We start from the raw sequence: 57,671 nt of genomic DNA, 5'->3' as shown, positions 1-57,671 counted from the left end.
GGCAGGAATTCGTTTGCAGCTTCCATGTCCGAGATGCCAGCGAGCCGCAATTCCTTCACCAGCCGATCCTGGAGCGTGCGGTTGGCACGCTCAACACGGCCCTTGGCCTGGCTGCTGTTGGCGCAGAGGATCTCGATGTTCAACTCATTCAAAGCGCGACCAAACTGGGTCATGCCATGGCCCGACTTCGCACCTTGCTGCGCCACCCGAAACACGGTGTGCTTGTCGGAATAGAAAGCTACAGGGCGACCGTGCTCGGCCAGGTAGCCTTCAAGTGCTTCGAAATAGCTGAAGGTGCTTTCCGACTTCACGAACCGTAGCTGCATCAACGTGCTGGTCGCATCGTCGATGAAGACAAGCAGCGTGCAGGGCGGGGCGCGATCTTCGAACCAGCGGTGGTCAGATCCGTCGATCTGGATGAGCTCGCCAAAGGATTCCCGGCGCAAACGCGGCTGGTGGAACGTCCTGCGCTGTTTGCGAGATAACCAGATTCCGTCTGCCTGCATCCATTTGCGCAGCGTCTCGCGCGAGACTTTCAGATCGTGATGTTCCAACAACATCTCAGCTGCCAGTGTCGGACCAAAGTCAGTGTATCGTTCTTTGACGAGTGCCAGGGCAAACTCTCGAACGGCCGGATCAATACGATTGTTGGATCTACGGTCGCGCGCCTTGTGACGCAGCGCAGCCGGACCATCAGTCTGGAAAACCCTGAGCAAACGGTGAACTTGTCTGCGGCTCAAGTTCAGAACATTCGCGGCAGAAACCACCGTCATGCGGCCTTGGGAAACCTGACTCAGTACTTCAATACGATTAAGCTCGCGCTCGCTCATGACAACCAATCCCACCGTCACACTCCAATCCTGCCTGCTCGACAGAGAAGTGTGACACTTCTACTTTGCTAATGTGGGACATTTTAACTTTGCTGCTTCATGAATACGACATATAATGAATATTATGTTAAAATACGATGTGCAGCCACTACCAAGCTCATGCTGCGCATTTCCACGGACACGCCTGTATGTAAACATATGCCTCTTAGTTTGACTGGAAGGTGAGCGTGATCTTTACCTCTTGGTTCGTCGTGCTTAGCTCATAATCGCTTCTAAAAGGACTACGGCCTTCAACAGGCTCATTGTTTGAAACAGCGAGTTCAAATCCGGCGGGATCAAGCCAATGTGTTTGATTGCCGTGGCGGACAGGAATAACAGCATATCGTCCGCGCGAACCTACTGTTCCAGTCAATTCTGCTTGGAAAGAAGTTTGTACCTCTCCCGCTTGTTCCGGTTTCGGCATGCTTTGCTGCCATTGCTGAAAATACTGCGGATCAATCAGATCTTCTCCATCAGGAATTATCAACAGCTTTTCGAGCCATTCTACAAATCCGGCACGCAGCTGTTCTGCATCGTTCCTTGTTTGAGCCAGACCTTGAGACAGGCAATACGCGACAAAAGGATCATGTGTGCCCCAACGCAACAGCTCTCGCGCCCAAAATCCGAACCATGGAAGCTGTGTGGTTTCTTTCCAGTCTTCGAGGGTTGGAGTGGCAACACCATCTTCAGCACCGGCAGACCAGGCTTCGGCAACAACAGCACCTATTGCTATGCCCATCCGAAACTCAAGATTGTCTGCAACGAACCTTTGCCAAGCGCGCAATTCTTCCGCGGAAGGTTCCTTGGCGCCTGGTTCATTCATCCACCAACCGAGGACGTCATTCCAATTGTCTAAGAGAGCTTGATCACCGACCGTGGAGCGAACTCGAAAACCGAAACCTCTATCGTTTTCAAGCAAGGCGCCAACCGCCTCGAATATATCGATGCGCTGTGTTGCATCCATTGCCCCATAATTGGCTGAGCTGGTTAGAAGCGTTTTGATTTCTCCCGAAATAGTCTCAAAGCGTCGTCCGATTGTAGGCGTATAGCCCAGTCGCGAAGCAGAACTGTCGCCTTTGGTGGACAATGTGGTCAACCGGACTTTGCAAAGTCTGCTTTTCGCGCGCAACGGCTCGGAGAAAAAGCGTATGAGTACTCGCGACTGGGGCGGCGAAAACAACAGTATTCAGGCTGTTAACCCTTCGGCTCGCTTCACGTCCGCTAACTCAACTTGGTGAATAAAGATCAAGCACGGATAGCACACGTGAACGAGTCTCACGATCTTTCACAAAAAAACGTTCTACGACGCTGCGGGCAGGGAAGTCTGGCCAAGTGTCCAGCATTTCGACAATTGCCTTCTCCGCCCCCACAGTATTACCTGTTTCGTGATAGGCGGTGGCGAGCAAAAAGAGGCTTGGCGGACTCACAGGATGGCCTCGCTCTGCTGCTTTGGAAAAGGCATCGATGACTTCACTATAGTTCTCCAACATAAGTTGTGCAGCCCCATAGATGTTGTTGTATGCGAAACGACCCACGCCTAGTCGAGACCGTTGTGGATTAGAAACTTCGGCCATTAACACGGGATCATCTACAACTAGGGCCGTGATGCCTATCAGATCCAAAGTATGTCCGTCTTGAGGGCTAAGATCCAAGGCAATTCGGGCACGTCTAAGCGCTCCTTCACTATCTCCAGTCACAGCAAGGGTCCAGCCATGAGCGGCTTGCGACCAACCATCCAAGGGATCTAGCGTGGTAGCGCGTTCTGCCATTTCCAAAGCTTCAGCAACTAAAGCGGTTGAAGCGTCAGCATCGCTTGTCAGAAGTGACTTAAGTGTGAGCACCTGGGCCGAACCCGCATAACCTGCAGCAAGTTGCGGATCGAGGTCAATCACATACCGAAACGTTTCCAAGTTAATGGCTTGCCGTCGGAGGTCGAACAAAGGAAAAAACAATCCCCGTGTTTGCTCAGCTAAGTTTGCAGCCTGAACACTGGTGAATGACTTCTCCCGAAGCGCAGCCAATTCTGCGGGGTTTTTATTGGTTGCGAACTGTGTGTTCGATTGGGAACCGCGTAGTCCAAAATATCCTAGGACACATGCCAACAAAAGCGTTGTTCCGATGAGCGGTAACAGGAATTTGCGACGCCAGAAACCGCCAGAGTGCGATGATGCCGACTGGCTTTGCCCGCTAGTTGGCTTCGTCGCGACGGATGGTTCAAATTGTGGTCGATACCCCCCGGTTTGCATAGTTATGCGTAAAGGGTCTGATTTGCCCGCGTCACTGTAGTAGTTCTCCAAGGCACGCCTAAGGCGACGGGCCTCAACCCGAACGAGGTTTAGTGCCCCACCGGTCTCGTCAAGCTCCTTATCGTAGACATCTGTCGCGATAACTTTGCCCTTTATGGAGCGCCCGTGACCGTCAAGTTCCTGTTCGACAATGTATCTTAGGAAGGACTGCAGCCTGGGTGAGCCAGCAAACTCTGCGGATGAAAGGACCCGCTCAAGTGTTCGCCTAATTTCTCCAGCCTCTATCATTTCCCCAGACTCACATCCATTTTCTTATTTTTTTCAGTGTTTTAATAACCATCCCGCCTCTCTGAACCTAAGCTGAACTCACCCCTAGCTCACCGTAACTCACTTTCTTTCCGCTCCACCCACCTTCTAACATATTGGCTAAAGTGAATACAAAAAGGCCACACTCAACCATGAACTGCAGGGAACTCCACGCCCTCATACCTGAGTATTCCGAGGCGGCTCTGTCCCGAGCGCTAAGGAACGAAAATGTACGTGAGGCGGTGGAAGACCTTGATGAAGTTCTTAAGCACGTAGCCCTCTCACCAGAAAAGTCTCCTGTACGAAAAGAATGGGAGACTGTTCGAGACGAGCTGCTGTCCGAAATTCGACGACTTACGCAGAGGCTCAGCGATGCTAGTTGATATCGGCGATGGTTAGGAAACGCAGGTCCTTGTCTTCAGGAACCAAGAAAAAACAAAAAACTGTGCACCAAAAAAACTCTCGGAGGATCCAAAAATGAGCCAATCACGCAACCCTTACGGGCAACGCCCCGGCGGTGGCATTACGCTGCCGGAGTATTTCCGGCCGACACCCGGCTGTACAAGCAACAACTTTTTCCCACCCAACGAGCTTTTGCCAAAAGGCGAGATGCGGATTTGTTTTCCGGGTAGCACGCCTTGGCCTCCGACGATGGTACAGTCCGGCACATGCATTGTCTTGGAGCTGGGGAACGGTACTCCATTCCCGCGCCGCCTGTTCTTTGATTTCGGCAATGGCTGCGTAAGGAATATTATTCAGCTTGGCATTTTGCCGCCGATGGTGCGCGACATCTTCATCAGCCACTTGCACGTCGACCACTATGCAGACTTGCCCTACTTCATGCCGTTCCGCGCATGGTCGGGAGGCTGGCGCAACGGTTTGCGCATTTTCGGCCCATCAGGTGACCGGCCAGAGACGGGCACCCAATATATGGTCGACAAGATGCATGAGATGATGACATGGCATCTTGAGAACTTTGACCACTGCCCGATTGGCGCCGGCTACGACACCGAAGTTGTTGAGTTCGACTACAAAGACGAAGGCGGTGTGGTTCTGGAAGAACCCGGTTTGAAAGTCACGCACTGGGCGCGAAGCCACGTGAAAAGCGGTGCGTCAGCATATCGCGTGGATTGGGAAGAAGCCGGATTGTCCTTTGTCTGGACAGGCGACGGGCGCCCTGATGAAAGCACAATCGAGTTTGCGAAAGGCTGCGATATTTTCGTGACCGAAGGACAAGCCGATCTACCGCAACTACTCAACTACAAATACGGCACGCCCAAAGAAGTTCTGGAATTCACTCTGGATACCTACCACACGCCTTACTATGCGGCGGGATATCTGATGAACGAAATTCAACCTCGGGCCGGTGTGATCTGCCACTACACCGAGGAATCGGCGGGCGAAGCCATCGCGGAAATTCGCGCGCATTGGGATGGTCTATTCCTCTTTGGTGGACCAGACACCAAGGTAATCAACGTCACAAAGGATCGTATCTGGGAACGTATGGCCCTGCGTCCGGAAATGCCGGCGATGCAGCCACCAGATCCCAGAACGATACCGTTCCCGGATGGCGAGATGCCGGATTACATTCAGATTCCGAAACCGCGTTTGCCGCGTGAGGAACAACAGGATGCCTTCCTGCGGGAACGGGAACTAGATCCGGCCCTCTACATGCCTGAGGACGTACTCCGTCCACTGACGCAGCACTACGACGAAGAAACTTTCCGCTTCGACCTCCACGCCCTGATTGCTGCGCGCGATCATACGGATTGATCTGATTATTGACTAAAAATAAGCGCCGCGTTTCTTAGCCACGCGGCGCGATCACAGTTCTTGCAAAAGGATGTAGCCATGAACAACGCCCCAAAAGAACCTGTCCCGCTGACGATCCTAACAGGGTTTCTGGGTGCGGGAAAAACTACTCTGCTGAACCGGATTTTAAAGGGTGAACATGGGTTGAAAATTGGCATTCTTGTGAATGATTTCGGCTCGATCAATGTCGATGCAGAACTGGTTGTCGACGTCGAAGATGGGATGATTAGCCTCGCGAACGGCTGCGTCTGTTGTCAAATCCGAGATGATCTCGTTGAGTCGGTCGCAGCGTTGATCGAGCGTGATGATCCCATTGAGTACATACTGCTTGAAGCCAGCGGAGTTGCAGATCCGGCAAGCATCTATATGACCTTCGTGGATTCAGCATATCGCGATCTGATACGGCTTGACAGTGTGACGTGTGTCGTCGACGCCGATCAAGTCTTTACTTATGACGACCCGGACCTTGCCAAGCTCAAGCTGCAGCAGATCGGATTTGCGGATCTTGTAATCCTTAACAAAGTTGATTTGGCAGGAGTCGAGGAAACTGCAAAGGTAAAGAGGTGGATAGACGGCTTCTTCTCAAGGGTTCGCATCGTTCCTGCCGTCAAATGTAACGTTCCACTCGAAATCCTGCTGTCTGTCGGTCGTTTCGATGTTTCTCGCGCAATGGCTGATCAAGCGCATAGCCACGACCACGAACATCATCATAAGCACAATCACGGTTCTTTCTTCAGCACCTGGAGTTATACGCGCGACGCGCCATTGCAGCGCAAAGCATTGGAACGAATGATCAAGAGAGAACTGCCTTCAAATATCTATCGCTGCAAGGGATTTGTTTACCTGGATGACGACCCGAACAGCCGTTATTTGCTGCAAGTTGTCGGGCGGCGGGTCGAGTTGACGAAAGACCGCCCTTGGGGGGGCGAGGATCCGGCAAACCGGATCGTTGCCATCGCACACAAAACAACTCTTGATCAAGCGCACTTGCGTGAGTTGTTCGATGCTTGCTCTGGTTCGTCTGTCGGGAACGAAAATAGCGAAGTTGTAACTGTCGCAACAGGATAGTTACCATGCATGAGTTGGAAATCCTGATCGTTCAAGCGGCGAGCTACATCCAGGTTCTATTCGAAGCGGCGAGCGTCATCGTTGTTGCTGCTGGAGGCATCGCCTTTGCACGAGCGTTCATTATGCATCGGAAGTCGGATGCCGAGCCTGTCGCACGGCGCATCCTTGGAAAATACCTGATTGTGGCGCTCGAACTGCAACTAGGCGCGGATATTATAGCGACTGCAACAGACCCAACAATCGAAGAATTGGCGAAACTGACAGCCATCGCCTTCGTCCGAACCTTTCTCGACTATTTCCTCGTTCGGGAAATTCGCGAGGAGGGAGTCGAGGATAAACCAAGTGAAACCTGATTTTCTAACTGAGGCCTCCAATGGACTTTGACGACGAGGACATGCCGCAGCGTTCTAACAATCAGTTGGCCGGCGAACGAACAGATCTGGCGTTCGAGCGGTCCCGGCTCGCTTCGGACAGGACGACCATGGGATATATGAGAACGGCTACGTCGCTCGTTGGTTTTGGCTTCTCTATACCCGCACTATTCAGAATTTTGACTGATGTACCTGGGTTGGAAGAGGTTCCGATAGAACATGCACGTTTTGTCGGATTATTCATGCTGATACTGGCGGTAATAATGCTATCTGTCGCCATCATACAGCAAATTACTTTTCTTAAGCGGATCTCTGATATCTCCGGAAAGCCATTTCCGATTTCACCTGCGCTGGTCTCAGCCGGGTTGATCTTGGCGGTCGCTATTTACGCTACGATCAGCATCCTTTGGAATGTGGAACCGCTGTGATGGAGTCGCCGCTGCCGTTTGAGCAATCCGTCACCCTATTCATCCATATCTTCATTACTCTAGCCATGCTTTGCATCGGGATGAGTGCAACGCTGCGCGAAATGGGTGCAACGGTTCTGGAACGTGAAAGACTACCGCGCCTTCTTGCTGCAAATGTCTTCATACCGCCCGTCATTGCAATCCTGATTATCGGGGTCTTCCCACTACCACGATCAGTTAGCGCCGTTTTGTTTTTGTTGGCAGTCGCCCCCGGCGGCATCAACGCGGTCCAATTTTCGACCAAAGCGCCGGGACAAGTCAGCGCGGCCGGGGCCCTGCTGGTTTTACTTTCAATCATCGGCTTGGTTCTTGCGCCGTCGGCCGCTCAGGTCGTTTTGCCAACCGCCGCGCTGGAACGTGTCGCTTGGGACCAACTAATGATCCGCATCGTGGGTGTGATCGGAATCCCCTTGCTTCTTGGGATTTTGATCCGACGATTTTACCCGGATGTCGCCGAGCATATCTACAAACCGGCGATGCTTATATCGACAGTCTCCTTCATTGCATCTGTCGTAGCAAGCATCAGCATCCGGCAGGAAGCCGCTGTTGGATTGGGGCCTTCGAGCCTGATCGCGATATTGGTTTTCATTCTGTCCCTAATGGCGCTCGGCTGGTTTTTAGGCGGCGAGAATAAGGAGTATCGGCAGGTCCTTGCGACCTGCACAAACCTTCGCAATGTCGGTCTTGTCTATCTACTTGTGGATGCGTGCTGCTTTGATCCGGCCTATTCAACGAGCGTTCTGGCCTTCATGATGCTGATGGTTCCAATCAACCTTGTATTCACTATTGCCTGCGCAGTGGCAAGAAAACGGCATAGCCAATCTGGTAGTGATGACAGAGGCACCAATGCATGACGATTGGGCGAACGACATCGCGAAAATATCTTGCAACCATGCTCGCTATTGCTGCTTCCACTTCTTGGGCTCAGACCGGAGAAGACGAAAAACTATCGGATGATCCGACAAAGATCGTAACGAAAATCGGCGTTCGTTATAGTGACTTTGGCACCGTATTCGGCTCGGTTGCTTTCGGGCCCGTAACGAAGATCAACGTCTCGGTCTCAGAAGACGATCAGTGGCGCGTTGGTGGCTCTTATCTCTTCGATTTTGGAATAGTTAATTTCTCAGCGTCCGAGCAAGAGCTGGAAGGTGGCGTCAAACAAACGCAATACGCCATAGGGACCTTTGTGCCGCTTGCCGCGTTGGGCTTTCAGCCTAAAGGATGGCTTTTGTTCCCGGCACTGGGAGCAAACTATACCGACGGTCGGATCGGCAACAGCGATATTGAGTTTGCTGATGCCTTTCCCGCTGAAATTGCCAGTAAGGGCGGTTATATCGGTATACTTGGCCTCAAGCCATTGTCAGAACGATGGGTTGTGAAGACCGGTGGTGTCCTATCTGCCGGTTCCAACGATTACTCTGGGTACACCGTTGGTGCGGGCGTTACCTTCAATGCCGTCGCCGAACGACAGCATCAGCGTATTTGGCAGCCATATCGACAACACTTTCGGAACACGTGATCTGGTTGGTATCAGCTATACGCACGAGTTTTGACGGCAACTGAACAAAAGAAACACGGTGAGGGCAATTCACGATGCTCATTATTCTCGGTCTTTATTTTGGTATTGTTTGGCTGGTTTTTGCGAAGCTCAAAATCCTGCCTTGGAACGGGTTCTTCAAGACAGTCGTGTACGGTGGAGCTTTGGTCATCGCGTTGGTTGTTGTTGGAGCCTTAAACCACACGACACCATCCGGGACTGTGTCCGTGCAAGGTGCTGTCATCAACATTGCACCGAACGTATCCGGCCCAGTCACTGAAGTAGCGGTCACGGCAAACCAACCGGTGGCGAAGGGTGATGTGTTGTTTCGAATAGATGACACCACCTACGCGGCTGAAGTTGCCCGACTTCAAGCCTCGCTCGCATCAGCACAGTCCGCAGCAGACCAGTTACAGACAGACTATGCGGCGGCGCTTGCAGAAATTGATTCTCTTGAAGCCCAACTTTCTTTCGGTGTGCAGCGTCGCGATGACATCGTCCAGCTTACCGGACGCGGTGCTGCAGCTGAGTTCCAATTGCAGGAAGCCGTTTCAACGATTGAGCAACTTGAAGCCGGGCTGCGAGCAGCACAAGCGCGTAGGCAGAGCCTCGAACGACGCATCGCGGCTCAGGTGGACGGAGTCGACGTCGGTGTCGTTGAAGTTCAGGAGGCGCTGGCCCAAGCTGAGTGGGCGTTGCAGCAGACGGTCGTTCGAGCGCCGGATGACGGTGTTGTAACGGCGCTCTCACTCCGCCCAGGCAATCGTGTTACGACGTTACAAGGCGCCGTGAATTTTCTACTCCCTTCAGATCGGCTGCTCATTGCGGCGTTGCCGCAAAGCAGCTATCCCAACGTGGCCGTTGGCGATACGATCCGGATTGCTTTGGGCACTATGCCAGGTCAGGAATTTGAGACCACAATACGGTCAATCCCTCCGGGAACACGAGAGGGCGCGTTGGATACGAGGGGCGGGCTGCCTAGCATGCGCGAACTTACAGGCGCGTCGAGCTACATTGTAACTATCGATATCCCAGAAGGCCTTCCGTCTGATCGTGCAAAGCTTGGTGTGTCAGGAACCGCTTTGGTAATAACCGAAGGGGCTGGCGCAATCTCAGTGCTGGCGGAAATCCTGTTTTGGATCAACAAGAAACTCAACTACATCTGAGCCCAAATTCGACAAAAGGGGCAACCCGGGCTTGCAAACATAGGAAACTAAATGCGGCTGATCAGAGTATGCTTGATTGCGACAACAGTGATTGCACTCACCGTAGTTTGCTTAAGGTTGGCTTTTCCGCTGCCTGAGCAGAATTTTTCGCGGCAAACGCTGAAACTGGACGCCGATTGGGCTGGAGCATTGGGCGAAACCATTCAATATGCTCTTAATCGCAACCCCGGTCTCGACGGAGTTCGGCCTTTGGGCGATGGACGCGCCGCATTTGCAGCCAGGGCTATCCTTGCGAGAGAAGCTACCTCCTCAATCGATGCGCAATACTATATATGGCAAGATGACGTAACAGGTCTCATGCTCCTTGACGAGCTTAGGGCGGCAGCAGAACGCGGTGTTCGCGTCAGACTACTGGTCGATGACAACGGTATCTCAGGGTTGGACGATCTACTTTCAGAGCTAGACACGCTCCCCAACGCGAATGTGCGTATTTTCAATCCGTTTACGCTGAGAAAACCCAAGTTGCTCTCTTACGCATTTGACTTCAGCCGACTAAACCGGCGGATGCACAATAAGTCGATGACTGTCGATGGGGTCGCAACGATTGTTGGGGGGCGCAACATCGGCGACATCTATTTCGACTATGGGGGTGGAACGCACTACCTTGATTTAGATGCGATTGCCATCGGGCCGATTGTGGACGATGTTTCGAAATCATTCGACGCTTATTGGAACAGTGCATCTTCTTATGATGCTGGACTATTCTTAGATCCTCCAGCCGTAGGCAGTCTGCAAGCTAAGGCGGATGCGGCACGGCGAACCGCCGTTGGCGCAGGTTACCAAAAGGCAATTCAGGATAGTGAACTGGCCGACAACATCGCAGCACATACTCTGAAGTTTGATTGGAGCGAGGTTACACTTTTTGTCGACGATCCGGCGAAGGGCTTGGGCGAAGTCAAAAGTGAAGACCTATTGGTCGAACAACTGATCGAATTCGCTAAGAGCTCACGGACTTCACTGGACCTTGTTTCGGCATATTTTATTCCTGGCGAAAGAGGCTCTAAGGTCTTGGAGGAGTTGGCCAAGTCAGGTGTTAGGGTCCGTATCTTGACCAATTCTTTGGACGCGACAGACGTCATGCCAGTTCACGCTGCGTATATGCGTTACAGATATGATTTGTTGAATAGTGGAGTAGAACTGCTGGAGCTACGAGCCTTGCGGCGGGAACATCGCGACAGAAGCCTGCCAGAGATCCTAGCTGGGTCGGCATCAGGGCTGCATGCAAAAACCTTTGGGGCGGATGGCGAGCGGATCTTTATTGGCTCTTTTAATCTCGATCCAAGGTCTGCGCATCTCAACACTGAAATGGGCATCATGATCGAAAGTCCAACGATTGCTGCATCACTGACAGAGCAATTGAACAAACCGGAATTTTCTTATCGCGTTAAGCTCAATAACGGCAATGAAATGATTTGGGTTCAAGAAGAACAAGATGGCACAGTCACTGTGCATACTACGGATCCGGAAACCAATGGCCTACAGAGAGGTCTTACTACAGTCGTCAGGTGGCTACCGGTAGAATGGATGCTGTGAGCAGTTTTTTGAATTGGTTGTATTATTGAAAAGGTCATGCTCCCTCTTCCATTCCGTACCAACGCGCCTTTTTAGTATTCAACGTAGCGCTAGACTGTTTCAGATTTTGCCGATTTTGACCAAGAAAGAGAGTGCATGGAGCTAGAAAGCGGATCACGGCCAATCACAAATGCTGATTCGAAGGCCGCTTTGTCCGCATGCCGGAAGTTGCAATGTCCAGTTTTGAAGGTCCGGTTTAAGCTGATAGCGGTCATTGATTGTTTAGGATCCAATGGCAGTTTTGTCCCGCATCTCGGCAGTTGCACAGTCTTGTTGCGAATGTCCGGTTTGGTCTGAGAGTGGGCATAGATTTTGGAGAGTACATCGTAAGATTTGATGCGCTCTGTCGACTTTCGTTCAAGACACGACGATAGCTCGGTATTCCTTATACACTTTGCTCTGCGAGCAGATGCAATAGCGATTTTGCCGACGGACCATTCGTTCCAGTTCCACCGCCAGTTTTTCCTCCTGCACCTTGGCTTCACGAAGCTCGCCTTCGAGTTCAGCCACTCTTGCCTTTTCGCTTTTTTGGGTGCGCTCATAGAAGGCGATAAGTTCGAGGAAAAGGGCGGTTTTACGTATCGGTTGGTGCTTCGACCTCGCCGATATCAAGCGAAAAGAACCCCCGCCTGAGACCGTGGTCCGCCGCATAAGCTAGTCATGAATAGGGCAGGTGAACCCATAGTGCTTTTGCTACGGGAACGGGTAATCACGTCTCGGCGACCTGCGGATATCTGGAAATCAAGGGCACAAATTCCAAGATTCTGCTTCGAGCACGTCTGCGTCCAGCAATTAGGGGCACCGTGATAGCTGGATTAGCTGAGTGCGTCGTCTAAATTTGGAAGGCTACCTTCGCGAAGCTCCATAATGCGGCGGCTGATGTCGACCGCGAAGACAACCATGCACCCGGCAACCGGTGTTCAGAGTGCAAGAACACCTGATCTAAGCCGTGCGATTTGACAACACATTAAGAACTGTGTGTCACTCGCGAGTTTTTGGGTGTTCTGCTAGTAGATCGAAGGCGTCAGCCCCGATTGAAACCAACTAACGAGTGAGACCATTGAATAGACCGGCAAGCCTGTCGCCTGCAGAATGTCCGCCGCATATGGGGACATATTCGTGCATTCCAGAACAATAGCTCCAAGCTCTGGATAGTTCGACTGAAGTACAAGGGCTGCTTCAACGTTGTCCGCGCGGGCTTTCTCGATATCCAGTGCCATCTCATTATCGAGTATGGCTCGCGTAAACTCGCGGCCCCCTTCTGTGGTGCCGATGGGTGTGTCCGGAGGTACCTGTGCAGCCTGTAGGTGATCCTTGGTGAGGGTCGAGGCCGATATCGTCAAAACCCCGGCGCGCTTGCCCGCTGGAAGCGTGCGGTTCACCATGTCGACCTGCATCAGCGAGGACGTAACGACCGGGACCGGGACGGCCTCGGAAAGCTCCTTTTGAAACAGTGACAGAAATCCGCAATTGGTGGTGATACCATCCACTCCATCTTTGACCAGATCCTGCGCAGCTTCGATGAAGGCGTCTAGCATACCTTCGGCCTTGTGCCGGACAACCCGGTCGGGTGAGGCATCGCGGACAATGCGATAGAGTACCGGAAATGGCCAGGTCAGCGCATTACCCATATCGCCGGGGATACGAGGAAACTGTGCATCCAGCATGAGGATTCCGACAGAAGCGCCGTAGATGGATTTACCGCCTTGAGCGATCATGCTTCTGCCTCCTCGATGATGCGGGTCGAAATGACGTCGGATCCTTCCATATAGATGCTGGAAATCCCTTGCCGCACCGCCTCTTGTACCTGATCCATTCGCTTAGTGATATGAGCGCCTAAAATGCGTGCGGCGTCGTTTTCGTTGCGGTCCAGAAGTGCTTTCATCACCTCCTTATGTTCGTCTTTCGAACGATGAAGACGGTCCATGCTCATTGAGATCCAGCGGATATAGCGGATGCGCTCATTGATCCGGATCAGCGTCTGCAGAAGCTCTGCGTTGCCGGACAATCTGGCGATCTCCAAATGGAATGCCTCATCCCGGTTCACGGCTTCCTCGACGGTCAGGCCGGTGATGTCGATCCCCGTCGCGTAGAGTTCCTCCCGCAGCGACTGGAGCTCATCATCTGTTGCCTTGTTACATGCGGTACGGACGGCGGCGACCTCAATAATCTGCCGCAGTTCGAACAGGTCAAACACACTTTGCGCATCAAGCGGGCGGCAGAAAAAACCCTGACCAGGACGGAAATCGAACAATCGTTCAGCTACGAGCCTGTTCAGAGCCTCACGCAGAGGTGTGCGGCTGACGCCCAGCTCTTTCGACAGGGCCACTTCGTTCAGGCGGTCCCCTGGGCGTAGACGGAAAGAGACCGCCATCGCTTTGACCTGATCATAGATGTCATCGACGCGTGGACTCGCCATATTTTCCGTCCTTTCGGTTGCGGTCCACTGGTGGCACAAGCGGTTCTTGAAATCAATATACAAAACTGTATACAGAATTGTGTGCAATCTTGATCCAAAGGAATCGCAAGCCATGACGGGGACGAATTATCTCACTGGGGCTGAGGCAATGGTACGCATGTTAGAGGCGCATGGCGTGAAGCATATGTTTGGTCTGTGCGGCGATACCACGCTACCATTCTATGATGCGATGGCGCGGATGGATCACGGCATTCAGCATATTCTGACGCGCGACGAACGGCATGCAGCCTATATGGCGGATGGATATGCGCGCGTGACCGGCAAGCCCGGCGTCTGCGAAGGACCTTCAGGAGGCGGGGCAACCTATATCTTGCCCGGCGTTGTCGAAGCCAACGAAAGCTCGGTGCCGATCCTGGCAATCACTTCGGATGTGGCAACAACAAGCCGGGGGAAGTATCCGTTGACCGAGCTGGATCAGTCTAGATTGTTCCGACCTCTTGCCAAGTGGAACGCCTCATTGGACGATGCGACGCGGTTGCCCGCGATGGTTCGTGCAGCGTTCCGGGCGATGACCACCGGAACCCCCGGTGCGACACATCTGGCTCTTCCGTTCGATACGCAAAAAGGCCAGGTGGATGAGGCTGAGATTTGGGCGGACGAACGGCATCAAAGTTATCCAGCAGAGCGCGCAGGACCTGATCAGGATGCAGTCGAAGCAGCTGCCGAGATACTGGTCAAAGCAAAGTCTGCAGTTGCTGTTTGTGGTGGCGGGCCGGTTCTGTCTGGTGCGGAAGGTGCGCTGAGCCGCGTTGCCGATCTGTTGGATATGCCAGTCGCCACAACGGTTTCCGGGCAGGGCTCCATCGCCGAGTCCGACCCGCTGGCTTTGGGTGTTGTCGGATCGAACGGGGGCGTGCCAGCGACCCGGTCCGTGATCGATCAGGCAGACGTGGTTCTATTCATTGGTTGTCGTGCCGGATCAGTCACCACAGAACGTTGGAGAAGTCCGGGCCGCAACGCCATCATTATCCATATCGACAGCGACCCGATGGTGATCGGGGCGAATTATCAGACCGAGGTGGCTATCTGCGCCGATGCCCGCCTGGCGCTTGAGGCTTTGGCTACCGCATTGGAGACGCGGCAGGACCTCCCCAGCCTTGGCGGTGCCGAGAAGGCGCGCGCCGCGTGGGAGGCCAAGATGGCGGCGTTCGCTCCGCTCGCCGCGAGCCGTGAAACGCCGATCCGCCCCGAGGCCGTCATGGCCTCACTTATGGATATTCTCGATGATGATGCGATTGTGGTCGCCGATCCCGGCACACCTTGTCCCTATTTCAGCGCGCATTACCGCTGGCGCAAACCGGGGCGACATTTCATTACTAACCGGGCGCATGGGGCGTTGGGGTATTCGCTGGGTGCAGCGATGGGCGCGCATGTAGGGCGGCCATCCGTCAAGACTCTGTCTGTTATGGGCGACGGGTCATTCGGATTCACATGCGGCGAGTTCGAAACCATGGTGCGGCACAATATGCCGATCACCTCAATCGTGTTCTCGAATTCGGTCTTTGGCTGGATCAAGGCCGGGCAGGATTCCGGGTTCGGCCAACGGTACTATAACGTCGATTTCAATCGCACGGATCATGCGGCGGTGGCATCGGCCTTTGGCGTGAAGTCATGGACGGTCAAAGACCCCGAGGAACTGGCCGGGGTTCTGAAACAGGCAATCGAACATGATGGCCCTACGCTGGTCGACATCCATTCGCAGCAACTTCACGAGGCGGCGGCGCCTGTTTCCGAATGGGTGGCATAAGAGGCGATTGACGGGGTCAGTTGAGCCAGAAACGCTTGTGCGATGGTCGACAAGGGGCGGCCCTTGGCCGTGATGATGGCAAGGTCCAGCATCACAGCGGGGCGGAATGGACGGGTTTGATACCCGCTCTCTCCGTCAAACGTGACCGTAAAGGGATCGATCATTGCAACGCCCATACCTTGTTTGACGAAACTCAGCAGGTTTTCGGACAGGTGCGTATGGATCTGCGTCCGCCATGTGTGCCCGGCGGTCTGGAAAATGTCTCGTGTCCGACGATGGGTCTGATGCTCAGGCCCCATCACAATGAAGGGCTCGTTCTCGAGAATTTCTGGTGTCAGAACGTCATGTTTCGCCAACGGGCTATCTTCGGGGAAGGTTGCAAGTGTTTCGAACTGAAACACCTGATAATTTAGTGTGTCGTGCAGGATTGGCATCTCGACAATGCCGATCTCGAAAAGGCCCGAGATCACCCATTCCTGAATCTTGGATGAATATTGTGACTGAAAACTGACTGACAGGTTCGGGCGGCTCTTGGCGAAGCGTGCGATCTCGCGTGGTATGAAACCGAACGAGAGCAAATGAGGTGCCGCAACCTGCAACTGACCGGGATGCTTATTCTGCAAATCCGTTACAGCCTGCGCCACATGATCCAACCCACGTACGACCGTATCAACCTCGCGATAGAGTAATTCGGCCTCGGGGGTCGGCAGCAAACGCCCCTTGTTGCGTTCAAACAGAGGCAATCGAGCCTCGCGTTCCAACTGCGCAAGTAGATTGCTGATCCCCGGTTGTGAGATCCCCAGAACCGAGGCCGCGCCGGTGACGGTCCCGGTTTCCATGATGGCGTGGAAGGCTTGCAACTGACGAAATCGTAGGGACATCGTATAGTATCATTTTTGCTGATGTATTCGCAAAGATATAGTATTTGAAATGATATGCTGGTCAAGGCAGGCTTCCTTTCATCAACAGGGGATGAAATGAGCAATCTGGACCAGGAAATCATCGGGTTCGATCTGTGGCACCTGAAACTGCCGGTCACGTCGCGGCGGGATCATGGCATCGGCGCTGTAGAAGGGGCTTGCGAGGTTGTCGTTTTGCGGCTGCGGGCCGAGGACGGGACCGAAGGGTTCGGAGAAGCGTCACCCTGGTCGGTGTTCACCGGCACACCTGAAGCCACCTATGCTGCACTTGATCGCTATCTGCGTCCGCTCGTGATGGGGGCAAGGATTGGTGATCGCTCGGTAATCATGGCACGTGCGGCCTTTGCCGTAGCTCACTGTACTGAAGCCAAGGCAGCGCTGGAAACCGCTCTGCTCGATCTTGCTGGTCGGGTCAGTGGGGTTCCGGTCTGGTCGCTTCTGGGGGGTAGGTGCCGTGAAACCATTCCGCTCAGTTGCTCAATCGCCAACCCTGATTTTGCACAGGATATCGAGCTGCTGGCGCGTTTGCAGGAGGATGGTGTTCGGATCGTCAAGCTCAAGACCGGGTTCAAGGATCATGCCTTTGACATCATGCGGCTCGAATACCTAATGCAAAATCATCCGGAGTTTGCAGTGCGGGTAGACTATAACCAAGGCCTGAGCATCGAAGAAGCTCCGGCGCAAGTGCGTGACGTGGCTCAGTTCAGTCCGGATTTCATCGAACAGCCCGTGCGGGCACATCATTTTGGAATGATGGCAAAGCTGCGACAGATGATCGACGTGCCGTTACTGGCTGATGAAAGCGTCTTTGGACCCGAAGATATGGAGCGCGCTGCGCGCGAGGGGATTTGCGACGGCGTGTCAGTAAAAATCATGAAATCGGGAGGTCAATCGCGTGGGCAAACGGTCGCCCGCATTGCGGCAGCGCATGGCCTGGCAGCCTACGGTGGAGACATGTTCGAGGCGGGCCTGGCGCATCTGGCTGGGACCCACATGATCGCCGCAACACCAGAGATCACCCTTGGATGTGAATTTTACCAGGCGTCCTATTTCTTGAAAGAAGACATCCTCGAGGACCCATTCAAAATTCGTGCAGGCCAAGTTGTCGTCCCCTCTGGCCCAGGTCTGGGTGGCAGACCCGACGTGGCGAAGTTGGACCATTATGCTGTGGCTAAGGCGGTGGCGGCATGAGTGAAAGGAAGACCATAGCCATTGTCGGCGCAGGTATTGTAGGCGTTTCGGCAGCCGTGTGGCTGCAACGAGACGGTCATGATGTCATCTTGATCGACAGGGCCGGGCCGGGTGAAGGAACCTCGCACGGCAATGGGGGTGTTCTGGCGTCCTGTTCTATTGTGCCTGTGACGGTTCCGGGCCTGATCGGCAAAGCCCCGAAGATGTTGCTGAGCCCCTCGCAGCCATTGTTCCTGAAATGGGGCTATTTACCAAAACTGCTCCCGTGGTTGAGGCAATATCTTGGTCACGCCAATGCCGACGATGTTGCGCGGATTGCAGCCGCCCTTACACCTATCGTCGGCGACAGTCTGAACGATCACAAAGCCCTGGCGGCTGGCACGGGAGCTGAAAAGTGGATCGTTCCGTCTGATTACCTGTTTCTCTACAATGATCGGTCGCATTTCGAAGGAGATGCCTTTGGCTGGAACATACGACGCAAGCACGGGTTTCAGTGGGAGGAATTGGAAGGTAAGGCATTCCACGATTATGATCCGGTGTTCAGCGAAGATATTGGTTTTGCCGCCAAACTGTCCGATCACGGTCACATCACAGACCCCGGACGATATGTAAAAGACCTCGCCGCGTGTGTTGAATCTAAAGGCGGTCGAATTATCCGCGCCCGTGTTGAGGACGTCGTGCGCGAAGATGGCCGGGTTATTGGCGTGCGTGCGGACGGCGACATTATCCCTTGCGACACGGCCATTGTGACAGCGGGTGTATGGTCTGGGCCTCTGGCGAAACGGTTGGGCATTTCTGTTCCGCTTGAAAGCGAACGTGGCTATCATCTTGAATTGGTGGACCCTTCTGCGATGCCGCGCAGCCCTGTCATGGTGGCATCCGGCAAATTTGTTGCCACACCCATGGACGGGCGCATACGGTTGGCGGGTATTGTAGAATTTGGTGGGCTGGACGCCCCACCCTCGCGCGCGCCGTTTGAATTGATGCGCAAAAATGCCCGAGCTGCTTTTCCGGGCGTGACATGGAAGGAGGAAGTGGAATGGATGGGGCACAGGCCCGCCCCGGCTGACTCGATCCCCATCATCGGCGATGTTCCGGGGATTAACGGCGCGTATATGGGCTTTGGTCATCACCATATCGGTCTGACAGGCGGACCCAAGACGGGGCGTCTGTTGGCGCAGATGATCGTGGGCAGAACCCCAAATACGGATATGAGCGTCTACGCGCCTTCACGTTTTGGAACATAAGAATAGGTCGATGCCCAACATTGGCCTCTCAGAATTCAATAGGGAGAATATGATGAAAAAACTGACAAACCTTCTAGCAGCAACCGCTCTGACCGCCGCCTCCGCAGCGCCCGCGCTGGCCGAGAAATGGGACATGCCGATGGCTTATTCGGCTTCCAATTTCCACTCGGCCACCGGTGCGGAATTCGCCAAATGTGTAACCACAGGTACAGGTGGCGAGATCGAGATCGTCACGCACCCGTCAGGATCACTGTTCAAAGGTGCTGACATCAAACGTGCAATCCAGACCGGGCAGGCGCCGATTGGTGAGCGTTTGCTTTCGGGGCACCAAAACGAAAACGCGTTGTTCGGCTTTGATTCGATCCCGTTCCTGGCCACCTCGTTTGACGACAGTGCCAAGCTTTGGGAAGCGGCGAAGCCGTCGATCGAGAGCCTGCTGGCCGAACAGAACCTGACGCTGCTTTATGCTGTTCCTTGGCCACCGCAGGGACTGTACTTCAAGAACGAAGTCAACTCGGTTGCCGAAATGGAAGGTATCAAGTTCCGGTCCTACAACAATGCCACCTCAAGGCTGGCCGAGTTGACGGGTATGCTGCCGGTGACCGTTGAAGCGGCTGAGATCAGCCAGGCATTCGCAACCGGTGTCGCTGATGCAATGGTGTCGTCTGGTTCTACGGGATATGACCGTAAAGTCTGGGAAAGCCTGAATTATTTCTATGAAGTCGATGCCTGGTTGCCACGCAACTACGTGATGGTGAATTCTGATGTCTGGTCCGGAGTATCCGACGCGAACAAGAACGTCATCAAGGCTTGTGCCGAACTGGCCGAATATGCCGGAAACTGGCGTGCCAAGGAATATACCGGCTTCACCCTGCAAGGCCTGCGGGATGGCGGTATGACTGTTGGTCCGGCATCTGATCAGATGGTTCAGGAATTGAAAGAGATCGGCGTCACCATGACCAATGAATGGCTGGAAGCTGCCGGAGACGAAGGCAAGGCCATCGTCGACACCTTCAATTCATCGCAATAACCGCGCTTGCGGGCGGCGTATTATTCGCCGCCCGCGATTCATTCAATCATAACAAACGGGGACGGTATGGCTGTATTGCGAGGGCTTCGGTCCGTACTGGATTTCATCTATCTTGCAGCAGGGGTTATGGCGGCGCTCAGCCTGATTGCCATTTTGCTGCTGATTGTCGTGCAGATGCTGGCCCGTTGGACCGGAGAGGTTTTTCCCGGCGCGCCTGACTATGCCGGGTATGCAATGGCCGCTGCCTCGTTCCTTGCCTTTGCCAATGCGCTAAACCGGGGCAGTCACATCCGCGTATCGATCCTGCTGAACGCAGTTCCGGAAGGTGTGCGTCGCATCCTGGAAATCTGGTGTTTTGCCGTCGGCTCTGCCGTCATGTGGTATTTTTGCTGGTACGCCTACCGCTTTGTCTACTGGAGCTGGAAGTTCAACGATATCAGCCAAGGGCAGGACAAAACCGCCCTTTGGATTCCGCAATCCACCATGCTGATTGGCGCCGTGATCCTCGCTATCGCTCTGACCGATCACCTCATCCACGTCGTCTTCAAGGGTGATCACCGCATCGTCCGCGATCTGGCTGATCAGAGCCACGGGGAATAGGGAATAAGAGCATGGAAAACCTGTCTGTCATCATCCTCTTTCTCTTTGTTCTCTTTACGCTTCTGGGCACCGGTATTTGGGTCGGACTGGCCCTGATGGGCGTTGCCTGGGTCGGGATGGAGTTGTTCACGACCCGCCCCGTGGGCGACGTGATGATCACCACCATCTGGTCTGCGTCTTCGTCCTGGACCCTGACGGCGCTGCCCATGTTCATCTGGATGGGTGAAATTCTCTATCGAACGCGATTATCCGAGGACATGTTCAAAGGCTTGTCGCCATGGATGGCTCCGCTTCCCGGAGGGCTGGTGCATACGAATATCGTCGGCTGCACCGTATTTGCAGCCGTCTCGGGCTCGTCTGCGGCCACATTGACCACCGTCGGTAAGATGTCGATCCCGGAATTGCGCAGACGCAACTACCCCGAGCGGATGATTATCGGGACTTTGACCGGAGCGGCGACGCTGGGCCTGATGATCCCGCCATCGCTGACGTTGATCGTCTATGGCGTGACGATCAATGAATCGATCACCAAGCTGTTCTTTGCGGGCATTCTGCCGGGCCTCGTGCTCGCTGCGATGTTCATGGGGTATGTCGCGATTTACTCGAAGCTGGGCAAAGACTGGAATCCGAACCAAGAGGGTAAGCTGTCCTTCTCCGAAAAGATTAAGAACTCGCGTTTTCTGCTCCCTGTAATCCTGCTGATCGTGGTGGTCATCGGCTCGATGTATCTGGGCTATGCCACTGCGACCGAGGCTGCAGCGTTCGGCGTGATCGGGGGGTTGCTGCTGGCCGCAGGGCAGGGGTCGCTCAACTGGAAGACCTTCACCGAGAGCTTAATGGGTGCCACGCGCACCAGCGCGATGATCGCGCTGATCCTTGCAGGCGCGGCCTTCTTGTCGCTTTCGATGGGTTTCACTGGCCTGCCTCGTGGTCTGGCGGACTTGATCGCAGGTTGGGAGTTGACCCGATTCGAGCTGCTGATGGTTTTGTTGGTATTCTACATCATTCTGGGTTGCTTTCTTGACGGTATTTCTTCCGTCGTGCTGACCATGGCGGTGGTCGAGCCAATGATCCGCGACGCCGGAATTGATCTGATCTGGTTTGGCATCTTTATCGTGGTCGTCGTCGAAATGGCGCAGATCACGCCGCCGATTGGCTTCAACCTGTTTGTGATGCAGGGGATGACTAATCATGAAATGAGCTACATCGCCCGCGCTGCGATTCCGATGTTCCTGATCATGGTGCTGATGGTCTTCCTCCTGATCTGGTTCCCTGAACTCGCCACATGGCTGCCCGAGAACCTGCGAGGGACCCCGGGCGGGTAGGGCAGCGCAGTGAACCCGCTGCTCTGGGCGGCGCGCAACGGCCCCTATGTTCTGGTCCTGGGGCTGGCTGCGGGGTTACTGCTGCCAGCTCTGGCCGAGCCGATGCGCCCACTATTGCCGCCGCTTGTGGTCCTGTTGCTGTTCTTGACCATTCTACGGATGGAGCCAGTGGCCATCCTGGGATCTCTGACCGATCTGGGTCGGGTCCTGATAGCGGTGATCGGTTTTCAGGTTCTTACGCCGCTGATCGTTGTCTCAATCGGATTTGCAGGTGGATGGACGGGTACAGCGGTCGTTCTGTCTCTGCTGATCATGACTGCGGCACCTTCGATCTCGGGCAGCCCGAACCTCTGCATGATGATGGGATATCCCGCTGAGCACGCAATGCGCCTGGTCGTGGTTGGGACGGCTTTGCTACCTTTTACCGCTCTGCCGATCTTCTGGCTGATGCCCGAGCTTGGAGATATTGGGGAAGTCCTGAAAGCTGTATTTCGCCTGTTTCTTACGATTTCTGGCGTTACACTTGTCGCCGTCTTGCTGCGTCAGAAAATGTTGCCGCGCCCATCTAAAGCAACACTACTGCAGCTTGAGGGCGGTGCCACGATCACCTTGGCCGTGTTTGTTATAGGATTGATGCCATCGGTCAGCGCGGCGGCTCTGATTGATCCGTGGCTGGCCGTGTTCTGGATCGCTTTCGCCTGTCTGATGAATTTTGGCGCGCAGATTGCCACCTTCCAACTGACTCGCAAGCGCTGGGCGTCGGCGGAGGCGACTGCGGTGTCGCTGATCGCGGGCAATCGCAACATCGCGCTGTTCTTTGTCGCTTTGCCACCCGAGGTCACCGCGCCGATCATGGTGTTCATTGGCGCGTATCAGATACCGATGTACCTGACGCCTTTGGTCATGCGCCGGATGTATTCCGGGTGATCGACCTACGTGTGTTCCATAGATATTTGCTTTAGCTTAACAGAGCGGCTGGTTAATAAGTGATATTAAGAGCTTATGTCATGCTGACAAATAGCGGATTCAGAGGCGGATCGAGGTGATATCTACGAAGCCAAGGAAGCTTTCGGCTGTCTCGTTATAGCGAGTTGCCACACGCCGCGCATTCTTCAGTTTGTTAAAGCATCTCTCGACCAGGTTTCTCAGCCGGTAGAGAGGCCAATCCAACCCAACGCGCCTCTTTCGGGACTTTCGCATTGGGATCACCGGTCAAATGCTCCGGCTGTGCAGTTCGGCGCGAATGCGGTCGGCATCGAAATCTTTATCGGCTAGCTGCACGAACGGCTCCGGCAGGTTGTCGTCCATAACCCGATCAAAGCCGAGGTCGAGCGGACACAGCCGCCTTTTTACCGACCAAGGTCCGCTCTTGGTAAAAGGCTTGGCCGGGCTGCATGCTGCGCTGGATTTCGGCAGCAGAGAGCCCAAAACGCGCAATGCTGCGTCTTGCGTGAAGTTCTGCAGTTAAGATTAGGCAACGCGCAACGAAGTAGGTCTTCCAACCTCCGCCGCGATTTCGTTGAGCAGTGCGAGAGCAGTGTCACTTCGGCTCTTAGGAATAGATCTTGCGACGTAGGCAATCGCCGGAGGCTCAGGAAAGATGCCTTCCATAACCTCTAGGTCTGAAGACAAATGGAGGCCGTTCATCAGTGCTACGCCAAGCCCTGCGCGCGTTGCCGCAAGAATGCCAGAGACGCTCGGGCATTCGAGAACAGCATCGAACTGGTGCCCCATTACGGTGCCGTGTGATTGCGCCCAATGCTTGTAAAAACAGTTCTCATCGAAGGCGAGGAACGGCACAGGTGCGTCCGGTTTCAACGGTAGGTCATGTGACTTGATCCAATGCAGCCGATCCTCGTAGAGCACAATGTCGTCGCGGCGAACCTCGTCTCTCAAAACCTGAATGACTGCGATATCGATTTCGCCCGCTGACAACCAATCCGACAATGTTAGGCTCTGACCTATCCTAGTGTTTACCTTGGTATCGGGATGCAAGCGCGTGAACCGCCCGAGAATACGTGCCACGTCTCCACCAGTCGTGTCTTCGGTCATTCCCAAACGAATGATGCCAGCCAGAGGTTTCTTGCCCAGTGCGGCCAGAGCTTCGTCATGCAAATCCATCATCCGCCGCGCATATTCTAACAAGCGCTTCCCAGCCTCCGTGAACAATGGCCCACCGGCACGTCGTGCCAACAGTTCACAATCCAACACTGTTTCAAGCCGCTTGATTTTATGACTCACCGCAGGTTGCGACAACGCCAGATGTTCAGCGGCGCGCGTAACGCCACCGTGGGCAGAAATTGCAACCAAAGCACGCAGGCCTTCGATATCGAGGCGCTCAGTCATTCGAAAATTCGATCATGTTATGATAATCATTCATTTGATGTATTGATTAGCAAAGGGCTAAGGCTGGGAAAAGTAGAAAATGGAGTTTCTCTCATGGCCCACCTTGTTGATCAAGATGTTCTCATCAACGGCACACGCATTACTCACGGCGTGCATGGACACGGAGCCCCCGTGGTTCTTCTCCACGGCACGCCTTCCTCTTCCTATATCTGGCGCAACATCCTCCCGACGTTGGTTGAGTCCGGCTACAAGGTTCACGTGTATGACATGCTCGGTTACGGGTTGTCTGAGCGCCCGCAAAACACAAGCGTCGACACATCCGTTACAGGTCAGGTGCCGATCCTTGAGGGACTGCTGGAGGCATGGGAGCTCGATGACGCCCACATTGTCGCGCACGACATAGGCGGCGGCGTCGCACAGAGATTTGGTATTCGGTCCCCCGAACGGATGCGAAGCCTGACCATGATCGACGTAGTCAGCTTCGATAGTTGGCCTTCCAAGCGCACACATAAACAGATGCAGGCAGGGCTCGATAAGCTGATCAATGCGAGTGACGCGGACCACCGCGAACACTTCCGAGATTGGCTCTACTCGACGGTCCAGAACAAGGAACGTTTGGCAGAAACGTCGATGGAGACTTACCTCGACTTCATCTGCGGCCCGGTCGGACAAGGTAGTTTCTTCCAGCATCAAGTGATGCATTATGAGCCCAAGCATACTGACGAGATAGCACCGCGATATGCCGAGCTTGGGCAAAAGCCGGTGCAACTCATTTGGGGGGCAGATGATGCGTGGCAGGTCGTTGACTGGGCGAACAGATTGCATGCGGCAATACCCGGTACAGAGCTGCATGTGCTGGAAAACTGCGGTCACTTCTCGATGGAGGATCAGTCCGAAAAAGTCTCAACGTTACTAGTCGACTTTCTCGGTCGGAATTCGTGACGTAGAAGAAATAATGCTGCCGTTCCACAAATGAGAGTGGACGGTAGCTTCGTCCGCTTGTCGGGCCACCATCCGTCTTCCAGCTTCGCTCGCGCAGCGAGTGTCTCCTTTGATGGGCTAGCCGCTGCGACGAAGCCCACCGATCAACGGCGGCTCTGGACCGCTCAGCGAGCTAACAGCACTTCAGCGCATCGCCTTTACTTCTGGAGGGAAATTGCCAGTCTTGGGGCACACGTCAGCATCAAAAGGGCCAAGCATGAACGCCAACTTGTTTTTCACCAACGTAACGGCCAACGCAATAGTGATGTTTGCACGACTGGTGACTGCGGTTCGGGCGATATGGGATGGTGTGGAACCTGTCCAATCCAAACGTGTGTATTTTGCAAACCACACCAGCAATGGCGATTTCGTTTTGATCTGGGCCGTTCTGCCGCCGTCTGTCCGTCGCCGGACCCGGCCAGTGGCGGGAAGTGACTATTGGCTGACGTCAAATCTGAAGTCCTTTATCGGCCGCGACGTGTTCAATGCGGTGCTGATTGACCGAAATCCTGAGACCCGCACGGACGATCCGATCACCCAAATGGTTGAAGCATTGGACGACGGCAACTCATTGATCCTGTTCCCAGAAGGCACCCGCAACATGAGTGACGAGCCACTTTTGCCCTTTAAAACCGGTCTCTTTCATTTGGCTACAAATCGTCCCGATGTCGATTTGGTTCCGGTATGGATCGAAAACCTCAATCAGGTGATGCCTAAAGGCGAGATTTTCCCGATCCCGCTGATCTGTACTGTGCGTTTTGGCGGAGCGCTGCGGCTGCAAACAGACGAGAGTAAGGACATGTTTTTGAAGCGAAGCCATGCCGCTCTTGTCGCCCTAAAAAACAGTGGAGACGACGCATGAGCGCGCCCTATGAATTCATCCTGCTTTTGGGCGGCGTACTTTGCGTATTGATCCTAGCATCTTTGGTGGCCTCCATCTTGAAGAAACGCGTCGGGCCCGATGACACCAATCCTGTCATCGAGAACCTGGTAGCGCGAATAAATGCCTGGTGGGCCATGGTGGTGCTTTTGGCAATTGCAATGTTCTTCGGACGTGCAGGCGCGGTAATCCTGTTTGGATTTCTGTCCTTTGCCGCAATGCGCGAATTCCTGACACTGACCGCCAAATCCCGTGCCGATCACTATTCTCTTGCCGTCGCGTTTTTCGTTGTCTTGCCGTTTCAGTACTATCTGGTCTGGATCGACTGGTACGGCCTCTATTCGATATTCATACCAGTCTACGCCTTCTTGTTCCTACCGATCATTTCTGCGCTTCGGGGCGAGACAGACAATTTCCTTACCCGCGTTTCGGAAACCCAATGGGGGCTGATGATCTGTGTGTTCGCGGCCAGTCACGTCCCAGCGCTGCTTACACTTCAAATCCCCGGCTACGAGGGCAAATCAATCCTTTTGATCGCCTTCCTGGTGGTGGTCGTCCAGGGATCGGATGTTCTGCAGTATGTTTTCGGCAAGCTGTTTGGGCGCCGCAAGATCGCACCGGTCTTGTCGCCAGCAAAGACCTGGGAGGGTTTCCTTGGCGGCGTTTTGTCATCCAGCATGCTCGGCGCCCTTCTTTGGTGGATGACACCATTTACTCTTTGGCAGGCCTTTCTAGTTTCGCTGCTGATTACCGTCATGGGTTTTTTTGGTGGCCTTGTGATGTCGGCCATCAAACGCGACAAGGGCGTCAAAGATTGGGGGCACCTGATTGCCGGCCATGGCGGCATCATAGACCGGCTCGATTCGGTTGTATTCTCGGCGCCAATCTTCTTTCACGTCGTGCGTTACTTCTGGTCGACCGTATGAGCCTTCTTCAAAACAAGGCCGTTCATGGACTTGGAGGGTTTTTGCTGATGGGAGGATGGGCCGCTTTTGCCAATCGCGCACACGAGATGCCTGCACCATTGCTCGCTGGTCTGGTTCAGGGGATTTTGACCGCCACCATCACACTCTTTCTGAAGCGGATTATTGAGAGCATCTTTCATCGCACGACTGGAGTGTTCCGGTTGGCTCTCCCGCCTCTCGCCGCCTTTATGATCTCTCTTGTTTTTCTGACGGCGATACACACTTTCGCCGGCACACCTGCATTGCTGGCGACGATTTCAGTTCCACTCACCATTTCGACGCTTTATGCGTTCTTCTACACACTTGCCCTGAGCCGCCATGTCTGAACGTCGCCCAATTGCCAGTCGTGATACAAAACTTGCCGCGCGCGTTGCCCGGGCACTGGCGGAACGTGGCGTGTCGCCCAACCGTATCTCACAGTTCTCCATGGTGTTTGCGGCTCTGGCAGGTTTGGCGTTCTGGCTGTCAGGTGTAACAGACGGTTTCTTGACGGCGATCTGTCTTCTTGGCGCGGCGCTTGGCTGTCAGTTTCGGTTGCTTTGCAACCTCTTTGACGGAATGGTTGCGATTGAAGGTGGGCGCGGCGCGGCTGATGGGCCGTTCTGGAACGAAGCGCCGGACCGGGTGGCGGATGCATTTATTCTGATCGGACTTGGATTGGGAACAGGGCACCCCACTCTTGGTTGGGCCGCCGCTGCATTCGCGATCGGAACAGCTTATGTGCGCGAGCTGGGCAAGGCTCAGGGGCAAAGTGCCGATTTCAGGGGTCCCATGGCCAAGCCACAGCGCATGGCGGTCGCGACTGCGGCTGCAATCCTTTCGATCTTCGTCCCCGTGATATTAGGATGGCCCGTTCTGTACATCGCCTTGTGGATCATTGTTCTGGGTTCGGCGGTCACGGTACTTCGCCGGAGCTTTAGCATAATCGCGATCTTAAGGTCCGCATCGAACGGAACCGAATAGAGAGAGATTCGAAATTCCCGCAACATACTTTGGCTCTATTGTTACAACGAGAATCGACCTGCTAGATTACGTGCTATTTGGTGGAAATTCGTGAATGCAGCGAATGTCGGAAACGCGAGCTGCGGCTGTAATATCCCCTGGCTCTCTTCAAGGTCAGTTATCCTCTTGGTCATTGGGGTCGGCTTCATTGCAGCCATTGCTCTGAAACTCGGCCCGCCTGAAACGTTCGCCATTTATTTTGCCGCTTTTGTCGTTATCGGTTCGGTCATCGGCAATTCCATCGTCAAGGGTCTGGCTTCGGCACTGATGGGCATCCTGATCGCCATGGTCGGTCTGGACTCGATTTCGAGCGAGGAGCGCTATACGTTCGGGTCGTTCGATCTGTCCAATGGCATTGGCTTGGTACCGCTGATGATTGGCGTCTTCGTGTTGGGCGAGGTCTTTAACCAGTTGGAAACCCGGCGCAAAACCACCGGCAACACCCAAGAGAACGAACGTGCAGCGGACGGAAACAGTCTGACCTGGGAGGAATACAAACCTTGTCTTCCGCATGCATTGCGTGGTGGGTTCATTGGTGTGGGTATCGGTGTTTTGCCAGGGCTTGGATCAGCCATCGCAGCGTTTATCTCTTATGGAGAAGGCAAACGCCGTGCAAAGAATGCCGAAATGTGGGGTCAGGGGGCGCTTGAAGGAGTAGCGGCGCCCGAGGCTGCCAACAACGCTGTGTCGGGACCGTCGATGGCGCCGCTGCTGACGCTGGGCATCCTGATCACACCCTACATCGTGATGGTGGTCTATGCCGCCTCAGTCGAGGTGTCTGTGGGCCGAATGTTCCTTGCAGGTGTCATTCCGGGGCTGTGTTGGCCAGTCTGATGCTGATGGTCACGATCTATCTGATCGCTAAGATCGAGAACCTACCAAAGGGCGAATAGAAAGGCTGGGACGAAGTGTTCCAGTCGGGCCGCGAGGCCGGTTGGGGACTGTTCCTGATCGTGATCATTCCGGGCGATATCTATGGTGGTATCTTCACTCCCACAGAGGCTGCCGCTGTATGCACCTTGATGGCAGATTGGACGCCTCGCTCGACCCAGCAATGGCGCGAAGAGCAATTGAGGTTGGCTGGGCAGTAGCACACCCTTGGGCCGACCAACGCCCCGGATGGAGCGGCTTTGTCATGATCTATACTCCGACCTCATCAGAAGAGCTGGATGTCGCCATCGATCTGGTAGAAAGTTCGTACACCTTCATCACCGGCAACTCTTTGAGTTAAGCACGTGTTGCCCAATAGAGTGCAGGGATGCCTGCTTTCTGTCAGAGATCAGTTTCAGCCACCTTGTTTCTCGCGGTCAATTTCTTTCTTACATTTTTGCCATGGCGAAGCGCTCGATACGTTCAAGCCTTTCGCATCAATGGTAGCTCCTGTCCCGCGAAGTTGAATTTGCAAAGCTCAGCGTCGAAGGTCCGCTTCGGGCTGAAAAAACTATCAGGCCACAGCCGTGGAACGCAGGATTTAAGTTTGTCGCGATTGTCGCCGGTGGCTGTGTCTGGTGACAGCACCTACAAAGCGAAACTCGAAAATCCGTTCATTCTTTAGTATCAGGCACACCCAGTTTTCGCAGATCTTCTACCCATCGATTGAGATACGCCTCACTCTTGAATGGCGCGTTCATTGCCTCTTGGATGGTGAATTCGGGATTGGCCGTTAGAAATTCATCGATAACGGCTTGCGCATCACTGGGAAGACCAAGACGCAAAAGAACTGGCGCGTAGGTGCGCTTCAAGCCGTCTGGTATTTCGTTCATCTGTTCAATTGAAACCCTTGCATCTTCATACTTCTCAGCGAAGTACTGAGCCCAACCCAGATTCCAAAGATACCAGTCTTGGTGATGTGGATTCAGCCGAATCGCCAGTTTCATGCGCTCAACGGCCTCAGGTGCCTTGCCGTCATAGACGAGCGGATCGATGGAATCTGCCAGCACAGATGCCGAATTTGGATTCAGGGAAATAGCTTTGTCATAAAGCGAAGCTGCCCGCTCAAGATTACCGCTCTGAGTTGTTGCATTGGCTAAGACCCAATGACCCTTGAAATTGAAGGGTTCCAATTCAATAGCTTTCCGCGCCATCTCAAATGCGCGCGCCAGCGACTCCTCGCGCGTCAAAGAGATGGTCCATCCCCAACGATACCCGTTTATATGTGCCCAAGCGTTTTCGACATACGCCCCGGCGTAGTTCGGATCAAGAGCAATTGCTTTTGCGCTAAGCTCTTCTGCCCTGATGTTTCCTTCTTTTGTGAAGGTAAACCACTCTTCCTGCGCGCGTTTGCGCAATTCGTAAGCGCCAAGACTATCAGTAGGCTGATGCTTAAGGCGGCTGTACTCCGCCAGATCGATATTTGTGGAGAGAAGCGAAGCTATCGTTCGGGTTATCTCATCTTGTACTGAAAAAATGTCCTGTAGGTCTCGATCATAGCTGTCTGCCCAGATATTCTGGCTCGTCGTCGCATCAATGAGTTGGGACGTCACGCGCAAGCGCTCACCTGCAATTTGAACGCTCCCCTCAACGATGTAGCGAACACCCAATTCCTCTGACACTTTCTGTATATCTGCCGGAGTGTCCTTATATGAAAACGTCGAGTTTCGGGCGACCACTAAAAAGTCTGAAAAACGGGACAAGGCGGTCAAGATGTTCTCACTCAGTCCGTCGCTCAGGTAATCTTGGCTCGGGTCGTTGTTGAGATTGTCGAACGCCATGACCGCGATGGAGGGTTTGCCAGACAGGGTCGCAGCTTGTTCATCCGTGTCCGGAGTCAGCACCGCGGACCAAGGTTGCAGCCATGCAGCGGCTACTAACGCCAGGATAATTGCGGTACAACTTACCATGACCAAGCGAGTTTTTGTTGGCTTATTCGCAAGTGGTACGACAGGAGAAACGATGGTTTTCGCCTTGTCATCCATTGTAAGGCTGTACACGTGAACGGGGTCGGGGATGTTCTTAACCTCTCGCATTCCCAAATCTTCGATGGTGAGATCGAGCTGGGTATGTACCTGTTCGAAAACACTAGCCGACATGTAAATGCCATCCGGGACAGCCAGGCTTTCAATGCGTGCGGCGACATTTACACCATCCCCATAAATGTCATCCTGATCTACGACGATGTCGCCAACATTGATGCCGATCCGGTATCGCACCTGCGAATCTTGCGGCAGGTCCGCGTTAGCGACCCCTATATAGTGCTGCATGTCCACCGCACATCGAACGGCCTCAACCGCGCTTGCAAACTCAAGGAGCAAACCGTCGCCCATCAATTTAACGATGCGCCCATGTCGTGAAGCGACAACTGGTTCAAAAAACTGCTCGCGATGGGCTTTGACCCTTGCAAGCACACTGGCCTCGTCATTTCGAATAAGACGACTATAGCCAACCACATCGGCGGCAAGTATCGCTGCTAGACGTCTTTCCAAAGACTGAACTCCCACAGTGGGAAACACGCTAAACACAAAATTACAACTAAGCCAGACGCGCAAGCCGACCATATAATTTGAAGAAAGCGATTGTTCAGTCTTTTTAAGACCGTCAGCAGCGAACCTGTGCCTGACAACGACGTGCAGTTGTTCATTGAATGCTCGCTTGGGGTTGCGACCGGCCAATTATACTTGCCGCAGAGAACGGCAATACTGAGTCCATTTTCACAGATGCTGCGTTCTGCACAAACGGCGGGTGTTCTAGTGAGGTGGCAAATTTAAAATTCCAGTTTCTGGTTCCCGATGTGCTGCTATCAGTGCCGATTTCGGCTCAGCCACCATGCGTGCATTTCTTCGAACTTTGATTTGAGCGCCAATCCGTCTTTTGTTGCACTAAACTCAACGCGAAGCGGTATCTCTGCAAAGACCTCACGCTCCACTAATCCATCTGGTTCAAGCGCGCGGAGTTGGCTCGTGAGCATCGTTTGGGAGATGCCATCAATATCAAGGCGCCACTCACCGAACCTCTTTGTTCCGTGGAATATCAGCTCCTTCAAAATCGAGAGTTTCCACCTTCCACCGATCATCGTGAAGATGATTGGTAAGGAACACGGGTCGCCATTCTTTTACGGGCTATCCACTAAAATTCTCCAGTTTCCACTGTTACTAGGGAAATCTGCCTACTTTATAAATTAATGTAGTGGTGCAAAATCTGGCTAAATCAACACTTCAACAAGACATCAGAAAGCGGTTAACATACACGTCATCCTACTGAAACTCGGAGAAAACAAAGCTTCTGCACCAGAACACATGGCAGATCACAAGGCTTGGATAGTCATGACCATATTCGTCTACTCCCACGAGGTGAGCCCGTCGAGGTTTGAATGCAGTTGATGGCGATTGTAGCCGCCGCGCTATGCCGCAATCAGGCGGTAGGCATACCGAGCTTTTCGAGCATCTTGGAGGCCATTGAAACATACCAGCGTGAAACACGTAAGGGATTACGGGAGTGGGTTCGGCACTTCGCCGATCCCCAGAACGTCGCGCTGCCTCACTTCGTCGCGCCTGTAGTATTTGATGTGCCACGCGACGAATGACTGGATACTAACAATTTGACCCTGCGAACTTATGCGCGAATACCGCGCAAGGTAATGGGCGAGCACACTCGATTTTCCTGAATGAAATCAGTGAAAGGAATGTAGTGTTATGCGCGCCCTTACAGGCACTGTAGGGGTTCCCGCAGCACTGTGGCTTCTGCGCACAGTACCGCGGGGCACCTATTCATCCTTGTTTCCTGAGGACAGCAGATCGTTGCCTCTTACGTCGCCATGGCTTTGGCTATATCCAGAACGCAGCCCGCACTTCGGCTGGTCGGTCGCCATTTGGGGTTCGTACCTCTAGCAGCGTGCCTGCGTCCCAATGCTGTGTATCAACCATGCCAATTGCGACGTTTGTGCCAAAGTCAGGTGACCAGGCAGCGGACGTGATTTGACCGACCCGTTTTCCGTCTTTGAACAAAGGCCAAGCCGAACGAGCAGGAGGCACGGGATCACCGGGAATGGAAATCGCGCGGATCTGCCGGGTCGGGCCAGTTTCTACTTCGCGAGCAAGTGCTTGCTTGCCTATGTGGTCACTGTCCTCGCCCGGTTTGCAGAATTTGCCCAAACCACACTCCAGTGGTGAGTTTTCCATTGTCATGTCGTTGCCATAGCTCAACAGCCCGCCTTCGATCCTTTCGATCAGGTTTGGACATCCCGGGCGAACATTCAGATCAGCTCCGGCTTCGAAAAGGGTGTTCCATAGAGGCATACCGTAGGCACCGTTTTCGACATAGATTTCATAGCCGCCCTGTTTTGAGTAACCAGAGCGCGCGACCACAAAGTACGTGTCCTGAAACGCCAATCGTTTGTAACGGAAGAAGCGGATATCCCGAACCTCGTCTCCAAAGACCCGCGCCATCAGGTCATCCGACTTTGGTCCTTGAACGGCCAGTGGCGAGACGTCAGGTTCGAACACCCGCACATCCATACCTGCACCGACGGCCAAACCCTTAATCCACAAAAGCAGATCGCTGTCTGCGATTGAGATCCACCAGCGATCCTCGCTGTGTTTGATCGCCACCGGATCATTCAGCATACCGCCATTTTCGTCGACAATCGGCACGTAGTAGCACTGGTCTTCCTGCATTTTCTCAAGATTGCGAGGGGTCAACCGTCGCATCAGGCGGCCCGCATCCGGGCCATTCAGTTCGATCTGCCGTTCGCAGGACACATCCCAGACCTGGACGTGAGATTTGAGATGCCGGTAATCCGCCTCGACGCTCTCAAAAACGGTAGGCAGCAGCATCCGGTTATAGACGGTGTAGGCGGTAACGCCCTTGTCTTCGACGCCCTCGGAAAAAGGGGTCTGACGCAGGCGGCGGGATTGGGACAGCAGACGCATTTCAAGGGTCCATTGCTTTGGCGCGATCCCGAAGCTGGAACTTCTGGATTTTGCCAGTGGAGGTTTTGGGAAGAGTTTCGAAGACGACGGCTTTGGGGGCCTTGAACCCAGCCAGATGGTCGCGGCAGAAGGCTATGATCTCGTCAGATGTTGTTTCGGCACCGTCGCGCAATTCGACAAAGGCGCATGGTACTTCGCCCCATTTTTTATGCGGCATCGCAACCACGGCAGCGGCCTGTACGGCGTCATGGTGGTAGAGTACTGCTTCGACCTCGACCGAAGAGATGTTTTCTCCGCCGGAGATGATTACGTCTTTCAGGCGGTCACGTATCTGGATGTAGCCGTTTTCATGTAAGACAGCGCCGTCGCCGGACCAGAACCAACCATCCTCAAAAGCTTTCGACGTGGCCTCGGCGTCCTTGTAATACCCCGCCATCACCGTGTTACCCCGAATGGCGATTTCGCCCTGTGTATTGCCGTCACGCGCTACGGGTGTGCCGTTGCTACGGTCGATCACCGTAACCTCTTCGACCATCGGAAAGGCGATGCCTTGCTGCGCTTGCAACTCGGCTTGCTCAGCGGAACTGAGATCATCCCACTCCTCCTGCCAGAGGCATTGTGAGATATGCCCATAGGTCTCCGTCAGGCCGTAGACCTGCATGACGTCAAAACCCATTGCGCGGGTCTTTTCGAGAACCGAAGGCGGCGGCGGTGCGCCTGCCGTCAAAACGCGGATCGCAGGATCGAAGGAGGGCGTGCCGCTCTCGGCTTCGGCTAGCATTTGCAACACGATCGGCGCTGCGCCGAAATGGGTCACGCCATGAGTGCGGATCGCGTCCAGAATACGGTCTGCCGCTGGAACTCGGGTGAAAATGACCGTTGCGCCCAGCATGGTCATCAACCACGGGTGCCCCCAACCGTTGCAGTGGAACATCGGCACCACTGACAGATAGACCGGGTAAGGCGGCATCTGCCAAGCCGTCCCTGTGCCGAGCGCCATCAGATAGGCCCCGCGATGGTGATAAACAACGCCTTTCGGGCGACCGGACGTACCGGACGTATAGTTTAACGCAATGGCATCCCATTCATCATCGGGCAGTTCTATTGGTAGCGGTGTGGCTTCGGTCAACGCGTCATAGGTTTGACCACCAAGGCTCTCACCCGTAACCGCAGGATCGGCGATCTCGACCACTGGCAAAGATCGACCGAGAAGATCAAAGGCTTTGGACAGAAGCGGTACAAGCTCCTGATCCACGATTACCAGTTTCGTGTCCGCGTGATCCAGAATGTAGGCGATGGTTTCCGGTTCCAGCCGCGTGTTCAGCGTGTTGAGGACCCCGCCCGTCAGCGGCAGTGCAAAGTGCAACTCGAAGAGTTCCGGGATATTTGGGCTCAGCACTGAAACGGTATCGCCCTTCTGCACGCCAAGTTCGACGAGCCCACCGGCCACAGCACGAATACGGGTTGCAGTTTCGGCCCATGTTCGCTGAGTGTCACCATAGATCACCGCTTTGCGCGCGCCGTGCAGGTTTTCGGCGCGGCGCAGAAAGGATATCGGCGATAAGGGCACATGGTTGGCCCGCGTCTTCTGAAGAGCCTCGAAATGGTGACGCATCCCGGTTCCGCCTGATTTAGCTGTTAGGCCGCACTCGGGCGGCGGTTTTGTTTGCAAAGGCTTCCAGACGCGCACGAGCCGCAGGTTGGGTATTGACCACTCCGCCAACCACGGCCTCTGCATAGGCTGCATCCATGCCGGACATATTGTTCAAGTGGCTGATCGCAGAGCAGATGGCAAAGTTGGTCAGCGGCAGGTTCTGCGCAATTTGTTCTGCCAACTCCATCGCCTTGGCCATGCTACCGCCATCTTCAGTGATGTATTGCGCCAATCCCAGATCGACGGCCTCTTGCCCCTGATAGACGCGGCCTGTCAGGATCATGTCGATCATGCGGTACTTACCGATCATGTCTGAAACACGGATTGTCGCTCCACCACCGGTGAAAATCCCGCGCTGTCCTTCGGGCAGGGCAAAATAGGTGCCCGGGTCGATCACCCGGATATGTGCCGCGCTGGCAAGTTCCAGTCCTCCGCCAACAACCGCTCCTTTTAGGGCGGCGATGATCGGCACACCGCCATATTCCATCTTGTTGAAAGCCTCATGCCAGCGCAGACAAACATGCATGAAGTCATCCGGGCTACGGTCGGCTTTCCAATGTTCGACCAGATCAAGGCCTGCGCAGAAATGGTTGCCTTCACCGGCCAAAACCACAGCTCTAACACCGGCTATGCGGGCACCGCTGAAAAAGCGTATCAGTTCCTCGATGGTGGCCACATCCAGCGCGTTGCGCTTTGAAGGGCGGTTCAATGTCACGACAAACAGGCCGTTCTCACGCTCTGAAATCGCGAGGTTTTCGTAAGTGTCGGGGTTCACGACATCATTCATGGGTCAGGTCCCTTCAAGGAATTATTCGGGGAAGGCCGCATCAAGCAGGCTTCGCGAGCCGTACATGATGCGGGTGTGTTCGGTAGTGCACTCGGGCAAGACGTGCTGGGCAAAGAAGAGGGCAGTAGCGATTTTCTGGTTCATGAACTGCGCATCCTGTCCGGTGTCCAGCGCGGCTTGAGCAGCCAATGCCCCCTTCGCCAGCTTCCATCCGGCCGCGAGCGTACCTGCCAACATCAGGAAGGGGACAGAGCCGGCAAAGGCCGCGTCGACATCCTTTCGGCTGCTTTCCAACAACCAATCCAAGGCGATCTCGAACGCGCCTCGCGCTTGCGTCAGGCTTGCCCCGATAGCTTGTGCAGTGGCATCTCCATACGCCAGTTTCGCCTCGGACTCTGCAATTCGGGCAGCGAAAAGACGGGCGGTTTCACCACCGTCGCGCATCACCTTGCGCCCCAGAAGGTCATTCGCCTGAATTGCGGTAGTGCCCTCGTAAATGGGTAGAATGCGAGCATCCCGATAGTGCTGCGCGGCACCGGTTTCCTCGATAAAGCCCATGCCGCCATGAATTTGCACACCCAGCGAAGCGACCTCGACCGCGCGTTCCGAGCAGAAACCCTTAACCAGCGGAACCATGAATTCGGCCAGAGCGGTCAACTGGGGATCACTCTGATGATGTGCAAGGTCCAACAAGCCCGCGGTTGCCGCCGCCATAGCCCGCCCACCTTCGGTCAGGCTGCGCATCCGCATGAGCATGCGACGCACATCCGGGTGCTCGATGATTGGGACAGCGTCCTTGACCTGACCGTTCACCGGACGGCTTTGTACCCGTTCGCGCGCATAGGTCAGCGCGCGCTGATAGGCACGATCAGCGGTCGCAATGCCTTGCACCCCAACGGAAAACCGCGCCGCGTTCATCATGATGAACATGTATTCCAACCCGCGATTTTCCTCGCCGATCAGGAACCCCGTGGCGTCCTTATATTCCAGCATCGCCGTCGGGCTGGCGCGGACACCTAGCTTGTGTTCAATGCTCACGCAGTTGACCGTGTTCTCGGCCCCTACCGCGCCATCCGCTTCCACAAGCTTCTGCGGCACGATGAACAGGCTCAGCCCTTTTGGCCCGGCGGGTGCATCAGGAATACGCGCCAACACCAAATGGATGATGTTCTCGGTCAGATCATGAGCGCCATATGTAATGAAAATCTTGGTGCCAGATATGCCATAGCTGCCATCCGCGCGTTGCACCGCTTTGGTCGCCACGCGGCCAAGATCGCTGCCCGCTTGTGGTTCCGTCAGGTTCATCGTGCCGGACCAGCGTCCTGCGATCAGCGGCTCAAGATATGTGGCTTTCTGTTCGTCCGAGCCAGTCAGCAGTAGCGCCTCAATGGCCCCATCGGTCAGCAACGGGCAAAGGCCAAAGCTCATGTCGGCGGCATTCAGCATCTCTACCGCCGCCGCGCCAACAGTTCGCGGCAGTCCCATGCCGCCATAATCCACCGGGTGAGTCAGTGCCTGCCAGCCCATTTCGACGAACTGAGCATAGGCATGCGCGTCACCTTCAGGCATCGTCACGCGCCCGTTGTCGAACCGGGCACCCAGCGTGTCGCCGATATGCGACAATGGCGCAATCTGTTCACCGCAGAACCGGGCATAGCCTTCCAGCACGGCAGCAATATCAGACAGGTCGTAGTCTGAATACGCCGCCAACGATGACACCTGCTCCCAATGAGACAGGTGTTCGATACAAAACATCAAATCCTGGACGGGCGGCTGATAGGACATCCTAGGCTCCCTGGCGGCAACTATGGTTTCGCGTCATCTATCTGCTGAAGAGATTGCCGATAAGCTCATATTTTGCCAAAATGCTATCCGATCACGCCAAACAGAGATCTCTATGACCAGCCAGGACCCTATCTCTCTAACGACCGTATCAGCTGCATTTATTCAGGATTGGCTGGATGCACTTGGGTCTCGTTGCACCCCGGAAGAGATGGCTTCTCTGCTGGAACGCTCAGGCCTTCAAGCCCGCCCAATGGCACCAACTCAACGTGTCACGCTGAATGAGATCGCCCGGCTTTATCAGCTTGCCGCGCCCGAGACCGGGGACGAAATGATGGGGCTCTGGAGCCGCCCGATCCGGCCCCGAGCATTGCAGCATCTTGTGACGGTGCAGCGCGGCGCAGGCAGCCTGACCTCGGCTCTCTATCGGTTCTCGACGTTCTGGAACCTGCTCCTGGATGACTTCTATTTTGACCTACACAGCAAATCAGACGAGGTGGCGCTGACTTTGGTGCCTTACTTGGTTGAAACCCAGCCGCAACGGTTCGGCCACATGCTGATTCTGAAACTTGCGCATGGGCTGCTATCCTGGCTCAGCGGATCAGAAACGCCGGTGCAAACGGTTTGCTTTGCCTTCGCCCGTCCGGAGTTTGCCGCGGACTATTCGGTCGTCTTTCCATGCCCCGTCGAGTTCGACGCCCCACAAACCAGTATTCGCTTCGACTCACGCCAATTCACCCGCCCGATCACCCGCAGTCCCGCCGAGGCATCCGTATTTCTCCAGCGTGCGCCGCTGGATTGGATCTTTACCGGCTCGCGCGCCCATACTTACAGCCTGCGCGTTCGAGCCTTTCTTTACGGAGCGACATGGCAGGCTTGCCAGCTTCCGGATGCGGCCCGCGCTCTAAAAATAACGCCTCGGACGTTGAACAGACGCTTAAAAAACGAAGGAACGTCCTTTCAGGACATAAAAGACGCCCTACGCCGCGACATTGCGATACGGGCACTTCAGCAAAGCACGGACAGTATAGATCAAATCGCGTTTGACACTGGCTTCTCGGCTCCGGCGAACTTCCACAGGGCTTTCCGAAAATGGACAAACCGGACACCGGGGTCATACCGGATGTGAGTTCGAGACTCGGTCAAGAAGTCTCTTAACGAATGATCCGAACCCGTACTCTAATCTATGTCTTGAATGCAGTAGAAGATGCACCGGTTCTCCTGCATGTAAATCCACTAGCGCGAATTTTGGTAGGTTTCAGAAACTACGCTCAAATGAGAACATGGTTCGGCTATCGTAGGGGCCACCCCATTGCCCAAAGCGGCATTTGTGCTGACAGTTCGTTAGTTCTGATGAAGTCATTAGAGGTTCTATGCCGTGCATCCTCTGGGATTACAATCCAGGTGCTCGCGGCTGATTCAAAAGAATAATGTCATCCAACAAGAACATCGGACAAACGTTCAACCAACGCTCTTTGAACAACTGCAAACCTTGGAGTGTTTGCTATTTCGTCCAGCGTTGCGACCCAGAGCGGAACCTCAATTTCTGGGGTTACGTCGTGCGATCTCCGAAGCCGGGAGTCCGCGTTGCCAAAGAATGCTGGCAAAAATGTTTTTCCGATTCCCGCGGCAGCCATTTGCTGTAGCACTAAGAAACTGTCTGCTCCGTTGGTCATTTCGTCAGCGCTGACATTCTGCGCCAGCCATTTGGCAGGGAGTGAACGGCTTAACGCCCCATCAAGCCTCATCCATTTGCGTTTGTCGGAACCGTCGTCAAAAACCCCGAATGACAGTGTTCCTGCCCGCTGACCAATTAACCCCTCCCCGAGCTTTATTGATGGGCGTACAGCTATGTCCGCAGTCAGACGGGATAGATCGTGGTGATTGTTTCCGCTCAACAAAGTCAGTTTCAAGCCGGGGTAGGTGAGTGAGATATCGTTAAGTATTTGCGGGAGAACGATCTGACAAAGACTGTCGGTGGACGTAATTCGCACATGGCCTACAGGAGAACGATTTGCGCCGACAATCGCACGCTCCATGGAAAGCACGGCATCTTCAACACTTTCCATAGCCGAAAAGATCGCGCGGGCTTCAGGGAGAACGGAGTATCCCGACGGGCTTCTTAGAAAAATGAGGCAGCCGTTTCGCTCTTCGAATGCGGCAACCCTGCGCAGGACCGTAGCATGTGTCACCCCCAAGGCAGACGCCGCCGCGTTCAGCGACCCGAATTTGCTCACCGCAAGTGCGTATCGAATGTCATCCCAATTCTCATTGTTCATAAATTAACAAGTAGCGACCAATAACAAACAATTACAAGTAATTTCGTTCAAGTTAATATTCGATTTATTGAACAGGGAGACACATCATGATGAATAAGTTCTCAATCTTCGCGGCAGGTTTATTGTCAGTTGCCGCTCTTGGCACGGCCATCGCCCAGGAAAGTGAGAATCCGGCTGTGAAGGCTCGGACCTCAATCATGCAGCTTTATTCATTCAATCTTGGCACTCTCGGCGGCATGGCCAAGGGAGAGACGGAGTACGATGCGGAGGACGCAACACGAGCCGCGAATAACCTTGTCGTTCTGACGCAGCTCGATCAATCCGCGATGTGGCCCGCCGGAACCGACAATGTTTCCGACCCCTCCACGCGTGCTCTGCCCGCCATCTGGGAAAACTTCCCGGACGTCGGTGCCAAAGGGCAGGCCATGGCTGACGCCGCTGTTGCGATGCAGGCTGCGGCAGGACAAGATGTTGAAGCGCTGAAAGCGGCAATGGGGGATCTAGGTGGAAGCTGTTCGGCATGTCACAAGGCATACAGAGCGCCAAAGGACTGATTAGGCATTGATGGTGCGGCGTTTTGTTCTCTTTGTCGCTGGTGCCGTAGTTTTGGTCGGGTTGGCCGGTTTGGTGCTGACCCGACCTCAAAGATTGGATCAGGTTCAACTGGACGGTATTACTCCCGATCTCGCGAGAGGTGAGGCCGTTTTCTATGCAGCAGGATGTGCATCCTGCCACTCAGCGCCGGACGCGGTTGGAGAGAAAAAGCTTACGCTCGCCGGCGGTCGTCGGTTTGAGACGGATTTCGGCACTTTCATAGCCCCCAATATATCCAGTGATCCATCTGCCGGTATCGGTTCCTGGTCCGCGCTGGATTTAGCCAATGCCCTGATCCATGGGACCGGACCCGAAGGTCAACACTATTACCCAGCATTCCCTTATACATCCTATGCCAACATGAGCGCCGATGATGTTGTATCGCTCCATGCATTCCTCGGCACACTGCCAGCGGTCGCGACCGAAAGCGATGGGCATGAGGTGGGTTTCCCCTTCAGCGTTAGACGAGGGTTGGGAGGATGGAAGCTATTACACCTGGCACCAGGTTGGGCGGTTGAAGGTGATCTGACTGATCAACAAAGACAAGGCCGGTATCTTGTGGAGGCATTGGGGCACTGCGCTGAATGTCATACGCCGCGAAATGGCTTGGGCGGTTTGAAACGAGATCTTTGGCTGACGGGTGCGCCAAACCCAAGCGGGAAAGGTCGCATCCCCGCGTTAACCCCAGACCAGCTTGATTGGTCCGAAGCTGACATAGCTGAATACCTGAAATCTGGCTTCACACCGGATTATGACAGCGCTGGTGGTGAGATGGTTGAAGTTATCGAAAACACATCTCGGCTTACAGATGACGACCGTTTAGCAATTGCCGCCTATTTGAAAGCTGTTCCTGTTTCGTCGACAGGGCTTTCATCCGAGTAACAGTCGTTTGACGCTATGATGTGGGCGCCGGTGTCTACAGTCGGTCTCATGTGATCGACCATATGACTCGCTTCCATTCTTAAGCGCAAATTGCTGAGTATGATGCTGCCGGCTTGGCAGAATGTCGGGTCATTGCTTCAGTGACTTCAAACCGAAACTGCTGATCTTAGTTGTTCCTTACCAATTTGGTTCTTCGAACCTTGCAGATACGGCGTTCCACGCTCCAGAACCAAGAACTCATCGCCTAACGAATAAGCGAACTCAAAAAACTGTTCGACTAAGACAATTGCCATGTCGCCCCGATCCCGCAGCTGGCGAATGACTTCTCCGATCTGCTTGATGATGTTGGGTTGGATACCCTCCGTTGGTTCGTCCAACAGAAGAAGCTTTGGTTTTGTGATCAGCGCGCGCGCGATTGCAAGCTGTTGTTGTTGGCCACCAGACAAGTCACCGCCACGCCGCGAAAGAAACTCTCTGAGGATCGGAAAGAGGTCGAAGATATAGTCGGGGATCGTGTGATCTCTGCGAGACAGGCAGGCATAGCCGGTTTCGAGGTTCTCAAGAACCGTCAAGAACGGGAAAATCTCGCGCCCTTGCGGAACATAAGCCACGCCTTTTCTGGCGAGCTCATAGGATGTGGCGTTATCGATCTCTTCACCGTTCAGCAGGTAGTTACCTCCACTGCGGGGATGCGTGCCAGATATGGCCTTCAACAGGCTCGTTTTGCCGACGCCGTTGGTTCCCATCACGCAGGTCACCTGCCCCTGGCGCGCGGTAACGTCAACGCCGTTCAAGATCTGGCTGCCGCCATAATGCAAAGATAAATCGGAGATTTTCAGAAGGTCAGCGGCCAAGATAAACCTCAATTACTTCTTCGTTCTGGGTGACGTGGTCCAATGACCCTTCGGCGAGAACCGACCCCTCATGCAGCACAGTTACCTTGCAATTGAGGCGACGGACGAATTCCATGTCGTGTTCGACAACGACGACGGCTCGAGTTTTGGCCGCTTCGACAAGAATGTCGGTTGTGTGCTGTCGCTCTGCCGGGGTCATCCCGGCCGCAGGCTCATCCACCAGCAGCAACTGTGGATCTTGAGCCAGCAGCATACCGATCTCGAGCCATTGCTTCTGCCCGTGGCTGAGCTCACCTGCCTTGCGGTCCAGGGCTTGTCGCAGCCCGATTTCCTCGGCCAAAGCGGCGACTTTCTCATGATCTTCCTGGCGCGCCCGGAACCGCAGGACAGCCAACGGCCCGCGCTTGTTTTTCAGGGCAAGCATCAGGTTTTCGCGAACGCTTTGATCTTCGAACACAGTCGGACGCTGGAACTTTCGCCCCACACCAGCCTGGGCGATCTGGCTTTCGCTCATCGACAGCAGCGAGACCGACTTTTCACCCCAAAGAACGTGACCGTCATCAGGCTTGGTCTTGCCGGTGATGATGTCCATGAACGTCGTCTTTCCCGCCCCGTTCGGGCCGATGACAGCGCGCATTTCGGCGGGGCCGATTTGGAACGTCAGGTTGTTGATGGCCTTGAAACCGTCAAAGGCCACGGAAACACCAGAGACTTCGAGAAGCGTGCTCATTCATTCGCCTCCTTTTCGCGCAGCGATCCAAGGTCCGGCCCCAGATCGGCACCGTGTCGGTCAGGCGCACGGCGTTCTGTAAGCTTGTCGATCAGTCCCCCTACACCGCGGGGCGCGAACAGCGTGACCGCGACAAACGAGAACCCAAGCAGAATGGTCCACCAGTCGACCCACTGGATCGTATAAAACCCGAGTGAGATGTCCGGGGCTTGCCCGCCTGTAAACCAAGTGGACAGCAGCGAGACGAAGGCCGCGCCGATGATGGCTCCGTACAGCCTTCCGCGTCCACCGATTGCCACCCAAACGGCGAGGTAGATTGAGGCGATGGGGGCGATTTCAGCCGGGTTGATGATGCCGGCTTGGGGGTAATAGAGGGCCCCGGAAATGCCGCAGATCACGGCGGTGAAAGTGAAGATAAACAGCTTATAGGCCTCGACCGAGTAGCCGAGGAACCGGACACGGCTTTCATCGTCACGTATGGCGCGAATGACCGATCCGAATTTGCCGGACACCACCCATGCGCAGACAAGGTAGCCAAGGCCAAGTGCAAAGGCGGACGCCCAGAAGAACAGGATCGAAACCGTTGACTGCGGCACCGAGTCCAGGCCCGGCAGGTTTTGCAGCCCCGACAAACCGTTGTTCCCGCGCAGCCCGCTGTCGTTCTGGAACAGGTACAGGGACAGCGCCAGCGTCATCGCCTGCGTCAGGATCGACAAGTAAACCCCGGTCACGCGGCTGCGGAACGCCAGCCACCCAAAGACAAGTGCCAGCAGACCGGGAACCAGCACGACGGCAGCCAGTTGTAGTGGCAGTGAATGCGCGATGGCCCAGATCGGGGGAAACTCGGAAGCACCGACAACGCCGAAAATCTGAGTGGCGATGCCATCCGAGATTTCCTGTGCCGTTGGTGGCAAGGCAGAAGCTGCGAGGCTATCGACCACGATAATCTCGGTGCGGGCATACATCAGCCACATGCCGATGGCGTATCCGCCGATGCCAAAGAAGGCCATGTGCCCCAGCGACAGGATACCCGTATAGCCCCACACCAGATCCATCGCCAACGCGGCAAGACACAGGCAGAGCGTCTTACCCAACGTCTTGATAAAGCTGGTGGAAATCAGCCCGATGCCAAACCCTTCGCCCAGGACGGTGATAATTGCCGTAAACAGGGACAGGATGATCAGAAAGATGGCGACAGAGGGATAGCGCAGCACCAGTGGCTTGCGCATCGGCTCGGTTGTGGATGTCACGTCAACCATATCACGCTTCCGCCGCCCGACCTTTGAGCGCGATGATGCCTCGTGGTCGGAATTGAATGAACAGGATGATGAACAGGATCATATAGGTCTGTGCCGCCAGCGTGTTGGACGGGTTAAACCATTCGATCCCCTTTTGCAGCGTTCCAACCATCGTCGCGCCCAGCAGCGTGCCCCAGATGTTGCCGACTCCGCCGACAACGACCGTCATAAAGCTTTGCACGATGTAGTCAGAGCCCATCTCGGATGTAACTTTGGCGTAAAGCCCGATGGCCACGCCAGCGATGCCCGCGATGCCCGAACCCAGGCCGAATGTCAGCATGTTGATCCGGTCCGGGTTGATGCCCATCGAGGACGCCATGCGAGGGTTCTGTGTCACGGCGCGCACCTCCAGCCCCAGCCGGGTCCGATTCATGACGATCAGGAATAGTGCCAGAAACAGCAACGCTAGTACGAATATCGCGATGCGGATGTAGCTGATCGACACGATGTCGTTCAGCACCATCGACCCGTCCAGCCATTCCGGTGCGGTCAGAGGACGCGCTTGCGTGCCGAAGATGTTCTTGGCCAATTGTTGAAGCGCAATCGAGACGCCAAAGGTTGCAAGCAGAGTTTCCAGCGGGCGATGATACAGCCAACGAATGACCAATCGCTCCAGCAGAACTCCGGCCCCGAAGGTCACGAGAAAGGCGCAGGGAATTGCGACAAGGATCGAAAGCGTCAGGTCTGGAATGAACAGCTGTACCGCGTAGCCGGTGTAAGCGCCCATCATGATGAATTCGCCATGGGCCATGTTGATCACCCCCATGACGCCGAAGGTGATCGCAAGACCGATCGCCGCAAGGAAGTAGATCGATGCCAGAGACAGTGCATCCAGCACCAGATCAGCCGTCTGATTCAAAGCGACCTGTGTTTCGATGTTGTCCAGCGCTGCCTGCGCAGCAAGTGCGATCGGCAGAGGGGCCGAGACGTAAACCCGAAAGAACTTATGATTTTGAACGGCTTCGGCAATGTCATCTTGTGTCACCAGCGGGGCCGCAAGACCCTGTTGGGCCAGCACCTGATAGGCGGCCTTTCGTGCGGCGTCCTCGTCCAGGCTCGCCACTTGCACACCGGCGACGGTATCGCCGTTTATGTTGGCGATAAGGGTTTGCTTCATGGTTCCTGAATCTACCGGTTCCGGTGCCAAGCCATTTGCGACAAGCAGGCTATAGGCCTGTTCCTGCGACAGCGCGTCTGATCCGACCTCAATGCCAACCGCCCCATCCGGAACGTCATCCGCGACCTTGATTTCGGATGAAACCAAAGGATTGAGCGTTGCCCGGACATCGACGCTCAGGTCGCCAGCGAAGCTTTCGATGGCAGCTAGTCTTGCGGCCTCATCCTCGTCAAAACGGATCGTCAGCAAACGCTCCAGCCGGTCTTTGCGCGCTTTGAGATCGGCGTCTTGTTCAGCCTCGATTGAACCGCGCAGTGCGGACAGGTGCGACGCCTCGGCGTCTCGCTCGATCGCTGTCAAAGCAACGTCGCGGGTCTTGGGATTGGGGTCGTTCAGTTGAAACTGCACCAGAGCAGAGGCGATCAAACCTCGAATGCCGGAATTTGGCTTGAGTTGTTTATAGCCCTTCTTGTCAACAACCCCGATCTCCGCCCCGTCAGAGACGTCGAAGATCTGCAACCCGCCATCAGCCTTTGAAGCAAAGACAAACAGACCGGTTTCCTTGTTGAACCACATGCCCTTCGCTTGCCAACGCTCCAAGACGGTCTGCGCTTCGGGCAGTCCACTTTGCGCCAACGCGTCAATCGCCGGGCCAATTGTCTTGCGAGAGGATTTCTGGATCACCTCCGCGTAGGACTGCAATACCTGCTGCACCGGGGCGTCTGCGGATTGCGCTTGCAAAAGAGTAGGGACCACAAGGACCAGCAGGGCAAGCACTGCCCGCCTGAACGGAAGCGTCATTTAGGAAGACCTTTGTATTGAGCCTCGGGGCACAAGACGCGCCCCGAGGAATTCAGGTGAAGTCCTTAGTAGTTGGACTTGATCTGCACGCAGCTCTCGGTTTCGGTGTTGTACATACCGCAACCTAGCTCTTTCCAATCCGACACGAGAACGGCGGATTCAGGCAGATAGTCGGTCCAGGCGTCGCCCGGAACTTCTTCGGTCTGGCTGATGATGTCGAACTGACCGTCTTCCTGGATTTCGCCGATCAACACCGGCTTGGCCAAGTGGTGGTTCGGCAGCATCACTGCTGTACCGCCTGTCAGGTTCGGGAATTCCTGACCGTACATAGCGGTCCGAACGGCGTCGACATCGGTGGTTTCAGCAGCCGTCGCCGCGTTCACCCACATGTTGAAGCCAATATAGTGGGCCTCCATCGGGTCGTTGGTCACACGCTCTTCACCCATGCGGGCTTTCCACGCTTCGACCCATGCGTCGTTCGCATCGCTTTCGGCTGATTGGAAGTAGTTCCAAGCCGCCAGATGACCGACGAGGTTTGTCGTATCGAGGCCGGCCAGCTCTTCTTCGCCGACCGAGAAGGCAACAACCGGAATATCGTCAGCCGAGATGCCAGCGGCGGCCAGTTCTTTATAGAAACCAACGTTTGCGTCGCCGTTGATGGTCGAGATTACGCCAACTTTCTTGCCGTCCGCGCCAAGCGCAACCACATCGGCTACGATCTTGGACCAATCCGAATGACCGAATGGCGTGTAGTTGACGAAGATATCTTCTTCCGCGATGCCCTTCTGCTTCAGATAGCTTTCGAGGATGTTGTTCGTGGTCCGTGGGTAAACGTAGTCAGTCCCCAACAGAGCGAATTTTTCAACTTCCAGTTCGTCTAGGAAGTAATCGGTGGCAGGGATCGCCTGCTGGTTCGGTGCGGCACCGGTGTAGAATACGTTTTTCGAGCTTTCTTCACCTTCATACTGAACCGGGTAGAACAGCAGACCGTTCAGTTCTTCGATCACCGGCAGGACTGATTTACGAGATACCGACGTCCAGTTGCCAAAAACAACATCAACTTCATGGACCGTCAGCAGTTCGCGCGCCTTTTCAGCAAACAGCGGCCAGTCAGAGGCCGGGTCAACAACTACAGCCTCAAGTTCGCACCCCAGAAGACCACCGGCTTCGTTTTGTTGTTCGACCAGCATTTCCATTGTGTCTTTCAGCGTGGTTTCCGAAATGGCCATGGTGCCGGACAACGAATGCAATACGCCGACCTTGATTGGGCAATCGGCCAGTGCAGGCAATGAACTGGCCAACAGAACTGCGGCGGTTGTGGTGAGAAGTTTGGTGTGCATCAGCATTTCCTTTTATGCGATGCGCAGCAGGGTTGTTCGGGCCGCTGAAACGTCCCATATACCCCCCTACGCATATTTGCGGTGTGCGAGGGCGTCTTCAGGTTCCTAGGCCGGGCACCTTCGCACATTTTCCAAGCCGTCTTGCGGCGCACCACAGTGCTAAGGCAGATTTACCCGGGCGTCAGAGTCTCATGGCCTGAGTTCTTGGATTGATTCAGAGGACTGCCTAAATTTGCGGCGATGCAGCATGCTCAGCCTAATAATGCGGCGCTGCAGCGAAGCGTCTTTTAAGCGCCGCCCAGGATCAACAGGTTGCACTGATCCAAATATTGCTTGGCAGTTCGGCGTGCTGCGCTTGCCTTTGCCGCATCTGAACCAAAGGTCGCAGTTTGCAATAGACGCGCATGTGCATGCTTGGAATTTACCCTGTGGCTTAAGACCAATTCGGTATTGTCCGCTGTGGCCGTCGCTTCCAGCAAAGACACAAATCCGCCACGGCGCAGTTCATAGTCCTGAGCTTTAGCATCGTTCAACAGCCACGCATGTTCCATTTCGGCTGAAAAGCGGCCCGCGCAGCTTGCAAACGATTTGACCATGTCACTTTCGGCATAAAGTAGTCCAGCAGACATTAAGAAGCATGACATTGAAAGGAAAATTGTTCTCAAAGCGCCCATATCTTAACCATTGCAACTGAAAATGTGCCCGTCAAGGCGGCGCTTATGAAATCAATGACTTGTAGCTTACGGGTTGCTCAGAACCGAGAGGCCCGATCTTCCCAGGTTCAGTGCTTGGTTATTCAGTTTTGCTCTGCACTAACGTTCAAGCTTGTAACAAAATGTCGAAGATGCTGAGCCAGCATTCCATACCGGCTTCAAGACCAAAGTACACACACATGCTATCACCAAATATCTCATCAGTCGGGCTGCGGTTCTTCTTCTTGAAGCAAGTTAACGACTTCATCGATCGCGGGATGTCGTCTCGATTTATGCGGAAGTTCCAGAGCCAGCACCTGGCCAGTTTCGATGCTTTCCTGTGAAACTTTCATAAGGTGCCCGGATCGAAGCGCCTGCTCAACCAGGCAACCATGCCCCATGAGCACGCCCGCGCCAGACTTCGCTTCTTCTAGGGCAAGGGCGTAGAGCGAATATCGCGGTCCCCTCGTCGGCTCACCAACTGAAACACCTGTCGCCTCTGACCAATTTGACCAGTCTTCATGCCACGTCTGATCGTGCAACAGCTGTGCAGACACGAGATCTAGCCCGGCTGACAGATTCGGTGAGCAAACAGGGAGAATTCTGTCTTTCGCCAGCACGATCTGATCCTGGGTTCCACTCGGATCAGAAAAGAACACGGAAAGATCAATTAGCTCTCGCGACAGGCTTGGGGGTTTCTCCATCGCAGTCACTGAGACGCGCAGGTCGGGGCGTTTTTCGCGCAGTTTGCCCAGTCGCGCTGGTAACCACAGCTGCGCTATCGAGGGCAGGGCGGCTATGTGGAAATCCGGGTTAGGCGCCAGATTGCGCAGGCTTTGTGTTGCCGCCGCTAGAAGATCGAAGGCCTCCGTGAACTCTTTCGTCAGCGTCCTCCCTGAGGATGACAACGAGATGCCATGGGCATTTCGTTCGAAAAGCGCAGTTCCGGCCCAAGCCTCCAAGGCCTTGATGTGCTGAGAGACTGCGCCAGCTGTAACGCCCAATTCCTCGGCGGCGGAAACGAAGCTTTCCAGCCTTGCGGCTGCCTCGAAGGCACGCAATGCATTGAGAGGTGGGCCCTTGGGGCGACGGGGTGCAACAGCCACTAATACCAGCCTTAGTTTTTCTAAGCCGAGAAATAGCAAAACTGGTTTGCTTTGTCATGCGATCTGTCCAATCTGGACAAAGCAAAGGAGGGAATTGCGATGACCATAGAAACGAGAAACTGGGTCCCTGCGGACTGTGAAGCCCTTGTCCAGAAGATCGCGACCGACACGTCACGCACCTCTTCCCGGGAACTGCTGGAGCGTATCGAGCATTTGGCGGACCGAAACCGGGAGATCCACGAGCAAGAGTGCTTTAACCTCAATCCCGCGACCAATGTGATGAACCCACGAGCCGAAGCGCTGCTGTCTTCGGGCATTGGGTCTCGGCCCTCGCTTGGGTATCCCGGCGACAAGTACGAAATGGGTCTGGAAGCCATCGAAGAGATCGAGGTCATCGCGGCAGAGCTTTGCGCGGAAGTCTTCGATGCGAAGTTCGCTGAAATCCGTGTGCCATCTGGTGCGATTGCCAATCTCTATGGCTTCATGGCCACCTGCAAAGCGGGTGATACGATCATTGCTCCGCCTGCATCGATCGGCGGGCACGTCACACATCACATCGCGGGATGCGCCGGGTTGTTTGGTTTGCGTACAGTGGATGCACCAACAGATGCTGATGGCTATACTGTCGACCTCGACGCGCTGCGCACGCTTGCGCAAAAGGAGCGTCCCAAGCTGATTACTGTTGGTGGCAGCCTCAATCTTTTTGAGCACCCGGTAAAAGAAGTGCGCGCTATTGCAGATGAAGTCGGCGCCAAGGTTATGTTTGACGCCGCGCATCAATGCGGGGTCATCGCGGGCAAAGCCTGGCGCAATCCGTTGGCCGAAGGGGCGCACTTTATGACCATGAGCACGTATAAGAGCCTAGGTGGCCCTGCGGGTGGTCTAATCGTTACAAATGATGCTGAGATTGCAAAGGCCCTGGACGCCATTGCCTTCCCGGGCATGACAGCAAATTTCGATGCGGCGAAGTCGGCTGCTCTTGCCGTAACGATGCTGGACTGGCGCGACTATGGGCAGAACTACGCCGCCGAGATGATCGCTATGTCCCGAACGTTGGCGCAAAGCCTCGATGCCCAAGGCGTTCCCGTGTTCGCAGGGCGCGAGGGCTTTACCGCGTCTCACCAGTTCGCTGTTCTGGCAGAACGGTTTGGCGGTGGACAAACTGCATCCAAGACCTTGCGCAACGCCGGGTTCCTGGCTTGTGGCATTGGCCTGCCTGCACCGGAAGTTGCAGGTGACATGAATGGCTTGCGTCTGGGCACACCCGAGTTGGTGAGATGGGGCATGACGTCTGATCACGCCGACAGACTAGCTTCTCTGATTGCGCGGGGATTGAAGGGTGAAGCTATTGCCGCCGAAGTGAAGGACTGGCGACGCAGTTTTTCGAGTGTGCACTTTGTTAACCGTTAGAATTGTAGAAATTTTCCACCAATGAATGGGGGTCTGCTTTTTTGCGCAGATTGTGAGTCCGAGCGGCCCCCATTTTGCTCATGCAGCGAGCGGCGGCAATCGTGGACTGCGGCCGCATATCTGGTCTTCAGGCTTCATTGTCTTGTACCTTTCCGTCTTCGAGTATTTGTTTACTTTCTTGACGTTAAGGTATCCGGGAGCTCTCAAGTTGCCCCTACTTCGGCATCAAACTCCAACAGTCTCAAGCTGTATCAATTGACCTCGGCTCCACCGCGAGCCGATACTAGTCATGCGCTAAGAGTTTGCTTAACAACCTCACGCAACTAAAAGCTGCGAATGTGATTTCTCTCGCAAATCCGCTGTTCGGAGTGCTTGCCTGATCTGCTTTACGGGCTGCCCACTCTTGCCCAGTACTTTGCCAAACAGATGTCTTGGGACATTCATTACGAAATAATAGCGGCCTCGATCCAATGTGACGCCGATAGCAGTGTACTCCTTCAAATTCCGCATCCATGCGGGATTTCATGCGGGAAACACTGGCAGGCGCTGGTTAAAGAAACCTTGCGCGCTTGAAAATAATGCGTTTTTTCAGAAGAATGCCCCTGATATGAGCAGTTTAGTGGCGGAGACGAAGGGATTCGAACCCTCGAGACGGTTTCCCGCCTACTCCCTTAGCAGGGGAGCGCCTTCGACCACTCGGCCACGTCTCCGTTGGCCGGTATATCCTTGGCAGTTAACCGGATACAAGGCGATTTTCCATGCCTGGCGTAATTTTCTGAAGATCAAGGGGCAAATCCATCAGAACATGTCCGCTGCATCGACAGAAAGGCCCAGTCTGAAGGTGTCCGAAAGGTGGGTCGTGAAGTGAAAGCTTGCCAAATTCCACGTCTTTAGCGCATATTTGCTTAGATTTAATGCATCGCAAGACAATTTTGGTTTAGCGTACTGAGGTGACAGATATCGGGCGCGGGGTGAGTGTAATCCCCGATGGGTACCTTTTGGGGGAAGGGGACTTGGGTTTGGCTTGGTTGAAGTTGTTATTTGTTTTCATAGTCCTACTTGCGATACCGGCGCCGGTGATTGCGTCAATCGGAAAAGTTCTGAGTGTAAAGCCCGGTGCCGAGATAACTCGCTCCGGCAAGAAAATTCGCCTGCGTGAGGGTATGGATTTAGTGTCGGGGGACACGATCTCGACCAACCGGACGGGCGTTGTTCAGCTGTTGTTTGTCGATGAGACCAAGATTGCGGTGGGTCCGAATGCGCAGATGATTTTAGATGTCTCCATGCTGCGGGGGAATCGTAAGGCCAAGAATTTTACGGTTCAGGCGCTTGGGGGCAGTTTCCGGTTCATCTCGGGCAAAAGCCGCAAGCGGGCCTATTCGATCAAAACGCCGTCGGCCACGATGGCGGTGCGCGGCACTACTTTCGATATGTGGATCACTTCACAACAGCAGAGTGCGATGTTGGTACTCGAGGGGACCGTGCAGATGTGCGGGCGGCGTGGATCGTGTCGGTCGGCAAGTCGGCAATGCAGTATGTTCGCGACCAATTCAGGCGGACAGGTCGGACGACCTGCCGATCAGGCGCAATACGACAAGGCGCTAAAAGGCGGTTTTCCGTTTGTCAGATCTCAGCAGAACTTGTTGCCATCCTTTCAGTTCCGTGCCGAAGGCTGTTCTGACCGAACGGCGAGCGTACCACAAGTTGAACCGTTGCGACCGGACCGGAACCCTGCGGCGCCCCGTGAAGAGGCAACCCGCAGAGAGGTACAGTCGCGCACAGAAGCTCCGGCTCGTCAAAGCGGAGACAATCCCGGGGCGCGGTCGAGCGTAGGCTCGGGCACTTCGTCCGGCGCAGGTGTGAGCTCGGGGGGCGGTTTGAATGTCTCGGCTGATCCTTCCGGAGGCAGCGCTGCCGGATCAGGCGCGCAAGCCACGGCCACTGCAGGTGACGTGACCGCGACTGCGGGATGGTAGGCTAGATCAAGATTTGAGTTCTTTTCCCCCTGCGCCAGGGAGGCGACCGTGGCGGGTAAGATTAAAGACAGAATTGGGCGACGATTGGGATTTAGGCTGGTAGGCCTGGCACTGATCCTGTTGGGTTGCTTCATAAGAGTTCTGGACCCCTATCCCGTGCGCATGTCGCGCTTGATCTACTTCGACATTCTTCAGCGCATTACACCGAGGGAATACAACCCCGAACTGCCGGTTCGGGTTCTGGATATAGACGAGCAATCGCTGGCAAGCTGGGGGCAATGGCCTTGGCCACGCACCTTATTGGCGCAGATGGTCCAGAACCTCGGGGAAAACGGCGCGGCGGCAATTGCCTTTGATATGTTGTTTGTCGAGCCCGATAGATATTCGCCTGCGCGTTTGCTCAATGATCCGGCGCTTGATGGGGTTTTGACCATCGAGAGTCATGCGCAAAAGCTTGATTATGATGTCTTGTTCGGGTTGGAGGTCGCTCACTGGCCGGTCGTGATGGGCACCGCCGCACGAACGTCTCAGGAAGGAAGCAAAGTACGCGCGAAAGCCGGTATCGTCGAGATCGGTGAAAACCCGACGGCGGGCTTGGTCTCGGTGCCTTACTGGACGCCAATTGCCCCGCCGCTGGACCGCAGTGCGGCCGGAATCGGTGGCGTCAATGTCTCACCCATCGGCGGAATGGGGGTCGTGCGGCGGGTTCCGGCACTGTGGGGCGGACCGGATGGAGCGTTGCCGGGTTTGGGCATCGAAGCTCTGAGGATTGCTCTGGATGCGCCCTATATTCTGGTCGAGGGTTCTTCGGACGAGGAGGGGATCGTCCTTGCGATCGAGATCGGGGAATTTCGATTGCCAACAACCGAAAATGGCGAGGTTTGGGTCAGGTACAGGCGAGATCAGCCAGATTTGTACCTGTCAGCCGACGCAATCATGCAGAACCCGGATGACCCCGCGCTGCGTTCGGAAATCGAGGGCCGCATTATTCTGGTAGGCACATCCGCCGCGGGTCTGTTTGATATGCACCAAACCCCGTTGGGTGAATCGGTGCCGGGCGTGTCGATCCATGCGCAGATACTTGAACAGATACTGGCAGGTGAGATGCTCAGCAGATCGGATGTTACCTCTGCCCTTGAGCTGTTATCCTTTATTCTGCTGGGCCTCATCGTCATCGGAGTAATGTCCAGTTTCGGTGCGGTAGCCTCATTCATAGCCGGCGGCGTCGCGGCGGCGGTAGTGATCGCGATCAGTTGGCTGGCGTTCTACAACCAATCCGTTCTGTTTGACGCCACATTCCCGCTGGCCGGGGGGATGGCGAATTTCGGATTGCTGGCGGGATACTTGTTCGCCTCGACCGAGCGCGAGAAGCGCGTGATCAGACAGACATTCTCGCACTATGTGGCGCCAGAGATTCTGGATGAAATGGAGGCCAACGGTCATCAATTGCAGCTGGGTGGTGAATCGCAGGAGATCACCGTGATGTTCTCGGACATCCGCGGATTTACCCCTCTGTCCGAGTCGGTTTCGGCCACCGATCTCGTGGCTTTGCTGAACGAGTTGTTCTCGAAAATCGGCGACCAGATTCTGGATGAACGCGGCACAATCGACAAATTCATAGGTGACGCGGTGATGGCGTTTTGGAATGCGCCTCTACCGGTCGAAGATCACCCTTGTCGCGCCGCCTGGGCGGCACTGAAAATGCGCGCGGCATTGCGGGGGTTTAATGCCTCACCCATCATGCGAGGCCGTCCGGAAATCGCTTTGGCTACGGGATGCGCAACGGGATCGGCATGTGTTGGCAATATCGGATCGCGCAGCCGTTTCAACTATACGGTGATAGGCGATGTAGTGAATGTTGCGGCCAGAATCGAACAGAATTGCCGCCACGTGGATTACGATATCCTTGTGTCCCAGAGCGTACAGCAGGTAGCGCGATCCGATCTGGCGCTGTTGGAAGCAGGGTATGTCGACCTGAAGGGCAAAAGCGAACCCGAACCGGTTTTTGTTCTGGTTGGTGATAAGGCGCTGGCCGAGACTGAAGAGTTTGTAGCTCTGACGCGTGCTCATGATCGATTATTGACTGCCATACGCGAGCGTGCGCCTCAGCTTGCTATCGCAGATCTGTGTGACGGTTGCGCCGCTTTGGCACCAAGTGTTGAACCCGGCCTTGTAGGCTTCTATCGGTCTTTGCTTGGTCGCACGGTGGATTTCCGGGCCGAGCCGCAGGCTGAACTGGTAGTGTTCAGTCACCACAGCGCTGCGGGGCAGCTCGCCGAACAAAAATGAAAACGGGACGCAGTTGGATATCAACCGCGCCCCGCTTCAATCGGAAAGAAAGACCAATCTCGCCCCCTCGAATACTATCTAAAACAATACGGGCTAAAACTTTCGATATATTCGAGACTGACCTTCTATCCTCATCGGAATGAACTCATACTGCACCACCATTGCGCGAGCGACAGTGAAGCAGTTCACATTAACGAGAAATTCTTAAATTAACGCCAGTCGAAGAACCCGGGGCCAACCTGTTTCAACAAGGATTCGGCCATGGCGCGGCCCAGTTCGTGCCCGTTTTCGACGGGGCTTGTGGCCTCTTCGCTGATCGATTCGGACCCATCGGGGCGCAGCACTTCGCCGCGCAGGTGCAACTGGCCGTCCCGGACTTCCGCCAACCCGGCAATCGGAGTTTCGCAGGACCCATCCAGCCCCGCAAGAAGGCTGCGCTCTGCCGCGAGGCGCTGACTGGTTTCGATATCGTGGATGGCTTCCAACATCTGACCGGCGCGACTGTCGTCGCTGCGCCGTTCGATCCCGATGGTGCCTTGCGCAATAGCAGGTAGCATGTCCTCAGGCGCAATCGCGGTGGCCGGGACCTCGGACATTTGCAACCGACGCAATCCGGCCATCGCCAGAAATGTGCAATCCGCAACGCCATCGGCCAGTTTCTTCAACCGGGTCTGCACATTACCGCGGAACTCGACCACCTTCAGATCGGGGCGTCGGTTCAGCAACTGTGCCCGGCGTCGCAACGATGAGGTGCCGACCACAGCGCCTTGCGGCAGATCGTGGATTGAACTTAGGCTCGGTGAGATAAAGGCATCGCGCACATCTTCGCGCGGCAGGAAAGTATCCAACACCAGCCCTTCGGGTTGTTCCACCGGCATGTCTTTGGTCGAATGAACTGCGATATCGATTTCACGCTTCAACATCGCTTCTTCGATTTCCTTGGTGAAGAGGCCCTTGTTGCCGATCTCTTTCAGCGGGCGGTCCGCATCAATCATGGCGCGGTTATCGCCTGTGGTTTTGATCACCACGATCTCGAAAGCCTCTTCAGGCAGATCAAAAGCTTTTCCCAGGCGCGCGCGCGTTTCATAGGCTTGCGCCAGCGCGAGAGGCGATCCACGGGTGCCGATTTTCAGTGGCGATGCGGGGGTTGGCAATGTCAAAGTCATGGCCACAGCTTTAGTCGCGTCACATTGCCCTGACAATGGGGGCAGAGCTTGACAAATTGCCACTGAGGCCCGACGCGTGGCGGCAGACCAAAAGATTGGGGGCAGGTATGGCCGAGACAAAGAAACTGCTACGAGCACTGGCGGGAGAAGTTCAGGACGTTCCGCCGATTTGGATGATGCGCCAGGCGGGGCGCTATCTGCCCGAGTATCGCGCCACCCGCGCGCAGGCCGGTGATTTCCTGTCACTCTGCTATAATCCGGAACTGGCGGCAGAAGTCACCTTGCAGCCAATCCGCCGGTATGGGTTTGATGCAGCGATTCTGTTTGCCGATATTCTGCTGGTTCCGCAGGCCCTGGGTGCTGACCTGTGGTTCGTCACCGGCGAAGGTCCGCGTCTGTCCACGATCACGCAGCAAACGGATTTTGATGCGCTGAAGCCAGTCGAGGACATTCATGAAACCCTTTCGCCGGTTTATGAGACGGTTCGTATCTTGTCGCGGGAATTGCCGTCCGAGACGACTCTGATCGGATTCGCGGGCGCGCCGTGGACTGTGGCCACCTATATGATTGCAGGGCGCGGAACGCCGGATCAGGGCCCTGCCCATGCGTTGCGTGAGGAAAACACGGCATTGTTCGAGGCCCTGCTGGATCGGATCACAGCGGCGACGATCGAGTATCTGTCTGCTCAAATCGAAGCAGGCGCTGAGGTGGTGAAGATCTTCGACAGCTGGGCCGGATCGCTGAAAGGTGAGGCGTTTCAGAAATACGCGGTTGAGCCCTGTCGTGAAATCACGCAGGCGATCAAAGCGCGCCACCCGGGCATTCCTGTGATCGGCTTCCCACGCGAAGCAGGCGATGGCTAT

At 54.9% G+C, this 57,671-nt stretch carries 52 protein-coding genes, 1 tRNA gene and 2 pseudogenes (2 of these 55 running past the window's edge); 30 read left to right on the top strand and 25 right to left on the bottom strand.

Annotated elements, in window-relative coordinates; all coding sequences use genetic code 11:
• The 3 genes from ACR3EM_RS12745 to ACR3EM_RS12735 all read right to left on the bottom strand — a co-directional run.
• On the bottom strand, positions 1–845 hold the 5' portion of the coding sequence (locus ACR3EM_RS12745; RefSeq protein ID WP_480471928.1) for an ISNCY family transposase. Its footprint begins 517 nt before the window's first position; 845 of the gene's 1,362 nt are visible here — the first part of the coding sequence; it begins with the start codon at positions 843–845; its stop codon lies off the left edge, out of view.
• A 190-nt stretch (positions 846–1,035) separates the two neighbouring features.
• A complete protein-coding gene (locus tag ACR3EM_RS12740; protein ID WP_480471053.1) occupies positions 1,036–1,965 on the bottom strand; it encodes a hypothetical protein in 930 nt (309 codons plus the stop codon).
• Positions 1,966–2,095: 130 nt separating this feature from the next.
• Positions 2,096–3,166 (bottom strand): tetratricopeptide repeat protein, encoded by a 1,071-nt coding sequence (locus ACR3EM_RS12735; RefSeq protein ID WP_480471052.1) that lies wholly within the window; start codon positions 3,164–3,166, stop codon positions 2,096–2,098.
• Between the two features lie 732 nt (positions 3,167–3,898).
• On the opposite strand from ACR3EM_RS12735, the gene gntH reads away from it, so the two are divergent.
• From gntH to ACR3EM_RS12695, 8 genes are all read left to right on the top strand, one after another.
• The gene (gene gntH / locus ACR3EM_RS12730; RefSeq protein WP_152456705.1) at positions 3,899–5,194 is read left to right on the top strand and encodes a guanitoxin biosynthesis MBL fold metallo-hydrolase GntH; all 1,296 of its coding nucleotides are present in this window, start codon (positions 3,899–3,901) and stop codon (positions 5,192–5,194) included.
• A 78-nt stretch (positions 5,195–5,272) separates the two neighbouring features.
• Positions 5,273–6,301: a CobW family GTP-binding protein gene (locus ACR3EM_RS12725; protein ID WP_480471051.1), complete on the top strand. Its 1,029-nt coding sequence runs from the start codon at positions 5,273–5,275 to the stop codon at positions 6,299–6,301.
• A gap of 5 nt (positions 6,302–6,306) precedes the next feature.
• A complete protein-coding gene (locus ACR3EM_RS12720; protein WP_480471050.1) occupies positions 6,307–6,654 on the top strand; it encodes a DUF1622 domain-containing protein in 348 nt (115 codons plus the stop codon).
• A 20-nt stretch (positions 6,655–6,674) separates the two neighbouring features.
• On the top strand, positions 6,675–7,100 hold the full coding sequence (locus ACR3EM_RS12715) for a YidH family protein (protein ID WP_152456708.1): 426 nt from the start codon (positions 6,675–6,677) through the stop codon (positions 7,098–7,100).
• On the top strand, positions 7,100–7,993 hold the full coding sequence (locus ACR3EM_RS12710) for a bile acid:sodium symporter family protein (RefSeq protein WP_480471049.1): 894 nt from the start codon (positions 7,100–7,102) through the stop codon (positions 7,991–7,993). The genes ACR3EM_RS12715 and ACR3EM_RS12710 overlap by 1 nt, the downstream gene beginning before the upstream one ends.
• A gap of 38 nt (positions 7,994–8,031) precedes the next feature.
• The gene (locus ACR3EM_RS12705; RefSeq protein ID WP_480471048.1) at positions 8,032–8,658 is read left to right on the top strand and encodes a hypothetical protein; all 627 of its coding nucleotides are present in this window, start codon (positions 8,032–8,034) and stop codon (positions 8,656–8,658) included.
• A gap of 74 nt (positions 8,659–8,732) precedes the next feature.
• Complete coding sequence (locus tag ACR3EM_RS12700) at positions 8,733–9,842, top strand: HlyD family secretion protein (protein ID WP_170791980.1); 1,110 nt, start codon at positions 8,733–8,735, stop codon at positions 9,840–9,842.
• A 51-nt stretch (positions 9,843–9,893) separates the two neighbouring features.
• Positions 9,894–11,435, top strand: coding sequence for a phospholipase D family protein (locus ACR3EM_RS12695; protein WP_480471047.1), 1,542 nt, complete (start codon positions 9,894–9,896; stop codon positions 11,433–11,435).
• A gap of 396 nt (positions 11,436–11,831) precedes the next feature.
• Here the strand turns inward: ACR3EM_RS12695 and ACR3EM_RS12690 are convergent, their stop codons facing one another.
• From ACR3EM_RS12690 to ACR3EM_RS12680, 3 genes are all read right to left on the bottom strand, one after another.
• Positions 11,832–12,125, bottom strand: coding sequence for a hypothetical protein (locus ACR3EM_RS12690; RefSeq protein WP_480471046.1), 294 nt, complete (start codon positions 12,123–12,125; stop codon positions 11,832–11,834).
• Positions 12,126–12,481: 356 nt separating this feature from the next.
• Complete coding sequence (locus tag ACR3EM_RS12685) at positions 12,482–13,192, bottom strand: aspartate/glutamate racemase family protein (protein WP_480471045.1); 711 nt, start codon at positions 13,190–13,192, stop codon at positions 12,482–12,484.
• On the bottom strand, positions 13,189–13,893 hold the full coding sequence (locus tag ACR3EM_RS12680) for a GntR family transcriptional regulator (RefSeq protein ID WP_480471044.1): 705 nt from the start codon (positions 13,891–13,893) through the stop codon (positions 13,189–13,191). Before ACR3EM_RS12680 ends, ACR3EM_RS12685 begins: the two co-directional genes overlap by 4 nt.
• A gap of 112 nt (positions 13,894–14,005) precedes the next feature.
• Here ACR3EM_RS12680 and ACR3EM_RS12675 point away from each other — a divergent pair, with 112 nt between their 5' ends.
• Positions 14,006–15,700: a thiamine pyrophosphate-binding protein gene (locus ACR3EM_RS12675; RefSeq protein WP_480471043.1), complete on the top strand. Its 1,695-nt coding sequence runs from the start codon at positions 14,006–14,008 to the stop codon at positions 15,698–15,700.
• On the opposite strand, the gene ACR3EM_RS12670 is transcribed toward ACR3EM_RS12675, so the two are convergent.
• Positions 15,661–16,581 carry a LysR family transcriptional regulator gene (locus tag ACR3EM_RS12670; protein WP_480471042.1) on the bottom strand — a complete coding sequence of 307 codons (921 nt, stop codon included), beginning with the start codon at positions 16,579–16,581 and terminating at the stop codon, positions 15,661–15,663. The two genes, ACR3EM_RS12675 and ACR3EM_RS12670, sit on opposite strands and share 40 nt — an antisense overlap.
• A gap of 96 nt (positions 16,582–16,677) precedes the next feature.
• Between ACR3EM_RS12670 and ACR3EM_RS12665 the strand changes: the two genes are divergently transcribed.
• From ACR3EM_RS12665 to ACR3EM_RS12640, 6 genes are all read left to right on the top strand, one after another.
• Entirely contained in the window at positions 16,678–17,811 is a 1,134-nt protein-coding gene (locus tag ACR3EM_RS12665; protein ID WP_480471041.1) for an enolase C-terminal domain-like protein, read from the top strand.
• Positions 17,808–19,058 (top strand): NAD(P)/FAD-dependent oxidoreductase, encoded by a 1,251-nt coding sequence (locus ACR3EM_RS12660; RefSeq protein ID WP_480471040.1) that lies wholly within the window; start codon positions 17,808–17,810, stop codon positions 19,056–19,058. Before ACR3EM_RS12665 ends, ACR3EM_RS12660 begins: the two co-directional genes overlap by 4 nt.
• A 52-nt stretch (positions 19,059–19,110) precedes the next feature.
• The gene (locus tag ACR3EM_RS12655) at positions 19,111–20,088 is read left to right on the top strand and encodes a TRAP transporter substrate-binding protein (RefSeq protein WP_480471039.1); all 978 of its coding nucleotides are present in this window, start codon (positions 19,111–19,113) and stop codon (positions 20,086–20,088) included.
• A 66-nt stretch (positions 20,089–20,154) separates the two neighbouring features.
• Positions 20,155–20,688 carry a TRAP transporter small permease gene (locus ACR3EM_RS12650; RefSeq protein WP_480471038.1) on the top strand — a complete coding sequence of 178 codons (534 nt, stop codon included), beginning with the start codon at positions 20,155–20,157 and terminating at the stop codon, positions 20,686–20,688.
• An 11-nt stretch (positions 20,689–20,699) separates the two neighbouring features.
• Positions 20,700–22,013, top strand: coding sequence for a TRAP transporter large permease (locus ACR3EM_RS12645; RefSeq protein WP_480471037.1), 1,314 nt, complete (start codon positions 20,700–20,702; stop codon positions 22,011–22,013).
• Between the two features lie 9 nt (positions 22,014–22,022).
• On the top strand, positions 22,023–22,940 hold the full coding sequence (locus ACR3EM_RS12640; protein WP_480471036.1) for a hypothetical protein: 918 nt from the start codon (positions 22,023–22,025) through the stop codon (positions 22,938–22,940).
• 99 nt (positions 22,941–23,039) lie between these two features.
• Here ACR3EM_RS12640 and ACR3EM_RS12635 read toward each other — a convergent pair.
• Positions 23,040–23,336: pseudogene (locus ACR3EM_RS12635) on the bottom strand (transposase family protein); the annotation flags it as partial.
• 147 nt (positions 23,337–23,483) lie between these two features.
• The gene (locus tag ACR3EM_RS12630; RefSeq protein ID WP_480471035.1) at positions 23,484–24,359 is read right to left on the bottom strand and encodes a LysR family transcriptional regulator; all 876 of its coding nucleotides are present in this window, start codon (positions 24,357–24,359) and stop codon (positions 23,484–23,486) included.
• A 93-nt stretch (positions 24,360–24,452) separates the two neighbouring features.
• Between ACR3EM_RS12630 and ACR3EM_RS12625 the strand changes: the two genes are divergently transcribed.
• The 7 genes and pseudogenes from ACR3EM_RS12625 (at position 24,453) to ACR3EM_RS12595 (ending at position 29,418) form a co-directional block, all read left to right on the top strand.
• On the top strand, positions 24,453–25,301 hold the full coding sequence (locus tag ACR3EM_RS12625) for an alpha/beta fold hydrolase (protein ID WP_480471034.1): 849 nt from the start codon (positions 24,453–24,455) through the stop codon (positions 25,299–25,301).
• A 304-nt stretch (positions 25,302–25,605) separates the two neighbouring features.
• The gene (locus ACR3EM_RS12620) at positions 25,606–26,202 is read left to right on the top strand and encodes a lysophospholipid acyltransferase family protein (protein ID WP_480471927.1); all 597 of its coding nucleotides are present in this window, start codon (positions 25,606–25,608) and stop codon (positions 26,200–26,202) included.
• Positions 26,199–27,146 (top strand): phosphatidate cytidylyltransferase, encoded by a 948-nt coding sequence (locus ACR3EM_RS12615; protein WP_480471033.1) that lies wholly within the window; start codon positions 26,199–26,201, stop codon positions 27,144–27,146. Before ACR3EM_RS12620 ends, ACR3EM_RS12615 begins: the two co-directional genes overlap by 4 nt.
• A complete protein-coding gene (locus ACR3EM_RS12610; protein ID WP_480471032.1) occupies positions 27,143–27,511 on the top strand; it encodes a hypothetical protein in 369 nt (122 codons plus the stop codon). Before ACR3EM_RS12615 ends, ACR3EM_RS12610 begins: the two co-directional genes overlap by 4 nt.
• Positions 27,504–28,148, top strand: coding sequence for a CDP-alcohol phosphatidyltransferase family protein (locus ACR3EM_RS12605; protein WP_480471031.1), 645 nt, complete (start codon positions 27,504–27,506; stop codon positions 28,146–28,148). Before ACR3EM_RS12610 ends, ACR3EM_RS12605 begins: the two co-directional genes overlap by 8 nt.
• A gap of 159 nt (positions 28,149–28,307) precedes the next feature.
• Positions 28,308–29,215 (top strand): annotated as a pseudogene (locus ACR3EM_RS12600) (tripartite tricarboxylate transporter permease); the annotation flags it as partial.
• A 26-nt stretch (positions 29,216–29,241) separates the two neighbouring features.
• Entirely contained in the window at positions 29,242–29,418 is a 177-nt protein-coding gene (locus tag ACR3EM_RS12595; protein ID WP_480471030.1) for a luciferase domain-containing protein, read from the top strand.
• Between the two features lie 313 nt (positions 29,419–29,731).
• On the opposite strand, the gene ACR3EM_RS12590 is transcribed toward ACR3EM_RS12595, so the two are convergent.
• The gene (locus ACR3EM_RS12590) at positions 29,732–31,795 is read right to left on the bottom strand and encodes an adenylate/guanylate cyclase domain-containing protein (RefSeq protein ID WP_480471029.1); all 2,064 of its coding nucleotides are present in this window, start codon (positions 31,793–31,795) and stop codon (positions 29,732–29,734) included.
• Positions 31,796–31,923: 128 nt separating this feature from the next.
• Complete coding sequence (locus tag ACR3EM_RS12585) at positions 31,924–32,196, bottom strand: winged helix-turn-helix transcriptional regulator (protein WP_480471028.1); 273 nt, start codon at positions 32,194–32,196, stop codon at positions 31,924–31,926.
• 297 nt (positions 32,197–32,493) lie between these two features.
• Here ACR3EM_RS12585 and ACR3EM_RS12580 point away from each other — a divergent pair, with 297 nt between their 5' ends.
• Positions 32,494–32,706 (top strand): hypothetical protein, encoded by a 213-nt coding sequence (locus ACR3EM_RS12580; protein WP_480471027.1) that lies wholly within the window; start codon positions 32,494–32,496, stop codon positions 32,704–32,706.
• A gap of 241 nt (positions 32,707–32,947) precedes the next feature.
• Here the strand turns inward: ACR3EM_RS12580 and ACR3EM_RS12575 are convergent, their stop codons facing one another.
• Genes ACR3EM_RS12575 through ACR3EM_RS12560 form a run of 4 tightly spaced genes read right to left on the bottom strand, consistent with a single transcriptional unit; the run spans position 32,948 to position 38,277 of the window.
• Positions 32,948–34,051 (bottom strand): dimethylsulfoniopropionate demethylase, encoded by a 1,104-nt coding sequence (locus tag ACR3EM_RS12575; RefSeq protein ID WP_480471026.1) that lies wholly within the window; start codon positions 34,049–34,051, stop codon positions 32,948–32,950.
• 1 nt (position 34,052) lies between these two features.
• Positions 34,053–35,666: an AMP-binding protein gene (locus ACR3EM_RS12570; RefSeq protein WP_480471025.1), complete on the bottom strand. Its 1,614-nt coding sequence runs from the start codon at positions 35,664–35,666 to the stop codon at positions 34,053–34,055.
• 16 nt (positions 35,667–35,682) lie between these two features.
• Complete coding sequence (gene dmdD, locus ACR3EM_RS12565) at positions 35,683–36,492, bottom strand: methylthioacryloyl-CoA hydratase (RefSeq protein ID WP_480471024.1); 810 nt, start codon at positions 36,490–36,492, stop codon at positions 35,683–35,685.
• A 21-nt stretch (positions 36,493–36,513) separates the two neighbouring features.
• Positions 36,514–38,277 (bottom strand): acyl-CoA dehydrogenase family protein, encoded by a 1,764-nt coding sequence (locus ACR3EM_RS12560; protein ID WP_480471023.1) that lies wholly within the window; start codon positions 38,275–38,277, stop codon positions 36,514–36,516.
• Between the two features lie 112 nt (positions 38,278–38,389).
• Here ACR3EM_RS12560 and ACR3EM_RS12555 point away from each other — a divergent pair, with 112 nt between their 5' ends.
• On the top strand, positions 38,390–39,403 hold the full coding sequence (locus ACR3EM_RS12555) for an AraC family transcriptional regulator (protein WP_480471022.1): 1,014 nt from the start codon (positions 38,390–38,392) through the stop codon (positions 39,401–39,403).
• A gap of 304 nt (positions 39,404–39,707) precedes the next feature.
• Here the strand turns inward: ACR3EM_RS12555 and ACR3EM_RS12550 are convergent, their stop codons facing one another.
• The gene (locus tag ACR3EM_RS12550) at positions 39,708–40,553 is read right to left on the bottom strand and encodes a LysR family transcriptional regulator (RefSeq protein WP_480471021.1); all 846 of its coding nucleotides are present in this window, start codon (positions 40,551–40,553) and stop codon (positions 39,708–39,710) included.
• 86 nt (positions 40,554–40,639) lie between these two features.
• Between ACR3EM_RS12550 and ACR3EM_RS12545 the strand changes: the two genes are divergently transcribed.
• Together ACR3EM_RS12545 and ACR3EM_RS12540 are read left to right on the top strand one after the other, a co-directional pair.
• On the top strand, positions 40,640–41,107 hold the full coding sequence (locus tag ACR3EM_RS12545) for a c-type cytochrome (protein WP_480471020.1): 468 nt from the start codon (positions 40,640–40,642) through the stop codon (positions 41,105–41,107).
• Between the two features lie 13 nt (positions 41,108–41,120).
• Positions 41,121–42,029, top strand: a complete 909-nt coding sequence (locus tag ACR3EM_RS12540) for a c-type cytochrome (RefSeq protein ID WP_480471019.1) — start codon at positions 41,121–41,123, stop codon at positions 42,027–42,029.
• Positions 42,030–42,175: 146 nt separating this feature from the next.
• Here ACR3EM_RS12540 and urtE read toward each other — a convergent pair whose 3' ends face one another.
• The 7 genes from urtE to ACR3EM_RS12505 form a co-directional block, all read right to left on the bottom strand.
• Complete coding sequence (gene urtE / locus ACR3EM_RS12535; RefSeq protein ID WP_480471018.1) at positions 42,176–42,883, bottom strand: urea ABC transporter ATP-binding subunit UrtE; 708 nt, start codon at positions 42,881–42,883, stop codon at positions 42,176–42,178.
• Positions 42,873–43,613, bottom strand: a complete 741-nt coding sequence (gene urtD / locus ACR3EM_RS12530; protein ID WP_480471017.1) for an urea ABC transporter ATP-binding protein UrtD — start codon at positions 43,611–43,613, stop codon at positions 42,873–42,875. The genes urtE and urtD overlap by 11 nt, the downstream gene beginning before the upstream one ends.
• Positions 43,610–44,872 (bottom strand): urea ABC transporter permease subunit UrtC, encoded by a 1,263-nt coding sequence (gene urtC / locus ACR3EM_RS12525; protein ID WP_480471016.1) that lies wholly within the window; start codon positions 44,870–44,872, stop codon positions 43,610–43,612. The genes urtD and urtC overlap by 4 nt, the downstream gene beginning before the upstream one ends.
• Before the next feature lies 1 nt (position 44,873).
• A complete protein-coding gene (gene urtB / locus ACR3EM_RS12520; RefSeq protein WP_480471015.1) occupies positions 44,874–46,829 on the bottom strand; it encodes an urea ABC transporter permease subunit UrtB in 1,956 nt (651 codons plus the stop codon).
• A 65-nt stretch (positions 46,830–46,894) separates the two neighbouring features.
• Complete coding sequence (urtA, locus tag ACR3EM_RS12515) at positions 46,895–48,169, bottom strand: urea ABC transporter substrate-binding protein (RefSeq protein ID WP_480471014.1); 1,275 nt, start codon at positions 48,167–48,169, stop codon at positions 46,895–46,897.
• Between the two features lie 287 nt (positions 48,170–48,456).
• On the bottom strand, positions 48,457–48,843 hold the full coding sequence (locus ACR3EM_RS12510) for a hypothetical protein (protein WP_480471013.1): 387 nt from the start codon (positions 48,841–48,843) through the stop codon (positions 48,457–48,459).
• A gap of 239 nt (positions 48,844–49,082) precedes the next feature.
• Positions 49,083–49,922, bottom strand: a complete 840-nt coding sequence (locus ACR3EM_RS12505) for a LysR family transcriptional regulator (RefSeq protein WP_480471012.1) — start codon at positions 49,920–49,922, stop codon at positions 49,083–49,085.
• A 144-nt stretch (positions 49,923–50,066) separates the two neighbouring features.
• Between ACR3EM_RS12505 and ACR3EM_RS12500 the strand changes: the two genes are divergently transcribed.
• The gene (locus ACR3EM_RS12500; protein WP_480471011.1) at positions 50,067–51,377 is read left to right on the top strand and encodes an aminotransferase class I/II-fold pyridoxal phosphate-dependent enzyme; all 1,311 of its coding nucleotides are present in this window, start codon (positions 50,067–50,069) and stop codon (positions 51,375–51,377) included.
• Between the two features lie 620 nt (positions 51,378–51,997).
• Here ACR3EM_RS12500 and ACR3EM_RS12495 read toward each other — a convergent pair.
• Positions 51,998–52,087 (bottom strand) — tRNA-Ser (locus ACR3EM_RS12495).
• A gap of 366 nt (positions 52,088–52,453) precedes the next feature.
• Here ACR3EM_RS12495 and ACR3EM_RS12490 point away from each other — a divergent pair.
• The gene (locus ACR3EM_RS12490) at positions 52,454–53,353 is read left to right on the top strand and encodes a FecR family protein (protein WP_480471010.1); all 900 of its coding nucleotides are present in this window, start codon (positions 52,454–52,456) and stop codon (positions 53,351–53,353) included.
• Between the two features lie 48 nt (positions 53,354–53,401).
• Entirely contained in the window at positions 53,402–55,642 is a 2,241-nt protein-coding gene (locus ACR3EM_RS12485) for a CHASE2 domain-containing protein (protein WP_480471009.1), read from the top strand.
• Positions 55,643–55,851: 209 nt separating this feature from the next.
• On the opposite strand, the gene hemC is transcribed toward ACR3EM_RS12485, so the two are convergent.
• Positions 55,852–56,808: a hydroxymethylbilane synthase gene (hemC, locus tag ACR3EM_RS12480; RefSeq protein ID WP_480471008.1), complete on the bottom strand. Its 957-nt coding sequence runs from the start codon at positions 56,806–56,808 to the stop codon at positions 55,852–55,854.
• 107 nt (positions 56,809–56,915) lie between these two features.
• Here hemC and hemE point away from each other — a divergent pair, with 107 nt between their 5' ends.
• A protein-coding gene (gene hemE / locus ACR3EM_RS12475; RefSeq protein ID WP_480471007.1) for a uroporphyrinogen decarboxylase crosses the window boundary here: on the top strand, positions 56,916–57,671 show its 5' portion. Its footprint extends 279 nt past the window's final position; only the first 756 of its 1,035 coding nucleotides appear in the window; it begins with the start codon at positions 56,916–56,918; its stop codon lies beyond the right edge, outside the window.

The organism is Ruegeria sp. AH3, assembly GCF_056536265.1.
The sequence above is the reverse complement of the archived record's forward strand: the minus strand, read 5'-3'. Positions and strand labels throughout refer to the sequence as shown.

Coding starts and splice junctions, on each gene's coding strand:
- gntH (WP_152456705.1), top strand. CDS start 3,899: ATGAGCCAATCACGCAACCCTTACGGGCAACGCCCCGGCGGTGGCATT.
- ACR3EM_RS12725 (WP_480471051.1), top strand. CDS start 5,273: ATGAACAACGCCCCAAAAGAACCTGTCCCGCTGACGATCCTAACAGGG.
- ACR3EM_RS12720 (WP_480471050.1), top strand. CDS start 6,307: ATGCATGAGTTGGAAATCCTGATCGTTCAAGCGGCGAGCTACATCCAG.
- ACR3EM_RS12715 (WP_152456708.1), top strand. CDS start 6,675: ATGGACTTTGACGACGAGGACATGCCGCAGCGTTCTAACAATCAGTTG.
- ACR3EM_RS12710 (WP_480471049.1), top strand. CDS start 7,100: ATGGAGTCGCCGCTGCCGTTTGAGCAATCCGTCACCCTATTCATCCAT.
- ACR3EM_RS12705 (WP_480471048.1), top strand. CDS start 8,032: ATGCTCGCTATTGCTGCTTCCACTTCTTGGGCTCAGACCGGAGAAGAC.
- ACR3EM_RS12700 (WP_170791980.1), top strand. CDS start 8,733: ATGCTCATTATTCTCGGTCTTTATTTTGGTATTGTTTGGCTGGTTTTT.
- ACR3EM_RS12695 (WP_480471047.1), top strand. CDS start 9,894: ATGCGGCTGATCAGAGTATGCTTGATTGCGACAACAGTGATTGCACTC.
- ACR3EM_RS12690 (WP_480471046.1), bottom strand. CDS start 12,125: ATGCGGCGGACCACGGTCTCAGGCGGGGGTTCTTTTCGCTTGATATCG.
- ACR3EM_RS12685 (WP_480471045.1), bottom strand. CDS start 13,192: ATGATCGCTCAAGGCGGTAAATCCATCTACGGCGCTTCTGTCGGAATC.
- ACR3EM_RS12680 (WP_480471044.1), bottom strand. CDS start 13,893: ATGGCGAGTCCACGCGTCGATGACATCTATGATCAGGTCAAAGCGATG.
- ACR3EM_RS12675 (WP_480471043.1), top strand. CDS start 14,006: ATGACGGGGACGAATTATCTCACTGGGGCTGAGGCAATGGTACGCATG.
- ACR3EM_RS12670 (WP_480471042.1), bottom strand. CDS start 16,581: ATGTCCCTACGATTTCGTCAGTTGCAAGCCTTCCACGCCATCATGGAA.
- ACR3EM_RS12665 (WP_480471041.1), top strand. CDS start 16,678: ATGAGCAATCTGGACCAGGAAATCATCGGGTTCGATCTGTGGCACCTG.
- ACR3EM_RS12660 (WP_480471040.1), top strand. CDS start 17,808: ATGAGTGAAAGGAAGACCATAGCCATTGTCGGCGCAGGTATTGTAGGC.
- ACR3EM_RS12655 (WP_480471039.1), top strand. CDS start 19,111: ATGAAAAAACTGACAAACCTTCTAGCAGCAACCGCTCTGACCGCCGCC.
- ACR3EM_RS12650 (WP_480471038.1), top strand. CDS start 20,155: ATGGCTGTATTGCGAGGGCTTCGGTCCGTACTGGATTTCATCTATCTT.
- ACR3EM_RS12645 (WP_480471037.1), top strand. CDS start 20,700: ATGGAAAACCTGTCTGTCATCATCCTCTTTCTCTTTGTTCTCTTTACG.
- ACR3EM_RS12630 (WP_480471035.1), bottom strand. CDS start 24,359: ATGACTGAGCGCCTCGATATCGAAGGCCTGCGTGCTTTGGTTGCAATT.
- ACR3EM_RS12625 (WP_480471034.1), top strand. CDS start 24,453: ATGGCCCACCTTGTTGATCAAGATGTTCTCATCAACGGCACACGCATT.
- ACR3EM_RS12620 (WP_480471927.1), top strand. CDS start 25,606: ATGTTTGCACGACTGGTGACTGCGGTTCGGGCGATATGGGATGGTGTG.
- ACR3EM_RS12615 (WP_480471033.1), top strand. CDS start 26,199: ATGAGCGCGCCCTATGAATTCATCCTGCTTTTGGGCGGCGTACTTTGC.
- ACR3EM_RS12610 (WP_480471032.1), top strand. CDS start 27,143: ATGAGCCTTCTTCAAAACAAGGCCGTTCATGGACTTGGAGGGTTTTTG.
- ACR3EM_RS12605 (WP_480471031.1), top strand. CDS start 27,504: ATGTCTGAACGTCGCCCAATTGCCAGTCGTGATACAAAACTTGCCGCG.
- ACR3EM_RS12595 (WP_480471030.1), top strand. CDS start 29,242: ATGGCGCGAAGAGCAATTGAGGTTGGCTGGGCAGTAGCACACCCTTGG.
- ACR3EM_RS12585 (WP_480471028.1), bottom strand. CDS start 32,196: ATGATCGGTGGAAGGTGGAAACTCTCGATTTTGAAGGAGCTGATATTC.
- ACR3EM_RS12580 (WP_480471027.1), top strand. CDS start 32,494: ATGCAGTTGATGGCGATTGTAGCCGCCGCGCTATGCCGCAATCAGGCG.
- ACR3EM_RS12575 (WP_480471026.1), bottom strand. CDS start 34,051: ATGCGTCTGCTGTCCCAATCCCGCCGCCTGCGTCAGACCCCTTTTTCC.
- ACR3EM_RS12570 (WP_480471025.1), bottom strand. CDS start 35,666: ATGCGTCACCATTTCGAGGCTCTTCAGAAGACGCGGGCCAACCATGTG.
- dmdD (WP_480471024.1), bottom strand. CDS start 36,492: ATGAATGATGTCGTGAACCCCGACACTTACGAAAACCTCGCGATTTCA.
- ACR3EM_RS12560 (WP_480471023.1), bottom strand. CDS start 38,277: ATGTCCTATCAGCCGCCCGTCCAGGATTTGATGTTTTGTATCGAACAC.
- ACR3EM_RS12555 (WP_480471022.1), top strand. CDS start 38,390: ATGACCAGCCAGGACCCTATCTCTCTAACGACCGTATCAGCTGCATTT.
- ACR3EM_RS12550 (WP_480471021.1), bottom strand. CDS start 40,553: ATGAACAATGAGAATTGGGATGACATTCGATACGCACTTGCGGTGAGC.
- ACR3EM_RS12545 (WP_480471020.1), top strand. CDS start 40,640: ATGATGAATAAGTTCTCAATCTTCGCGGCAGGTTTATTGTCAGTTGCC.
- urtD (WP_480471017.1), bottom strand. CDS start 43,613: ATGAGCACGCTTCTCGAAGTCTCTGGTGTTTCCGTGGCCTTTGACGGT.
- urtC (WP_480471016.1), bottom strand. CDS start 44,872: ATGGTTGACGTGACATCCACAACCGAGCCGATGCGCAAGCCACTGGTG.
- urtB (WP_480471015.1), bottom strand. CDS start 46,829: ATGACGCTTCCGTTCAGGCGGGCAGTGCTTGCCCTGCTGGTCCTTGTG.
- urtA (WP_480471014.1), bottom strand. CDS start 48,169: ATGCACACCAAACTTCTCACCACAACCGCCGCAGTTCTGTTGGCCAGT.
- ACR3EM_RS12510 (WP_480471013.1), bottom strand. CDS start 48,843: ATGGGCGCTTTGAGAACAATTTTCCTTTCAATGTCATGCTTCTTAATG.
- ACR3EM_RS12500 (WP_480471011.1), top strand. CDS start 50,067: ATGACCATAGAAACGAGAAACTGGGTCCCTGCGGACTGTGAAGCCCTT.
- hemC (WP_480471008.1), bottom strand. CDS start 56,808: ATGACTTTGACATTGCCAACCCCCGCATCGCCACTGAAAATCGGCACC.